Below are 56,395 nucleotides of genomic sequence, written 5' to 3'. Positions count from 1 at the left end.
AAGCCACGTGTGAATGCTTTGGGAAAATGAATCTCGAACTGCCCCTTGCCCCATCCTGCCACTATTTCACGCGCTGCTTGCTCAGCAGTGATGAGGAAGGGCATGGGAAAGGTGTTTTTGCGGGTCAAGGGCGTGTCCACAAAACCGGGGTTGATGAGGCTGACGCCCACGCCCAAGGGCTTCAGTTCAAGGTATAGCGCCTCAGCCAGGTTGATCAGCGCTGCTTTGGTGGGGCCATAGGCCAAAGAATTGGGCAGCCCTCGGTAACCCGCCACGCTGGAGACAATCGACAAGTGTCCCTTGTGTTGCTGCATCAACGGCTTAAGCACTTGGGCCAACACCGACAGGGTGCCGCCCAGGTTCACGTCAACCTGTTGTTGCACTTGGCCGAGGTTGAAAGCCTGTACGGACATTTCCGAGTAGGTGCCCGCCATCAGCACCACCAAGTCCAGGCCACCCAAAATACGAATGGCCTCGGTGGCGGCTTGTTCAACCGCGTTGCGGTCCGTGATGTCCAGGGGCAGGGCGGTGGCCTGTTGCAGGCTTTGGCTCAGTTGCGTCAGTTTGTCGGCACTTCGGGCCGACAGCACCTGCCGGGCCCCCAGGCTGTCCAACTGGCGGGCCAAGGCTTCACCGATGCCGCTGGACGCACCCACCAGCCAAACACGCTGGCCTTGCCATTGTCGAATTGGTGTGTTCAAGGGCATGGTGGTTCAGTCCCGCTTTCTGAAGCTCAGGGTAACAGCACCCAAGGTGAAGCCGAATTTGCTCATCACCGCGCGGTTCAGTACAGTGCGCTCGTCCATGCGGTACAGCCAGTCATCAAACTGCACCTCGTAAACAGTGCCATCCACAGGCAACAGCAAGGTGTATTTGAAGTTGAAGGCGTTGCCTGCGCCTTCGCCCAAGGCCTGGCCCTTCACGTCAGCCGCGGTGCCCACATAACGGTTGCCTTCCTTGCGAATGGTCCAGACGCGTTTTTCACGCGTGCCGTCTGAATAGCTGAAGTCTTCATCCAGCGTGCCCACATCGCCATCCCAGTGGCACTTCATCAGCACAGTGAACCGTTTGACCACTTTGCCGGAACGGTCCTGAAACATGCCCCAGGCGTCCACGGTGCCGTTGAAGTACTCCTTCATGTCCATCACTGGGGTTTCGCGGGCGTAGTCGGCCACAGTGGGGGCACTGGCGCACCCGGTGAGTGCACCCAGGCTGGCCAGCAACAGGCTTGCGGTGGCCAGTGTTTTTCGAACGCTCAGGATCATGCTGCCTTTCCTTGTTCAGCGGAGTTGCTTGAGGGGTAATCGGAGCCTGGCTTGGTGAGTTGCCTGTCCAGCCCACTGGCCAGCAACAGCGCCACGGCCAACAGTTTCAGGGCGCAGGGCGCAATCGCATACACCCACACCAGCGGGTCATTGGCCAGTTGGTCCAACAAACCCATGGTTTTGAACACCTCGGTTTTGGACAGCGTTGGGTCGTAGTTGAACCACTGCAGGGTGCCCAGGGCCAATGTGGGCGCCAAGGCCAGGTTCATCTTGCTCATCCAGTTCCACAGGCCAAAATAGGTGCCTTCGTTTTTGCCACGTTCCTGATTGTCGTTGATCAGGCGTGCCACCAGTGCGGCTGGAATGGCCAGGTCAGCCCCCAAGGCCAGTCCGCTGACCACGCAAATCATCAGGTAGCCAGTCAGGTCGCCTTCTTGCAGGGCCACCACGGTCAAGAACGTGGGCACGGTGATGACCATGCTCAGCATCCAACTGCGGATCAGCCCAATACGCCCAGCCAGCCAAACCCAGAACACCGTTGAGGCGGCACCCACCACAAAGTACACCGCCAGCACCCACTGGTCGGTTTCGCCCAGGCCCAAGCGGTCGCGCATGAAAAACGGCACCAGCGTGGCGGGTAGGGCACCGGCCAGCCCATTGCACAAAAACACCGTCAGTAGCCAGCGGAAATTGCTGTGTTTCAGCGGGTGCAGCAACTCGGCCACCAGCTTTTTCAAGCCTGCGGCATTCAATGCAGCAGTGGCCGGTGGCGCTACAGCGTTGTTTGAACCGGGGCGTGGCGCCAGTTTGAACAGGGTGTAAGCCCCTGCCAGCAAAATGAATGCAAAGGCGCTGTAAATGCCCACTGCATGGCTTTCCAGTGAAAACGACACGGCAAAAATCACGCCCACAATGCCGATGCCTTCGCGGGCGGCCACGAAGGTGGACCGTTCCTTGTCGGTGCTGCCCAATTCCGAGCCCCAGGCCTGGTAGGCAATCATCGACAGGCTGAACCCCAGGTGCACTACCAATAGGCTGACCAGCAGGCTGAGGGCGTAATGGGCGGGCTCATTGCCTTGTGGAAAGAAGACCCCTGCCATGCCCAGCAATAACAGCGGGATGGCCAGCAGAATGGGCAGGGCATAACGGTTGCTGTTGCCCGGGCCTTGGCGCTTGTCCACCCAAAGGCCGATGGCCGGGTCCAACACCGCATCCACCAGCCGCGAAAGCAACAAGATGGCCCCCACCGTGGCGGAGGGCACCTCGTACACCCGCGAGTACAGGTAGGGTACCTGAATGTAAATGGGCACCACCACCGCACCCATGGCGCAACCCATGAGCCCGTAGGTGAGAAGGTCGCGTGCGCGAACGGTCTGGCTCATGGTGTGCGGGGCCTGTGCTTATCGGTTTTTTTCCAGATAGAACTGGAACACGTCGGTGCTTTCGTATTCGAAGCCTGCTTCGCAATAGGCGAGGTAGAACTCCCAAGTGTTGATGAAAGGCTGGTCAAAGCCTTGTTTGCGCACGGTGTCGAGCTGCGACATGAAGGTTTTGCGCCAGCGGCGCAAGGTCTCGGCGTAATCTTTGCCGAAGCGCTTCTCGGACACCACCCGAAGGCCATGCTTTTCAGCCAGTGCCCGGAACTTGGATGGGCAAGGCAGCATGCCACCCGGGAAAATGTACTGTTGAATGAAGTCGGTGCCTTTGCGATAACGCTCAAACAGCGAGTCGTCAATGGTGATGGTTTGAATGGCAGCGCGGCCGCCGGGTTTGAGCAGTCGGTTCACGGCCTGGAAGTAGGTGGACCAGTATTCTTCCCCCACCGCCTCGAACATTTCGATGGACGCGATGTGGTCGAACTGGCCATCGCAATCCCGGTAGTCCTGCAGACGGAAGTCGGCTTGTTGGCCCAAGCCCTTGTTCTCCAACCGGGCCTTGGCCCAGGCCAGTTGTTCGGTGGACAGGGTCAAACCGACCAAAGAGGCGCCCGCAGAGCAGGCTTTTTCAGCAAATCCGCCCCAGCCACAACCAATCTCAAGCACACGCTGGCCGGCCTGTGGTTGCAGGTAATCCAGCATGGCCTGGTATTTGGCGTCTTGGGCTTGTTCCAGCGACAGGCTGGTGTTGCCGTCAAACAGGGCGCTGGAATAGGTCATGGAGGGGTCAAGCCACAACTGGTAGAACGGGTTGCCCAAGTCGTAATGGGCATGAATGTTCTTGCGGGCTTGGGTTTTGGTGTTGCGGTTCAGCAGGTGCTTGATTTTGTAAGCAATGCCGCCCAGAAAGCTGCCGTAGATCACTTCTTCAACGGCTTTGCGGTTCTCCAGGAAAACACCCAGCAGGTTGGCCAGGTTATCGGTTTCCCACTCACCCGCAATGTAGCTTTCGGCAAAGCCAATGTCGCCGCTCTTCAAGGCGCGGGTGCACACCGACCAATTGCGCAAGGTGATGCGGGCGCTGGGTTTGTCGCTTTCACCGCCGAACAGCAGGTGCACGCCTTCCGGCGTGATCATCTCCAGCCGGCCTTTCTTCAGTTTGTTCAACAGTTTCAAAGTCCAGCGGGCCGCAGAGGGGGCATGGCTGGGCAACTGGAATTGGGACAGGGTCACTGTGGCTTGGGTCATGCTCTGAACTCGATCAGGAAACAAGATTGGTCGGAGGTTCGGGTTTGCGGTGGAACTTGGCCCCTTTGGCCAGAAGTTTCACGGCTTGCCAATGTATTTTTACGATCACGGCCAGCGTAAACCAGCCGTATTTCAATAATGATCTACACCACAGCCCCGCACTTGGATGCAGCAGCTGTCCACTCACGCTGGTGCTTAACTGCAGGGTGTCGTGTTCGAAATAGTTGATGCGGGCCATGGTGCTGCTTTCCGTGTTGAAAAACCGGAATTCGTAGCGGCCAGACACCGGGAAAAACGGCGACACATGAAACACCTTGCGAGCGTGCAGCAGTGCGCCCCGGTCCAACGTGCCGTGGGGTTGGTCTTCGGGTGGTGTGAGCAGGTAAAAATGGCGCTCGCCAAAGGTGTTGTTCACCTCGCACAGCACCACGCTGCAGCGGCGCTTCGGGCTGGTTTCACTGTCGCTGTAGAAGTACCAAAAACTCACGGGGTTGAACACATAACCCAACACTTTGGGGAAAGTGTGCAGCTCAATGTCGCCGGTCAGTTCAAGTCCGCTGAGTTGGGCCACTCGCTTCTGTAGTTGGTCCAGAAATTCCGGAAACCCCAGCGCGTGTGGCTCGAACCCATAGTGCTTGGCTTGCACCGAAAACAGGCCTCTTTTGTCAAGCACGGGGAAGCGGGGCAGGGTTTCAGCCACCGCTGTGGTTCTGGAAAACCGCAGGCGTACAAAGCAGGCGCCCGTTGAAAAGGCGTTGACCTTGGGCAGTTCACGGCGATGGCGCACCAAACCCCAGGCCAGTTTGGCCTGTACGCAGCGAAATGGTGCAGCCCCGTTCATCATGCGGCCTGAAGGGTGCCTTGTCCCAAATGGCTCAGCAAGGCCCGTGCAGCATTCAAACCCGACGTGTGGCCATCTTCATGGAAGCCATATTTCATCCACGCACCGGCCAGGTAAATGTTGTTCAGGCCTTGAAGGGCCTGAAGTGCGCTTTGTGCCTGCACGGCGGGCGCATCAAACACAGGGTGGGCGTAATGAATTTCACGGGCCACCAGCTCATCCCGAGGGGCAATGATGGGGTTCAGGGTAACGAACACATCGCGCTGCGTGGCCAGGGGCTGAAGGTTATTGCTCCAGTAGGTGACCGATACGCTGGGTTGAGGGTTCAGCACATCGCTGAGGTAGTTCCATGACGACCATGTGCTGCGCGTTTTGGGCATCAGCCGCTCGTCCATGTGCAGGTAGGCCACATTGTCCTGATAGGCAATGTGGGACAGCAACTCTTTCTGGGCCAGGTTGCCACGCAACATGTCGTTGCATTGGTCGCTGTGGGCCGCCATGATCACATGGTCAAAGACCTGTTCACCTTGCGCGGTGCGCACCCACGGCTTTTCACCGGGGTGAACTTCCAGCACGGGGGTGCTGGTGTGAACCACCGGAATGTGCGGCAGAATTTTCTGCACGTAATTGCGCGCCCCGTTTTTGACGGTGAACCAACTGGGCCTGTTTTCAACCTGCAACAAGCCGTGGTTGTGGCAGAACTGCACAAAGGTGGCCAGCGGGAAGGCCAGCATTTGCTCGCTGGGGCAAGACCAAATGGCGGCGGCCATGGGCACCAGGTACCAGTCCCGAAACTCGGCGCTGTAGCGCTCAGTGACCAGATAGTCGCCCAAACTCATTTGGCCCTTGCCGTTGAACAGCGTACTGCGGTCACCATTGACCACCAGTGCGGTGGCTTCTTTGTTGAATCGCAAAATGTCCAGCAGCATTCGAATGAAGCGGGGGCGGAACAGGTTGCGGCGCTGGGCAAACACGGTGTTCAGGTTGGTGCCCGCCCATTCCAGGTTGATTTCGGGCAAGCACACCGAAAACGACATGTCGGATTTCACCGTTTCCACTTGAAGCTCTTCGAACAGGCGGATCAGGTTGGGGTAAGTGCGTTCGTTGTACACCAGAAACCCGGTGTCCACGGGCACTTGAACGCCATCAATGTCCATGTCGACTGTGTTGGTGTGCCCACCCACATAATCACCTGCTTCAAAGAGGGTGACATGGGCATGGTCACGCAGGGTGTAGGCTGCGGTCAGTCCGGAAATGCCGCCGCCGATGACGGCGACTGAAGGTTTGTGCTGTGGGCTTGCTGGGTTCATCGCGACTTTGTTCAACGGTTGAGGCCACCATGGCCGGTGGCGGGTTGATGAGCAGGCAAGCAACACCGGCACAATTCGCCATCTTAGCCCAGCGCAGTGGGGGTGGTGGGTGTGCCGGTTTGCAAGCTCTGCAGGTACAACCGGTCAGGCGGCTTTCTGGATGCGCTTGTCTTCTTCAATCCACGCTACAGCTGAGTGATTGTGGATGGACTCAAAGTTCTCGCTTTCCACCCGGTAGGCCACCACATTGCGGCTTTGACGCAGACGCAGGGCGATGTCGCGCACCAAATCTTCCACAAACTTGGGATTGTCGTAGGCGCGTTCGGTCACGTACTTCTCGTCGGGGCGCTTGAGCAGGCCCCACAGTTCGCAGGACGCAGACTCTTCGGCCATACGGATCAGCTCTTCCACAGTCAGGTCGCGGTCTGCAAGGGCGCGAATCGAGATGTGTGAGCGCTGGTTGTGTGCGCCGTAGTCCGAAATTTTCTTGGAGCAGGGGCACAAGCTGGTGACCGGCACCACCACACTCAGGCTCACGTCAACTGGCCGGCCCACGTCCTGATTGGCTTCCAGGGTCACCGTGTAGTCCATCAGACTGGCCACGCCGGACACGGGCGCCACTTTGCGCACAAAGTAGGGGAAGGTCATGGTGATGGTTCCCGCCACTGCCTCAAGCCGACTCAGCATGTGCTGCATCATCGTTTTCATTTCGGCAATGTTTTGTGCGCCGTCCTGGGCCTGCAACACCTCCAGAAAACGGGACATGTGCGTGCCTTTCACATGGGCGGGCAGGTGAACCGTCATCTCAATGTTGGCCACAGTGGGTTGGGGCCCCTCGGGGGTCTCGATGATCGTTGGGTGGCGAACCCCACGGATGCCAACCCGGTTGATCACGAGGTTGCGTTCATCCAAGCGGGATTGCTCGTCCGGCAAAAAAAGGCTGTCAGGTGCGTTCATGGTGTGCTCTCCAGAAAGAAAGTTGGCTTTTTAGGGCCGGGGTGCTGCCAGAGCACGGGTAATTGCCTGGGTTAATTCGGGGCTTTCGGGGGTGACGCCGCTGCGGTAGGTGCCGATCACCTTGCCGTTGCGGTCAATCAGGTATTTGTGAAAATTCCAGCCGGGTTCCTGGCCAGTGGCTTGAATCAGTTCGCGGTAAAACGGGTTGGCATTGCTGCCTTTGACCACGCTTTTGGCCACCATCGGGAATTTCACGCCGAAGGTGTTGCTGCAAAAGTCAGCAATTTCACTGTTGGACTTGGGTTCCTGTTTGCCAAAATCGTTGGACGGAAAGCCCAACACCGTAAAACCTTGAGCCTTGAAGCGCTGGTTCAGCTTTTCCAGCCCATCGTACTGGCTGGTGTATCCGCAGTAACTGGCGGTGTTGACCACCAGAATGACTTGGCCGCTGAATTGGCACAGGGGCATGGGCTTTTCATCCTGCAGTCGGGCAAAGGTGTGGTTCAGCAGACTTGGGCAGGCCGGGGTATTGCCTTGTGCCGCTGCTTGGGTTGTTATGGGGCTGACCGCCAACAAAGCCATTGCGATTAACATAAATACACAATTAAGCCAGTTTGGCGTAGACAGAGTCAGCGAACCCTTCAATGTTTTTTGCACGTGAATGTCTCTATATGTGTGGTTAAGGTCAAGGACTTGTGTTAATTTGACGGTCATCGAACCTTGTGGTTCCATTATCAACAACAGTCCAGTCCAAGTCAATTTTGTCTAGGACAAAAAATCGAGTTGACCAAGCGATGTACCAGGAATTGACATGAACGAGAGAGCCGACCTCAGCCAGCCCTCTTTTTCGATCGCCGCCGTTGAGCGGGACACTGGCTTGCCCAAGGATACCTTGCGGGTGTGGGAAAAGCGCTATGACTTTCCCCGCCCGGGGCGTGACGCCTTCGGCGAGCGCATTTACCCGGTGGATCAGGTTGAAAAGCTGAGGGTCATCAAGCGGCTGCTGGACGCAGGCCACCGCCCGGGCAAGGTGATTGGTTTGTCCATCGACGAATTGGTGCGGCTGTCCGAAGCGGGCAGCTCAGGCACCCGTTTGAATGTCAGCGCCGACAGCCTGGACCAATTGGCTGCGTATCTGGAGCTGATCAAGCGCCACAATGCCGAGGAGTTTCGGCAGGCCATGTCCCGACTGGTGTTGACCATGGGCCTCAAGCGCTTTGTGGTCGAAGTGGTGGCCCCCTTGAACACCATGGTGGGCGATGCTTGGGCTCGCGGCTACTTCGAGATTTTCGAAGAACACATTTACACCGAAACCATTCAAGTGGTGTTGCGCAATGCGCTGAACACGATTCCATCCAGCGGGCAATCCCCCCGGGTACTGCTGACCACCTTGCCCAACGAGTTGCATGGCTTGGGCCTGCTGATGGCGGAATGTATCTTCGCCATGCAGGGTGCACAATGCGTGTCCTTGGGTACACAAACACCGATTTATGACATTGTGCTGGCCTGTCGCGCCCAGGACATCGACATCGTGGCCCTGTCCTTCTCCATCACCCAAAGCACCGGCTCCGTGCTGGACGCAATTTCGGAACTGAGGGCCAAACTGCCACCCAAGGTTGAGGTGTGGTGCGGTGGCGCGTCTACAGTGCTGCGCAAAAAATCCACGGATGATTTTCGTGTGCTGGGCACCCTGGACACCATCGAAGAAGCCTTGCAGGATTGGCGTCAGCGCCACTCGGCCTGAGGTTCTCGATGCCCCGTCAAAGCGGTTTCAAGGGCAACAAATCGGACCTGCCTCACAAAGCCTGCGCCGTGTGCGGGCGGCCCATGACTTGGCGCAAATCGTGGGCCAAAAACTGGGACGACGTGAAGTACTGCTCTGATGCCTGTCGTAAAGGTACCCCCCGAGGTCAACATGGCCCCAAGTAACCCACGCAACGTCTTGGTGTTGGGTGACCAACTCAGCCTCGACAACCCCCTGCTGCACACCGGTCAGCCGGAATCAGTGCGGGTGTTCATGGTGGAGTCGCTTTCTGAAAGCAAGGTGGTGTGGGTGCACAAAGCCCGGGCCGCCGTGTTTTTGTCGGCCATGCGGCATTTTGCCCAAGCGCTGCGCGACCAAGGCTACACCGTGGTGTACAGCGATTTGGCGCAGACTGGCGAACATTCCCTGACCGAACGTTTCATGCAGTTGCTTCAGGCTCACAACGTGAGCCTGGCTGACATGCTGGAACCCGGTGAATGGCGCCTTGAACAGGACTTTCTGGCGACTTTCCGCACGCACGGTTTGCGATTGCGCCTGCATGCCGACCCGCATTTCATCTGCTCCAAGGCGGAATTTGCCCAATGGGCAGCCGGTTACAAGCAGTTGCGGATGGAGTTTTTTTACCGTGAATGGCGCAAACGCACCGGCGTGTTGATGGACCAGGGCCAGCCTGCAGGCGGCCAGTGGAATTACGACAGTGACAACCGAAGCGCCTTTCCCAAAGCGGGGCCAGGTTTGATTCCTGAGCCCGCGTGGTTCGAACCGGATGCCATCACGCGTCAGGTATTCCAGGAAGTGGAGCAGCGTTTGCCTGATCACCCAGGGCAATTGGCGTCCTTTCAATGGCCGGTGACCCGAGATCAAGCGCTGCAGGCCTTGGACGTGTTCATCCGCCACAGGCTTGTGCATTTCGGGGACTATCAGGATGCGATGTGGACCGACACGCCCTTCGGCTGGCATGCCTTGCTGGCTTGTGCCATCAACCTGCACCTGCTGGACCCGCGCGAGGTGATTGCCCGGGCCGAGCTGGCCTATCGCGAAGGGCAGGCCGAGCTGGCCAGTGTGGAAGGTTTTGTACGGCAGATTCTGGGATGGCGTGAGTTCATTCGCGGGGTGTATTGGCTGGACATGCCAACCATGCGCACGGACAACGCCTTGAACGCACACACCCCCTTGCCGGCCTGGTTCTGGACTGGGCAAACCCGCATGAACTGCATGCGGCACAGCATCGGGCAGACGCTGGAACATGGGTACGCGCATCACATTCAGCGCTTGATGGTCATCGGCAACTTTGCCCTGCTGGCGGGCCTTGTGCCGCAATCCGTGGAAGATTGGTTTTTGGCGGTTTACGTGGATGCGGTGGAATGGGTGGAATTGCCCAATGTGGCCGGCATGGCTTTGTATGCCAACGGCGGGCGTTTCACCAGCAAGCCCTACATTGCATCGGGCGCTTACATCAAGCGCATGAGCAATTACTGCCAAGGTTGCCAGTACGACCCAGCGCAGCGTGCAGGCGACAAAGCCTGCCCCTTCACCACCCTGTACTGGGGGTTCATCGATCAACACCACGACAGTTTGGCGGCCAACCCGAGAACCAGCCTCATGGCCAAGAACCTGGGCAAATTGGACCCGGCCGAACTTCAGCGGGTGCGCGACCGCAAGGTCATTCTGCTTGAGCAAATCGACAGCCTCTGAAAACCCGCAAACGCCGAACAATGCTAGGCTGGTGGCCTTCACTTGCAGCCCTGTTTCAGCATGAGCCCACTTCCCACCCTTGGCGGTTTCGACCCGGCTGACCCCATCGTTCAGCGTCTGCCCGACTCAGTGCAGGTGTATGTGGTGGGTGGTGCCGTTCGCGATGCCTTGTTGGGCCTGTCCAGCAGCGACAGGGATTGGGTGGTGGTGGGGGCCACCGCACAGGTCATGGAGGACGCCGGTTTCAGGCCGGTGGGGGCTGATTTTCCGGTGTTTCTCCACCCGCAGACCCAAGAAGAATACGCGCTGGCCAGAACCGAGCGAAAAAGCGGTGTGGGGTACAAAGGCTTCACTTTGTTTGCAGACCCTTCCGTCAGCCTTGAAGACGACCTGCGCCGCCGTGACTTCACCATCAACGCCATGGCGATGCGTGCTGACGGCACCGTGATCGACCCTTACGGCGGTTGGGCTGACCTTCAGGCCAAGGTGTTCCGCCATGTCAGCCCGGCTTTTGCTGAGGACCCGCTCCGGGTGCTGCGTTTGGCCCGCTTTCTGGCCCGTTTTCACGCATTTGAGGTGGCCCCCCCAACACAGGCGCTCTGCCGCAGTTTGGTCGCGTCTGGGGAGTTGGCCCACCTCACCGCCGAGCGGGTGTTTCAGGAATTGAACCGAGGCATGGCGCAGGCCCATCCCTCACGCATGTGCGAGTTCCTCAGCAGCGTGGGTGCTTGGGCCAGCTTGGCGCCTGTGCCCCCCGGTGCCCTGGCGGCCACTGAGGCGGCTGTGCTAAACCGCCTGGACCACTGGCCTGCACCCGACCTGCGCTGGGCTTGGGCCGTGGGTGCGTCGTTGGGCCAGGAGGCCGAGCTTGCAGCGTTGGCCAAGGCATGGGTATTCCCCGCAGACTTGACGGATTTGTGCCGTGTTGCACTGCAAGTCCAGCAAGTGAGCGAATCCGCTGCCAGTCAAACGGCCGCCGATTGGGGGGCTGTGTTGGCTCGCCTGGATGTGCTTCGCAAACCCCAGCGCCTGCTCAGGGCGCTTGAGCTGTGGCCTTCCCCTGTCGCAGGGTCCGCCATCCACTTTGTGCATGAAGCCGCCATTCGCCATGAACGGGGCGAGTACCGCGATGCCTTGCGGCAGCACCTGGCCACTTGCGGTGCGGCAGGGGCCATGGTGGCCTCTGCGGTGGAGGCATTTCGCCTCAACTGGGTACAGTCGTTGTTGGTTGAGTTACACACCGCATCTGCTCCAGACAGGTGAGCCACCCGCGCCAGTGATCCACGGTAGAACCGCCGGGCGCAATACTGCCTGCGCGTTTTACTATGAATGGATCATTCTATGCAGCACCTCAACGCCGATACTTTTGAAACCATGGGGCATCGAATCAACAGCGGCATGTTGGCGCTGGGGGTGATGATCGCGCTGGGTTTGGGCTGGTCATACCAGAACTTCCCGGAAATTCTGGTCTGGACACTGGTGGCCTTGATGCCCGCCTTGGCCGCTTGGCTGGTCAGGGGAAGTGAGTGGGTGCGTTACCTGATTGCATCGTCCGCCGTGGCGCTGATTGCAACCCACATTCACGCCGCGCGGGGGCAACTGGAGTTTCATTTTGGCTTCTTCGCTTTGCTCGGCATTTTGGCCTATTACCGTGACGCCCGCCTCATTCTGTACACCGCTGGCTTGATTGCAGTTCACCACGTGCTGTTTGCCGTGCTACAGGACCAAGGTTTTGATTGCTACGTGTTCCGGGGGCCATTCACTTTGGTGGGCACGGTTGGCCTGCACGCCAGTTATGTGGTGGTTGAAAGTGCCATCTTGGTGTTGCTGTGCCAGCAGGCCCATCGGGAGGCTCAGGAGGCTGGGCACTCGCGTCGTATCCTTCAGCGTTTTGAGGGGGAGGGGGGTGTAGTCGACCTTCGCGAGCCCGAGCCCGAGGCCCTCAATGGCCGGGTGTTTCGCCTGGCCCAAGTGTTCAACACCTACCGGCAGAAAATGCAGGCAGTGCTGTCCGCGTTTGAGGACCTGCAACGCCGCGTTCGTGTGCTGGACGGGCATGCTTCTGTGCTTGATTCGACCACCCACCAGTCGCAGGACGCGCTTCTGGCCCAGCAACAATCGGTCATGGCTGTTCATGAAGCGATGGCGGTGTTGTCTAGCCGTGTCCGTGCCCTCGCCGATGAGGTGTCTCGTCAGGCTGAGCAGGCCAGCACCGCCCATCTTGATGCCAACCGCAGTTTTGAGGCCCTTCGGCATGAAATGAGCCAGTCCAGCCAGGATGTGCGGAAAATGGCTGAAACCACACAGTGGATACAGCGCATGGCCGAGTCCATGCGGGCTGTTGCTGAACAAACCCGCCTGCTGTCCCTGAATGCTGCCATTGAGGCTGCGCGCAGCGGCGAACAAGGACGTGGCTTTGCCGTGGTCGCCGATGAGGTGAGAAAGTTGTCCGAGCGCTCTGCATCCGATGTGGAGCAGGTGGAGCAGGCCACCCGGGACATTCAGGCGGTGGTGGCCTCAGTATTGGCCCGGGTCGAGTCTTTGGATTCAATCGCCGAGGCGGCCGAGCATGCCAACCGGGCCCTGTCGGACCATGTCGGCCAAATGACGCAGGCGGCCCATTCCCAAGCCAAGGTGGCTCAGCATGTCTCTGGCGAATTGGACCGCGTCAACGACTTGTGTGGGCAAATGACTGCACAGGTTGGGCAGGCTGAGCAGGCTTTGCAGCAGTCATCACAGCGAACCCGGGAAACCTTGAGCGAGCTGGCGGGCACGGTGGATACGCTGGATCGCCTGCATGCCAGCCTGGGGGAATTCAAAGTGGGCTGAAGCTGACCGGACCCCTTTGTCCACTGCTGTCGCACCCATGCGTTGAACAGGGGGTGTGCGAATTAGCATATCGAGCGCAAGGGGGGGCAGCATGAAGCGGTTGTTGAGTAATCTGGGTTTGTTGGTGGTGGCCGTACTGGTCGGGTTTTCTTGGCTGATGGTGATGCCCCTGGCCCGCATCGGCACCACGGGCGATGTGCTCTGGATGTGTGTCACCTTGGCGCTTTTTGCCTGCCTGCGTTGGTCGTCCGGGGTTTTCAGGCGGGTGTTGCTCTGGATGAGCACCTTGTCCATTCTCGCCGCCATCATCACCTTGCTGGGCCCGGCCAGTCAGTGGCCTTTGGCCCAATGGCTCACCGTGTTGCCCGATTTCCTTCAATTCAGCCTGCCGCAGACCGATCCCCCCCTGTTCTTCATGGCTTTGCTGGGTCTGGCCGTGATCACGATTGCGCTGCCCGTGGTGCGAAGGGCCTTGGTACCCAGCCGCGGGCGCAGCAACCCCTTTGACGCCTATTGATGCAATCTGCGCTTCTCATGCACAATCCCAGCGTTGTGATTCGTGCCCGAGGTTGGGGTGGCGTCGTCGAGAGTCAAACAGGGAATGTGTGCATGCTGTGGGCGCTCGACCACGCTGACTTTTCATCATCTGATTCCTAAAAAACTGCACCGCCGGGCCTATTTTCAGCGTCATTTCAACAAGATGCAGTTAAATGCCGGCATCAACATCTGCCGCGCCTGCCACGACGGCATCCACAACGCCTACGATGAAATGCAACTGGCCAAGGGCTTTTCCACCCTGGACAGCCTTTTGGCCGACGAGGGGTTGAAACGGCATTTCGCTTGGGTGGCCAAGCAGAAGTAAAGCGGTGCAAAGCCTGATAAAATAACGGGTTCCCCTGTTTAACCCGGCTTGCACACCTTGATGCGGGCCAATCCCCTTCGTGCCCTGAACGCCATGCTGCCCATTCAACGCCAAACCCTCATTGCCGCCTTTGAAACCGCAGCCCAAGCTGTGCTGGGGCACCCCGTGCAAGGCGTCACGCTGGAAAAGCCCAAAGACGCCAGCCATGGCGACGTGGCCTGTAACCTGGCCATGCAAGTGGCCAAAGCCGCCAAAAAGAACCCCCGAGAACTGGCTCAGGCTTTGGTGGCAGAGGTGCAGTCCAACCCCACCTGCGCGGGCTTGGTGGCCAGCATTGACATTGCAGGCCCCGGTTTCATCAACATTCGCCTGTCCGAACAAGCCCGTGCCCAGGTGGTGCAGGCGGTGTTGGCCCAGGGCGCTCAATTTGGCGAATCGGCGGCCCATGCCGGCCAAACCGTGTTGATCGAGTTTGTGTCTGCCAACCCCACTGGCCCGTTGCATGTGGGCCACGGCCGTCAGGCCGCGCTTGGCGACGCCATGTCCGCCGTGATGGCCACCCAAGGCTGGAATGTCTACAAAGAGTTTTACTACAACGACGCGGGTGTGCAAATCCAGACCTTGGCCACCTCGGTGCAGTGCCGGGCCAAGGGTTTAAAGCCAGGTGACGCCGCCTGGCCCGAAAGCGCCTACAACGGCGATTACATCGCCGACATCGCCAACGATTTTCTGGCGGGCAAGGAAGTGAAAGCTGCCGATGGTGATGCCGTGAAAGGCACCGGTGATGCCGACGATTTTGAGGCCATTCGCGCATTCGCAGTGGCTTACCTGCGGGCCGAGCAAGACCTGGACCTGAAAGCCTTCGGCGTGCAATTCGACAATTTCTATCTGGAAAGCTCGCTGTACACCGACGGCAAGGTTGAAGAGGCTGTTCAGAAAATGGTTGCCTCGGGCAAGACCTACGAAGAAGGCGGTGCGCTGTGGCTCAAGTCCACTGATTTCGGGGACGACAAAGACCGCGTCATGCGCAAATCCGAAGGGGGTTACACCTACTTCGTGCCCGATGTGGCTTATCACATCGCCAAGTTTCGTCGCGGTTTCGGCAAAGTCATCAACATTCAGGGCACGGACCACCACGGCACCATCGCCCGTGTGCGCGCTGGCCTGCAGGCTGCCGATGTGGGCATTCCCCAAGGCTACCCCGACTACGTGCTGCACAAAATGGTCACCGTCATGAAAGGCGGTCAGGAAGTCAAAATTTCCAAGCGTGCCGGCAGTTACGTCACTGTGCGCGACCTCATCTGTTGGTCCGGCGGAGTGGACGAATCCCGCCCCATGCTGGAACAGCCCGAGGCCTTGACCAAAGGCCGCGATGCGGTGCGTTTTTTCCTGGTGTCGCGCAAGGCCGACACTGAGTTCGTGTTTGATGTGGACCTGGCCCTGTCCCAGTCCGATGAAAACCCCGTGTACTACGTGCAGTACGCCCACGCCCGCATTCATTCGATTCTGGACCAATGGGGCGGCGATCAGGCGGCGTTGTCCAAGGCTGCACTGGGCTTGCTGACAGCACCTTCCGAGCTGGCGCTGATTCGCACCTTGGCGGCCTATGGCGATGTGCTTCAGAAGTCGGCGGATGAACTGGCCCCCCACCATGTGGCGTTTTACCTGCGCGAACTGGCTGGCGCATTCCACACCTTCTACAACGCCGAACGCGTGCTGGTCGATGACGTGGCTGTGAAAGAGGCCCGCCTGGCCCTGCTGGTGGCGGTGGCCACGGTGCTGGCCAATGGCTTGCGGGTGTTGGGCGTGTCCGCGCCCAAACGGATGTGAAATCCCAAGGGTTTCCAACGCTGACCATGTTGCTAAAACCCTGATGCAACAAGGGTTTTGGCCCATATTTAGGTGCTGTTGCTCTAGGCGCAACAGCCATGCCTTTGCTACCATAGCAGGCTAGGAAGTAAAAAGGTTTTGCATGAACGCACCTGTCGAATTGAATACGCTCAAACCCGCCGCCAGCGATGCAACCCGCCTGCGCGAGATTCCGTACAACTACACCTCGTTTTCCGATCGGGAAATCGTCATCCGCCTGCTGGGTCAGGGGGCTTGGGACATCCTGCAAATGCTTCGTCAGGAGCGGAAAACAGGACGTTCTGCCCGCATGCTGTTCGAAGTGCTGGGCGACATTTGGGTGGTGCGCCGCAACCCCTATTTGCAAGACGACCTCCTGGACAACCCCAACCGCCTTCAGGCCCTCATTTCAGCGCTGTTTCATCGCTTGAATGAAATCAACATTCGCCGCGTGGAGTCGAACGAGAACCACGAGGCTGACGAACGCAGCGAAAAGGTGCGTGAGCTGTTGAACCGGGCTGAGCGCGCCGTTCAGGACTTCCAGAAAGAATTTGAAGTGCTGGCCGATTTCCGCCAGAAAGCCCGCTCCGCCCTGGGTGCGCACACCGCCAAAGACAACATCAAGTTCGATGGTTTGTCGCGTGTCTCCCACGTCACCGACGCCACCGACTGGCGCGTGGAGTACCCGATGGTGGTGCTCACCCCTGACCGCGAATCTGAGATTCCCGGCTTGGTGAAAGCCTGTATCAGCCTTGGGCTGACCATCATTCCCCGTGGAGGCGGTACGGGTTACACCGGTGGCGCAGTGCCACTGACGGCCTTGTCTGCCGTCATCAACACCGAAAAGCTGGAAGACTTGGGCCACGTGGTGATGGAAAAGTTGCCCGGTCTTGATGTGGAGTACGCCACAGTGATGTCGGGCGCAGGTGTGGTCACCAAGCGTGTGTCTGAGGCTGCCGAAAAAGCAGGCCGTGTGTTTGCTGTGGACCCCACTTCAGCTGAGGCCAGCTGTATCGGCGGCAACGTGGCCATGAACGCAGGCGGCAAGAAAGCCGTGTTGTGGGGCACCGCGCTGGACAACCTGGCCTGGTGGAGGATGGTGGACCCGGAAGGCAACTGGCTGGAAATCACCCGCATCAACCACAACCTGGGCAAAATTCACGATGCGCCCCAGGCCGAGTTTGAGTTGGTCTGGAGCGATGGCAACCGCAAGCCGGGCGAGAAGGTGCTGAAAACCGAACGCTTGGTGGTGGAAGGCAAAGTGTTCCGCAAAGTGGGCTTGGGCAAGGATGTGACTGACAAGTTCCTGGCGGGCCTGCCCGGCATTCAGAAAGAGGGCTGTGATGGCCTGATCACCTCGGCCAAGTGGGTGCTGCACCGCATGCCGACCCACACGCGCACCGTGTGTCTGGAGTTTTACGGCCAGGCCCGCGACGCGGTGCCTTCCATCGTGGAAATCAAGGACTACCTTGACGGTGAAGGCAAAGCCATGGGCGCCATTCTGGCGGGCCTTGAGCACTTGGATGAGCGCTATCTGCGTGCGGTGCGTTACAGCCCGAAATCCAAGCGTGGCAGTTTCCCGAAAATGGTGTTGTTCGGCGACATCGTGGGCGATGACGAAGACGCGGTGGCCCGTGCCACTTCGGAGGTTATTCGTTTGTCCAACGGCCGTTCTGGCGAAGGCTTTGTGGCTGTCAGCCCCGAAGCCCGAAAAAAGTTCTGGCTGGACCGGTCACGCACTGCGGCCATTGCGCGACACACCAACGCCTTCAAAATCAATGAAGACGTGGTGATTCCGCTGCATCGCATGGGCGAATACACCGACGCCATTGAGCGCATCAACATCGAGCTGTCCATTCGCAACAAGCTGCGATTGGTGGCTGCCTTGCGCACCTACTTTGCACAACCACTGACGCTGGGCAAGAGTGACGACGCCGACACCAGCAAAATGACGGCAGACGAAATCATTGGCGACCGCGTGCTGCGTGCCAATGAGTTGCTGGACGCCGTGCATGACCGCTGGAGCTGGTTGCTGTCGAACATGGACATGCCCTTGGCGCAAGCCCAGCCCGTGCTGGCCTCGCTGGGTTTGAGCCAACTGGATGCCGAGCTGGGCCGCCGATTGGGTGTTCAGCCCGACGCCCGTGTGTTCGACGTGCTGCAGGACCGCACCATTCGTGTGTCCTGGAAAACCGAGATTCGCGCCCACCTCGACCGTATTTTCTTCGGCGGCGTGTTTGCGCCTGTGGTGGCCGAGGCCCGCGCCATTCACAAGAAAGTGCTGCGTGGCCGCGTGTTTGTGGCTTTGCACATGCACGCCGGTGACGGCAACGTGCACACCAACATCCCGGTCAATTCCGACGATTACGACATGCTGCGTGAAGCCGAGCACACGGTGGACCGCATCATGCAAATTGCGCGGGACTTGGACGGCGTGATTTCCGGTGAACATGGCATCGGCATCACCAAATACCAATACCTCACCGAGGCTGAACTTAAGCCCTTCCAGGACTACAAGCAGAAGGTGGATCCGGAGGGCCGATTCAACAAGGGCAAGCTGTTGCCCGGTGGTGATTTGTCCAACGCCTACACACCCAGCTTCAACCTGATGGGCCATGAAAGCCTCATCATGAGCCAGAGCGACATCGGTTCCATTGCGAATTCGATGAAGGACTGTCTGCGCTGCGGCAAGTGCAAGCCCGTGTGCTCCACGCACGTGCCTCGCGCCAATTTGCTGTACAGCCCACGCAACAAAATTCTGGCCACCTCCTTGTTGGTCGAAGCCTTCCTGTACGAAGAGCAGACCCGCCGTGGTGTATCCATCAAGCACTGGGCTGAGTTTGAAGATGTGGCGGACCACTGTACCGTCTGCCACAAGTGCGTGACCCCATGCCCGGTGGACATCGACTTCGGTGATGTTTCCATGAACATGCGCGCCCTGTTGCGCAAAATGGGCAAGAAGAGCTTCAACCCGGGCACGGCTGCGGCCATGGCCTTCCTGAATGCGAAAGACCCAGCCACCATCAAGGCCATGCGCGTTGGCATGACCGACATTGGCTTTAAGGCCCAGCGCCTGGCTCACAAGGTGGGCAAGGCCATTGGCCTGGTGGACGGGCAGACCAGCAAGCCCCCCGCCACGGTGGGCAAAGCGCCCATCCGCGAGCAGATCATTCACTTCATCAACAAGCCCATGCCCGGCGGCTTGCCCAAGAAAACTGCGCGTGCCTTGCTGGACATTGAAAACAGCGATTACGTGCCAGTGATCCGCAACCCGCAAACCACCGGGGCCGATTCGGAAGCAGTGTTCTACTTCCCCGGCTGTGGGTCAGAGCGCTTGTACAGCCAGGTGGGTTTGGCCACCCAAGCCATGCTGTGGCATGTGGGCGTGCAAACCGTGCTGCCACCGGGCTACCTGTGCTGTGGCTACCCACAACGTGGGGCAGGGCAGTATGACAAGGCGGAGAAAATCATCACCGACAACCGGGTGCTGTTCCACCGTGTGGCCAACACGCTGAACTACCTCGACATCAAAACAGTGGTGGTCAGTTGCGGCACGTGTTACGACCAGTTGCAGGGCTATGAATTCGAGAAGATTTTCCCGGGATGCCGCATCATCGACATCCATGAATACTTGCTCGAAAAAGGCGTGAAGCTGGAGTCGGTCACGGGCACCCGTTACATGTACCACGACCCCTGTCACAGCCCGATGAAGGCGCACGACCCGCTGAAAGTGGTCAACACCTTGATCAACAGCGAAGTGCAGGGCCAGACCATTGTCAAGAACGACCGATGCTGTGGTGAATCAGGCACCTTCGGTGTGTCCCGCCCCGACGTGGCAACCCAAGTGCGTTTCCGCAAGGAAGAGGAAATGCGCAAAGGCGCCAACGCCCTGCGCAAGGATGCGCCTGAAGCCGACGTGAAGATTCTGACCAGCTGCCCGTCCTGTCTGCAGGGGTTGAACCGTTACAGCACCGATGCGAATGTCGATGCCGACTACATCGTGGTCGAAATCGCCAAACACATTCTCGGTCAGGACTGGTTGCCCGACTACGTGCGCCAAGCCAACGCCGGCGGTATTGAACGGATTCTGGTGTGAGCGCCAAACCCTGCACCCTGTGTGAGACCGATGGCGGAGAAGTGATTTTCCGCCATCCCTTGTTCCGTGTGATTGATGCGCTGGACACCAACTACCCCGGTTTTTTGCGGGTTGTGTGGAATGCCCATGTGCGCGAATTCTCGGAGTTGACCGCCGAGCAGCGTGCCTTGTGCATGGATGTGGTGGTGTGTCTCGAGCAGTTTGTGCTCGCTGAATTCAAAGCCGACAAAGCCAACTTGGCGACCTTGGGCAATGTGGTGCCTCATGTGCATTGGCACGTCATTCCGCGGTTTACCGACGACCCTCACTTCCCGGCCCCGGTGTGGGCTGCTTTGCCGGAGGGTGCAATGCTCTCGCCCCGGCAGGCGGTGATACTTGAGTCCCAATCGCAGTGGAAGCCGCGTTTGGCTGCGATGTTGGGCCAGCGTTTTCCTTTCTAGTTGAAGCAATGTGCGATGGTGGGCAAATCACCAGAGTGTGTTCAACGCCCCCGCCACCGGATGGGATGGGGCCCGCCCCTTCAAGGGCGTCGCCTCGGGGGCAACTCGCCCCGCTTCGCCGGGCTCAAACAGCCCTAGGCTCGGGCCTTCGCGTACTGGTGCTTCGCCCGTAAGCCCCCCACCGAGCAAGAATGTACAGCGCAAGCCCATCGCGGATTCGCGCCCCGCACGCCAACAGCCGCGTTAAGGGGCGACCCTGCCGAGCCCGGGGCTGTTTGAGCCTGCAACGCGGGCGAGTTGCCCCCGAGGCGGTCGAACCGAGCGGCTGTGCGTGCAACAGGGGCGTGTAGCGATGCGGCTTGCGCTGAGCGTTCATGCGACGGTAAGGCTGTGCGTTCTTGCGGCAGTACCGACTGCGCGTGCTAATCAAGCGCTCTTCAGCGGAATCTGAATCGTGAACGTGCTGCCCTGATTGGGCTTGCTTTGAATATCCAACTGACCATCGTGGCGTTGCACCACGTGTTTCACAATCGCCAAACCCAAACCAGTGCCACCGCTTTCCCGCGAACGGCTGCGGTCCACCCGGTAAAAACGCTCGGTCAGGCGCGGTATGTGTTCCGGGGAAATCCCGATGCCAGTGTCTTTCACCACAAACGAGGCACAGGCACGCCCCATGTCGTTCTCAGACCGGAAAAGACGGATATCAATCTGGCCGTTCTCTGGGGTGTAGCGCACCGCGTTGGTGACCACATTGGAAAAAGCGCTGAGCACTTCATTGAAATTACCCATGGCCACCAAGCCGGGCTCAACCTCGGCTGTGATTTGGTGCTTGCCGCCCGACACCTGACGCCCATCCTCGGCGGTACGAACAGCGATGGCTGACAAGTCCACGCGTTCGCCGTTTTCTGTCGCCAATGGGGCCGATTCCAGTGCCGACAAGGCCAGCAGGTCTTCCACCAGGTTTTGCATGCGGTTGGCCTGCGTGTACATCAGGCCCAGGTATTCAGTCTGCTGCTCCGGGCTGAGGGGCAGGTCGCGAATGGTTTCCAGAAAGCCGCTCAAGACCGTCAGCGGGGTTTTCAGCTCATGCGACACATTGGCAATGAAGTCACGTCGCATGCGTTCCAGCTTCTCAACTTTGGTGACGTCGCGGCTCAGCACCAGCATCTGGTTGTCGCCGTAGCTGACCAATTGGATCGACAGAATTTTGCTGCGGCTTCTGGGGGAACTCATGACCAGGGGTTGTTCCCAGTTCTGGTCATTCAGGTATTTGGAGAAGCTGGGGTTACGCACCAGGTTGATGAGGGGTTGACCAATGTCGGTGCTCAGTTTCAAGCCGAGGTGGTCTTGTGCGTTCGCGTTGCACCAGGCAATGTGGCCCTTGGAATCAAGCGTTACTACGCCGTCGGGCAGGGCTTGGGCCGCCGTGCGGAAAGACACCAGGGCGCTGGTCAGCGCATGTTGCTGGCGTTGATGCAGGCGCAGGTAGCGAAACAGCCGGGCGGTGAGGTCATCCCAGTAGCCAGACACGCGGGGAATGTTGTCTGCGGTGAACTCGTCCAGCCAGTCGTAGACCTTACGGGCCGAGCGGGCCTGCCAGGCGTAGTTGATCAGAGCCATGCCTATGGCGAACGCCACGGCGCCTTGGTCGCCGTACAGCATTTGCCCGGCGATGGCGGCCAGCGCAAAGACAATCCCGATCCAGATCAGCCTGAAAATAATGGAGGTCATAGCCTTCTATTCTAGGGCAACTTGGCCCTGCTGGCGGCCCACCCCGGTGGTTCCGGGGGGTTGTCGGGGCGCTGGTAAACCCTCGGTTCAGGCCTGCTGGGCGGCGTTTGCGTTGGTGGTGAAGCGGTAGCCTGCGCCGCGCACGGTTTCGATCAGGCGGTCGTGGCCAGACACGGTCAGGGCTTGGCGAAGGCGGCGGATGTGCACATCCACCGTGCGCTCTTCGACAAACACATGGTCGCCCCACACCTGGTCCAGCAGTTGGGTGCGGCTGTGGACACGCTCGGGGTGGGTCATGAAAAAATGAAGCAGACGGAATTCGGTGGGGCCCATGTCCAGAATTTTGTCGTTACCGCTGATCCGGTGGGTCACCGGGTCCAGTTTCAGGCCTTGCACTTCAACGGTGTCATCGGTCAACTGAGGGGCACGGCGGCGCAGCACGGCTTTGATCCGTGCCAGCAATTCTTTTGGGGAGAAAGGCTTGGTGATGTAGTCGTCCGCACCGGCTTCCAGGCCGTCGACCTTGTCCTGCTCGTCTGTGCGTGCGGTCAGCATAATGACCGGCACTTGACGCGTGCGTTCCTGGCTGCGCAATTCCTGAGCAAACTGAACCCCTGATTTGCCGGGCAGCATCCAGTCCAGCAGCACCAAATCGGGCAACTCCGCCGTAATCAGTGTGCGGGCCTGGTCAGCGTCCCCAGCGCGCAGCACCTTGTGGCCTGCAAAGCTCAGGTTCACAGCTACCAGTTCGGCGATCGCCGGTTCGTCTTCCACCACCAAAATCGTGCTCGTCATTCTGTCCTCAGTCTTGTCTGCTTTGTCATAGTCGCCAAAGTAGTGCATCTGCGTGACAGTAATATGACATTTGAGTGATGCGTCATCAAATAATTCCGGACAGCGGGTGCGCGCCGCAGGGCTTGCCCGTGCGTTACACTGTCGGTTTCCAGCATTTCGGACCGCCAGGGCAGTATGCAAAGCGATCAGAATCCAGTGCCCACCAAGCTGGTGGTGCATCAGCAATCCAAGGTGCTTGAGGTGGAATTTGACACGGGTGCCGTGTTCAAACTGCCCTTTGAGCTGCTGCGGGTGTATTCCCCGTCGGCGGAAGTCAAGGGGCATGGCCCTGGGCAAGAGGTGCTGCAGGTGGGTAAGCGCGATGTGGGCATGACGAGCCTTGAGCCCGTGGGCCTGTACGCCGTCAAGCCCGTGTTCAGCGATGGGCATGAGTCGGGGTTGTACACCTGGTCGTACCTGCATTGGCTGGGAGAAAACCAGACCGGCCTTTGGAACGATTACCTGGCCCGTTTGAAGGCCGCAGGCGGCAGCCGAGACCCGAATGCCCCCGAAAACATTCCACTGCAACAAAAACAAGGCGGTGGCTGCTCCAGCCACTGATCAACATGAACGACAAAACCACCCACTTCGGGTTTGAACAGGTGCCCGAAGGCCAGAAGGCCAGCAAAGTTGCCGAGGTGTTCGATTCCGTGGCCGCCAAATACGATGTCATGAACGACTTGATGTCTGGCGGTATGCACCGGCTGTGGAAAGCCAGCACCGTGCGCGAGGCAGGTGTCCGCCCCGGCATGAAAGTGTTGGACATTGCAGGCGGCACCGGCGACCTCAGCAAGGCCTTCCTGGACAAGGTGGGGCCGCGCGGTGAGGTTTGGCTCACTGACATCAACGAAAGCATGTTGCGCGTGGGGCGCAATCGCATGATTGACCATGGCTATCTGCCCAAGATGGCCCTGTGCGATGCCGAAAAATTGCCATTCCCTGACAATTATTTCGATGTGGTCACCGTGGCCTTCGGCCTGCGCAACATGACCCACAAAGACAAGGCTTTGTCTGAAATGCGGCGGGTCATCAAACCCGGCGGCAAAGTGATGGTGCTGGAGTTTTCCAAGGTGAACCCCGCCCTGGCCCCCGCCTACGACTTGTATTCCTTTCAGGTATTGCCGCGCATGGGGCAATTGATTGCCCAGGACGCGAAAAGTTACCAATACCTGGCCGAAAGCATCCGCATGCACCCTGACCAGGAAACCCTCAAACAAATCATGCTGGACAGCGGGTTTGACCACGTGAAATACACCAACTTCACCTTTGGTGTGGTGGCTTTGCATCAGGGAACCAAATTCGAGTAAGGCAGTCTTACCGCCGGACATGTTGTCCTTCTGAATTTTGATGAGAGCAAAACACATGAGCTTGTTCAATGCCCTGTCTGTGAAGTCCCGCGTACTGGTGGGGGCGCTGTCCCTGGCTGTATTGTCCGCCGGTTTTGCGCCCGGCATGGCTGAAGCCAAACGCTTGGGTGGTGGTGGCAGTATCGGAAAAACTGCGCCATCCTACAGCCGTCAGGCCACGCCTCAAACACCCCCATCCAGCCCCGCTGCCGCACCCACTGCACCTGCGAAGGCTACACCGGGCCAAACAGCGCCGAACCCGGCTGCTGCGCAACCCGCCCGCAACCGATTCTTGGGCCCCATCATGGGCTTGGCCGCAGGCTTGGGTTTGGCAGCACTGTTCAGCCACCTGGGCTTGGGCGATGAGCTGGCCAGCTTCATGGGCACTGTGTTGATGGTGATTCTGGCTGTTGTGGCCATTCGGTTCCTGTTGAGCAAGATGCGCGGCCAGCAGCCGGTGCGTCGTCCCCAGCCTGCGTACAGCGCTGCAGGTTCCAGCACCTATGACGGTTTTCAGGGGGATTCCACCCGGATCGATGAGTCGCGCCCCATGGCCCGTGAGGCCCTGCGTGACAACGATTTCGGCAAGCGCGACGTGCGCTCGGCGTTTGACGACGTTCAGCCCGTGGCCACGCAACAAGGCATGGTCAAGGAATTGCCCGTTGGCTTCGATGAAGCGGGTTTCGTGAACCGTGCCAAGCAGTTTTTTGTCACCATGCAAGGCCTGTTCGACAAAGGTGATGTGCAGGCCCTTCGTGAGTACTGCACGGACCACGTGGTGGACCACCTGGCCATGGACATTCAAAGCCGCAATGGTGCGGCCAACGTGACTGAAGTCGTCATGGTTAACGCCGAGTTGCTGGGCTTTGAGACCGACGTGGACGAACAATTGGCCACGGTAGCCATCACGGCCATGGTTCGTGAAACCGTGGGTGGCCCGGCTGAAGAAATCCGCGAAATGTGGGTCTTGAGTCGCCCAGTGTCCGGCCAAGGCGGCTGGCTGTTGGCCGGCATCCACAGTCTGTAAGCAAAACTGAACCGCCGCTCAGGCGAGGCCACGTGGCTGGGGTACACTCAAGCGGTTTTTGAGTGAAAGTGGACCCCACCGTGGCCTTCAACCCTCCTCCTTTGTTCGGCTTGGCCTCCAGGCTTCTGGCCAACTCCCCACTGCGCCATGCCCCCGGCTTAAGCTCCCTGGCTGCATTGCCGGCACAGGCTTTGTCCATGGCGTTGGGCACCAGTGTGTCGCTGGTCCTGAACCACCTGATTGACCAACAACGCACCAGCAAAACCAAACTGCAGCGTGAAGCAGGCAAGGTGCTGGCCATCAAGGTGTCGCCGGTCCAATTGCAGTGGCGCATCAATGACCAAGGCTATTTTCAGGTGACTTCAGCCACTCAGGGCGTGTTGCCCCCTTCGGACACCGAGATTGCTTTGCAATGGGCCGACCTGATGGGGTCTGTGGCCAACCCGGGGTCCATGGTTCGCAAGGCCAGTGTCACGGGCGACATGGAATTTGCGCAGGTGGTGTCCCAAGTGGTCAATGATTTGTCTTGGGACCCAGAGCGTGACTTGGCCCGTGTTGTGGGCGATGCCCAGGCGGTGTGGATCATGAACAGCCTGTCGGCCATGGGCACCAATGTGCAGGATGTGGTCGCCCGCTTCAAAAGCAGCCTGCGTGAGTATGTGGTGCATGAAAAGTCCATGGCCCCGACCGCTTCGGAGTTTGATGCCTTCCGCGCCGATGTAGGCCAGTTGCGCGATGAAATCGCCCGGCTCGAGAAACGCCTGGCCCGCCTAAGCCCCCAAACTCCAGAAAGCTCGAGAGGGCAGGGCTGATGAAAATCCGCCGTTTGGCACGCATTCTGTTGGTCGCCCGTCGGTATGGTTTGTTCCTGCTGGCGGCCGACTCCATTCGGTACCCCTGGGCCAAGTGGCTGCTGCGCTTGGTGTCATCCAGCAAGTCGGTCGATGCGCCGCGAGGCGAGCGCATGCGCCGCGCCCTGGAAGATTTGGGCCCTTTGTTTGTGAAGTTTGGGCAGTTGCTGTCCACACGCCGCGACTTGTTGCCCGAGGATGTGGCCGATGAACTGGCCAAGTTGCAGGACCAAGTCCCCCCCTTCAGTTCCAGTGAGTCGCGCCGACTGATTGAACTCAGTCTGGGCCGCCGCATTGAAGACATGTTCACCGAGTTTCAGGATGAGCCGGTGGCCAGTGCTTCGATTGCACAGGTGCATTTTGCGGTGATCAAGCACGGCCCCAAAGCCGGGCAGCCCGTGGCCATCAAGGTGTTAAGGCCGGGGATGAGCACGGTCATCGACAAAGACCTGGCTTTGATGCGCACCGGGGCCAACCTGCTTGAAAAAGTGTCTGCCGATGGCAAGCGCCTTCGCCCGCGTGAAGTGGTGCAGGAGTTCGACAAGTACCTGCACGATGAATTGGACTTGATGTTCGAGGCCGCCAACGCATCGCAGTTGCGCCGCAACTTCTCGGCGGCGTCGGGCAGTGGCCATTTGTTGCGTGTGCCGGAGATGTATTGGGACTATTGCTGCAGCAGTGTCATCACCATGGAACGGATGCACGGCATTCCGATTTCCCAGATTGACCGTTTGCGCGAACGTGGTGTTGACCTGAAAAAATTGTCCCGCGACGGCGTGGAAATTTTTTTCACCCAAGTGTTTCGGGATGGATTTTTTCACGCCGACATGCACCCGGGCAATATCTATGTGGGTGAGTCGGGGCCTGACTTTGGCCGCTACATTGCGCTGGACTTCGGGATTGTCGGCACCCTCACCGATGTGGACAAACAGTACCTTGCCCAAAACTTTCTGGCCTTCTTCCGTCAGGACTACAAACGCGTGGCCGAGTTGCATGTGCAGTCTGGTTGGGTGCCCAAGTCCACCCGCATTGACGAGCTGGAATCGGCCATTCGCGCCTGTATCGAGCCTTATTTCGACAAACCGCTGAAAGACATTTCACTGGGCAATGTGTTGATGCGTTTGTTCCAGGCCTCGCGCCGTTTCAACGTGGAAATTCAGCCGCAGTTGGTGTTGCTGCAAAAAACCCTGTTGAATGTGGAAGGCTTGGGCCGCCAGTTGGACCCCGAGCTGGACCTCTGGAAAACCGCCAAACCGTTCCTTGAAAACTGGATGAACCAGCAGATTGGCCTGAAGGGTTTTCAGACCAGCTTGCAGTGGGAAGCGGCTCAATGGTCGCAAATTCTGCCTGCTTTGCCTCGGCTTTTGCACCAATCCCTGACCCAGAACAATGGCCGCGTTGACATGCAGATTGAGCAATTGGCCAAGCAGCAAAGGCGGCTGAACCGGGCGCTGTTCTGGATGGTACTGATGCTGGCTTTGCTGTTCGGGATTGTGTCGCTGGACCTGCTTTGGCCGGTATTGGCTGGAGCGCCGGGGCCATTCAAGGTGTTTTGAATTCACCACGGCGGTGGGCATTTAGAGAACCACGTCGATTGTTTCGGCCTGAATTTTATGCGGGGTTTGCATGATTCTTGCCTATAATCCGCCATCAAGTCTTGTTTCGGGTGGGCCTGTGCCATGTTGCTAGCGTCGGTGATTGGGTATCTTCTGCTGTCCGTGGCAGTGGGTTTGTATGTTGCACGCAATGTCAAAACCTCGGCGGATTACGCTGTGGCAGGTCGCCATTTGGCTTTGCCCGTGGTTACTGCCACCGTGTTTGCCACCTGGTTTGGCTCGGAAACCGTGCTGGGTATTTCTTCCACCTTTGTTGAAAAAGGTTTGCATGGCATTGTGGCTGACCCTTTTGGTGCCTCGCTCTGCCTGATTCTGGCCGGTTTGTTTTTCGCGCCCAAGCTGTACCGTTTGAACCTGCTGACCATCGGCGACTATTACCGTGTGCGCTACAACCATGTGGTCGAAGTGTTTTGTAGCCTGTGCATCATCATTTCCTACCTGGGCTGGGTGGCTGCGCAAATCAGTGCACTGGGTTTGATTTTCAAGGTCTTGTCCGACGGGGCCATCACCCAGCAATGGGGCATGTTGATTGGCACCGCGGTGGTGCTGACGTACACCCTGTTTGGGGGCATGCTGTCGGTGGCCGTCATGGACTTCATTCAAATGTCGGTGATTGGTGGCGGTTTGCTGTACATCGGCTGGTTGGTGTCCACCATGACCGGCGGTGTCATGCCGGTGATTGAGCATGCGGAAGCCGCGGGCAAACTGCGCTTTTTCCCGGAAGAGTTCAGCTATGTGCTCTGGGTGCCGTTCATCGGGGCATTTCTGACCATGATGCTGGGCTCCATTCCCCAGCAGGACGTGTTTCAGCGCATTACCTCCGCCAAAGACGAAAAAACCGCAGTGCGGGGCGCCGTGCTGGGGGGCAGCCTCTACTTCTGCTTTGCCTTCATTCCGGTGTTTCTGGCCTATGGCGCGGTGATGATCGAGCCCAATGTATTCGGGGCCTTGATCACCGAGGATTCCCAGATGGTGTTGCCCACCTTTGTGTTGAACTACACCCCCGTGTTTGCTCAGGTGGTGTTTTTTGGGGCACTCATCTCCGCCATCATGAGTACGGCCAGTGCCACGTTGCTGGCCCCGGCTGTGTCGTTCTCTGAAAATATTTTCAAGGTGATTTTCCCCAATTTGGACGACAAACATTTCCTGCTGGTCATGCGTATTTCCGTATTTGTGTTCACAGGCCTTGTGCTGGCTTTTGCGTTCAACACGGAGTCGTCGATTTTCGAGATGGTGGAAAGCGCTTACCAAGTGACTTTGGCTGCAGCCTTTGTGCCGCTGGTGTTTGGGCTGTACTGGAAACGGGCGACAACGCAGGGGGCGATTGCGTCCATCGTGGTGGGGGTCAGCACCTGGTTGCTGTCCAGCCATGTGTGGGTCAGCGAGATTTGGCCTCCCCAGTTGCTGGGCCTGGTGCTGGGCGCTTCCACCATGATTGTGGCTTCTTTACTGCCCCAATGGATTCCTCATCGACCCTTGTTGCGCGATGGTGTGGTCCATCCGGAATAAAATAGGGCAAACCAACACCTACAGGACCCTGTCTTGAACTACCTCACCATTGAAGACACCATTGGCAACACGCCCCTGGTGCGTCTGCAACGCATACCGGGCCAGGCCAACCTGGACCGGGGCAACATCATTCTGGGCAAGCTGGAAGGCAACAACCCGGCTGGGTCCGTGAAAGACCGGCCGGCCATTTCCATGATTCGCCGCGCCGAGGCCCGTGGTGACATCAAACCCGGCGACACCCTGATTGAAGCAACTTCGGGCAACACCGGAATTGCTTTGGCGATGGCCGCTGCTTTGCGGGGTTACCGCATGGTGCTCATCATGCCCGAGCATTTGAGCATTGAGCGACGCCAGACCATGCGTGCGTTCGGGGCCGAGATTATCCTCACACCGCAAGCCGGTGGCATGGAATACGCCCGCGACCTGGCCGAGCAAATGCGCGACCAAGGCAAAGGCGTGATCCTTGACCAGTTTGCCAACGAGGACAACCCGCAGGCCCACTTTGAAACCACCGGGCCAGAGATTTGGCGCGACACTGGCGGGCAAGTGACTCACTTCGTGAGTGCCATGGGCACCACCGGGTCCATCATGGGGGTAAGCCGTTATTTGAAGTCGGTGAATCCGCAGGTGCAGATCATCGGCGCCCAGCCCAGTGAGGGTTCACAGATTCCGGGTATCCGCAAATGGCCCGAGGAATACCTGCCACGCATTTACAAACCCGAGGGCGTGGACCGTCTGGAATATGTCACCCAAGCCGATGCCGAAGACATGGCCCGCCGACTGGCCGCCGAAGAAGGCATTTTCTGTGGCATTTCAGCCGCTGGGGCCGCGTGCATCGCACTGCGCATCGCCGAGGAAGTGAGCAATGCCACCATTGTGTTCATTGTGTGCGACCGTGGTGACCGTTACCTGTCCACGGGCGTATTTCCTGCCTGAGTTATTTCCAGCGTGAGCAGGGCAGGGTGCTTACGGCCTTGCCCTGCGCAGGGCAGCAGCCAATTCCAGCACGGCCGTGGCGTAGAAGGCGCTGCGGTTGTAGCGGGTGACGGCGTAGAAGTTTTGCCCGCCCAGCACGTAAACAGGTGAGTCTTCACCGCGCACCAGTTCGACCAAGGCCAACAGCTCGTCAGTCAGCACAGGCCCTTGGGCGACAATGCCGCGCTCAGTCAACGCCTGGTTTGTGAACTTGGGCAAAATGTCCGAGGCCAGTACTTCGGGCAGTGCGTCGGTGCGTGTGAAGTCCACCGCCACAATGCCGGTTTTGCCGGCCTGCCAGCCATGCACTTTCAGAAAATTGCCCACACTGAGGATGGCATCGGCACGGCTGTGAAACAGGTCGATGTGCTGGTCTTGGTCGCCATCGACGGCGAAATTCAACCATGAGCTGGGCATGAATTGGCCCAGCCCCACGGCCCCTGCGTAGGACCCTTTCACTTCCAGTGGGTCCAGCCCCGCTTTGCGACACAGCACAAAAAAGGCTTCCAGTTCGCGCTGGAAAAAATCAGAACGGTCCTTTTGGCCTTGAGGGTAGGCAAAGCCCAGTGTGCTCAAGCTGTCGATGACCCTGAAATTGCCGGTGTGTTCGCCATAAATGGTTTCTACGCCGATGATGGCCACGATGACCTCGGCGGGAACGCCATAGGCCTGCGTGGCTTGATTCAGCAGGGCTTCATTCTCGCCCCAAAACTTCAGCCCTTTGCGAATGCGAATCGGCTCGACAAAGCGGTCGCGGTAAACCGTCCAGTTCTTGACTGTGGGGCTTTTCGGGGGCCGCACCGCGTCAACGACTTTGGGTTGGTACTTGGCCGACTGCAGGGCTTTCAGGGTTTCCTGGGCGGGGATGCCTTCCCGTTCTTCCAGCCGTTTGGCCAAGGCCACTGATTTCTCATAGGCCACACTCATCATGTCGGGCAAATCCGAAGACCGGGTTTTCGCAAAGCTGCCTTGAGTGGCCAGCAGCGTGGTGAGTACAATGAGACAACGGGCCGAAATGGTGCGCATGAAACAGGTGAAATAAGGACGGTGAATCAGGTGGAGAACAAGGTGCAACACGTGGTCCCAACTATACCCCAAGTGCCAGCAGGCCCCAAGGCGGCGGCATGACCACGGCTTACATTTCCCACACCGACTGCACCCTGCACAACCCCGGCGTGGGCCACCCGGAAAGCGCGGCCCGTTTGAAGGCCATACAGGCGCGGCTTGAAGCCTCAGACCTGTGGCCCAAGCTGGTTCATTGCACGGCGCCTGAAGTGGCTTGGCCCCTGGTGACCGCTGTGCACTCTGCAGCGTACGTGGAAAGCATACGCAGCCTGTTTCCCTTGCGTTATCCGGTGGAGGTTGACGGTGACACCACCTTGTCCGAGATGTCGCTGGATGCGGCTCGCCGCGCCGCCGGGGCTTGCGTGCATGCGGTGGACTTGGTGATGTCCCATGCGGTGAACAATGCGTTTTGCGCGGTGCGCCCACCCGGCCACCATGCCTGCCGCGACCACGCCATGGGTTTTTGTGTGTTCAACAACATTGCCATTGCAGCCCGTCATGCGCTGGATGCTTACCGGCTTGAGCGTGTGTTGATCGTTGATTTTGACGTGCACCACGGCAACGGCACTGAAGACATTTTTGCAGATGACCCGCGCGTGTTGATGTGCGGCACGTTTCAGTCGCCCTTGTACCCCTACAGCGGCGGTTTGCAGGGCCCGGCGAACATGGTCAACTGCCCGGTCCCGGCCGGGGCGGGGCGGGAAGAAGTCAAGGCCGCCATTCAGGCCCACTGGCTGGCGGCCATCGATGCCTTCAAACCCCAATTGGTGCTGGTGTCAGCCGGGTTCGACGCCCATGAGGCAGACCCGCTGGCCAATATGCGCCTGACCACCGAGGACTACGGCTGGTTGACGCATTTCCTGCGCCGCGTGGCCGATGAATACTGCGAAGGCCGCTTGGTGAGCAGCCTGGAAGGCGGCTATGAGTTGGGTGCATTGGCCGAATCGGTTTACGCCCATGTGGCATCCTTGGCTGACTGAACGTTTGTTTGAATTGATCAAAGCGGTCTTCCGAGTCTTTTCCCTAATTTCCTGCCGTGCACGGCTCGACAGATCAATTTCTTGCGTGTACACTTCCCGAAAATCGAACGACCGTGCGTTTTTTGATTCTCAGCGCCCCGGTTGCTTCACCGAATTCACTTATTGTCCAATTCAAACAGGGATGGCCTTTCGCATGAAGATCCTAGTACCAGTCAAACGCGTGGTGGATTACAACGTCAAGGTGCGCTGCAAGAGCGACGGTTCCGGTGTAGACATTGCCAACGTAAAAATGTCCATGAACCCCTTCGACGAAATCGCCGTGGAAGAAGCCACACGCCTGAAAGAAGCTGGCGTGGCGACGGAAATCGTGGCGGTGTCTTGTGGCGTGGCTCAGTGCCAGGAAACCCTGCGCACCGCGCTGGCCATTGGTGCCGACCGCGGCATTCTGGTGGAAACCGATGCTGAGCTTCAGCCCCTGGCCGTGGCCAAAATTCTGAAAGCCTTGGTTGAAAAAGAAGGCGCCAATCTGGTGATTCTGGGCAAGCAGGCGATTGACGACGATTGCAACCAGACTGGCCAGATGCTGGCCGCGCTGGCTGACCTGCCCCAGGGCACCTTCGCCTCCAAAGTGGTTATCGAGAACGGCAAAGCTGTGGTCACCCGTGAAGTGGATGGTGGCTTGGAAACGGTGAGCCTTTCCCTGCCCGCCGTGGTCACCACAGACTTGCGCTTGAACGAGCCCCGTTACGTGACCCTGCCCAACATCATGAAGGCCAAGAAAAAGCCCATCGACACCATCAAGCCTGAAGACTTGGGCGTTGATGTGTCACCCCGCATCAAACTCCTGAAGGTGAGCGATCCTCCCACACGTTCTGCTGGCATCACCGTGCCTGATGTCGACACCCTGATCGACAAACTCAAGAACGAAGCCAAAGTGATCTGAACCGCCAGGTAAACAGGAGACCAACATGTCCGTACTCGTAATTGCTGAACACGACAACCAAACCATCAAGCCTGCGACACTGAACACCATCGCGGCTGCGCAGAAAATTGGTGGAGACATTCACGTGCTGGTGGCTGGCAAAGGTGTGGCTGGTGCCGCAGCTCAAGCCGCCGCTGCTGCAGGTGTGGCCAAAGTGCTGGTGGCTGACGCCGACGCACTGGCTGACCAACTGGCCGAGAACCTGTCCGCACAGATCCTCGCCATCGCATCGTCTTACAGCCATATTCTTGCCCCCGCCACCAGCGTGGGTAAAAACGTGCTGCCCCGCGTGGCCGCGAAGCTGGATGTTGCGCAGATTTCCGACATCATCGGTGTGGACAGCGCTGACACTTTCAAACGCCCCATCTACGCGGGCAACGTGATTGCCACCGTGCAGTCTGCTGACGCAGTGAAAGTGATCACCGTGCGGACCACCGCTTTCGACCCTGTGGCTGCCACAGGTGGTTCAGCTGCCACAGAAAACGTGGCCGCAGCAGCCGATTCCGGCAAGGCCGCATTCGTGAACCGTGAACTGGCCAAGAGCGACCGCCCCGAGCTGACTGCAGCCGGCACCATCGTGTCCGGTGGCCGTGGCATCGGTTCCGCAGAAAACTTCGCCATCCTGAACCCGCTGGCTGACAAGCTGGGTGCCGCCATCGGCGCCTCCCGCGCAGCCGTGGACGCAGGCTACGCCCCCAACGACTGGCAGGTTGGCCAGACCGGCAAGATCGTGGCCCCTCAGCTGTACGTGGCCGTGGGCATTTCCGGTGCCATCCAGCACTTGGCCGGCATGAAGGACAGCAAGGTGATTGTGGCTGTGAACAAAGACCCCGAAGCACCCATCTTTGGTGTGGCTGATTACGGCCTCGTGGGCGACCTGTTCGAAGTGGTGCCGCAATTGGCCGCCAAGCTGTAAGCGAACCCCGCACCCCAAGCAGAAAGACGTCAGGCTCACAGGTTGAGCCTGATTTCACATGAAGAGACAGACAAGTTTTTGGAGAATACGTGATGAGCTACAACGCCCCAGTCAAGGACATGATGTTTGTGTTGAAGGAACTGGCCGGCCTGGACCAGGTTGCCCAACTGCCCGGTTGCGAAGACGCCACCGAGGAAACCGTTGAGGCGGTGCTGACTGAAAACGCCAAATTCACTGGCGAAGTGGTTGCCCCCCTGAACTGGACTGGCGACGTTGAAGCCGCCACATGGAACAACGGCGTGGTCACTACCGCCAAGGGCTTCAAAGATGCATTCAAGCAGTTCACGGAAGCCGGTTGGCAAGGCCTGCAACACCCCACCGAATTCGGCGGTCAAGGCCTGCCCAAGGCAGTGGCTACGCCCTGCATGGAAATGGTCAACGGCGCGAACCTGAGTTTCGCACTGTGCCCCCTGCTGACCGACGGCGCGATTGAAGCCCTGCTGGTGGCCGGTAGCCAAGAACAAAAAGAAACCTACATTCCCAAAATGATTTCCGGCGAATGGACTGGCACCATGAACCTGACCGAGCCACAGGCCGGTTCAGACTTGGCACTGGTGCGCACCAAAGCCGTTCCCCAGGACGACGGCAGTTTCCGCATTTTCGGCCAGAAGATTTACATCACCTACGGTGAGCACGACATGGCGGACAACATCGTTCACCTCGTGTTGGCCCGCACGCCCAACGCCCCTGAAGGCGTGAAGGGCATCAGCCTGTTCATCGTGCCCAAGTTCCTGGTCAACGCCGATGGTTCGCTGGGCAAGCGCAACGATGTGTTCTGTGCCTCCATCGAACACAAGCTGGGCATCAAGGCTTCTCCAACCGCAGTGTTGCTGTATGGCGACAACAAAGGCGACGTGGGTGAGGGCGCGATTGGTTACCTGATCGGCGAAGAAAACAAAGGCCTGCAGTACATGTTCGTGATGATGAATGCAGCCCGCTTCCAGGTGGGTGTGCAGGGCATCGGCGTGGCTGAGCGCGCTTACCAAAAGGCCGTGCAGTACGCCAAAGACCGTGTGCAGTCCCGCCCTGTGGATGGCTCTGCCAACGAAGCCGTGGCGATTATTCATCACCCCGACGTGAAGCGCATGTTGCTGAGCATGCGTTCCCAAGTGGAAGCGGCGCGCGCAATGGCGTGTGTGGCTGGTGCTGCTTATGACGCAGCCCACTTCCACCCTGACGAGGCTGCCCGCAAGCAAAACCAGGCTGTGTACGAATTCCTGGTGCCGCTGGTCAAAGGCTGGTCCACTGAAATGAGCATCGACGTGGCCTCCACCGGCGTGCAGGTGCACGGCGGTATGGGTTTCATTGAAGAAACCGGTGCGGCCCAGTACTACCGCGACGCAAAAATTCTGACCATCTATGAAGGCACCACGGCCATTCAGGCCAACGACTTGGTCGGCCGCAAAACCTCACGCGATGGTGGTGCCGTGGCCAAGGCCCTGGCTGCCGAAATGGCCCGCACTGTGGCTCAACTGAATGAGTCTGGTTCAGCCCATGCCAAGGCTGTTGCTGCCCGTTTGGATGCCGCACGCGCCGCACTGCTGGACACCGTGGACTATGTGGTCAACAACCTCAAGTCCAACCCCAACGCCGTGTTTGCCGGCTCCGTGCCTTACCTGAAATTGGCAGGTGCCACAGTGGCCGGTTGGCAAATGGCCCGTGCGCTGCTGGTTGCCGAAGGCAAGATCAAGGCTGGTGAAACCGACAGCTTCTACAGCGACAAAATCCTGACTGCCCGCTTCTTCGCAGACCACGTGCTGTCTACAGTGCCTGGCCTGCGCGACAGCGTGGTGGGGGGTGCTGACGCTGTCACAGAAATGGCTGTGGCCAATTTCTGAGCTTGAGTTCTGAGAATGAGCCCACCCGCTAACCGCGGGGTGGTTCAAAAACCCGACTGGGGCAACCTGGTCGGGTTTTTTTATGCCCCGGGGGATCCAGTGTGTTCAAAGAAACCGCATTGTTGTCACCCGGACTAGACCGCGCTTAGCATTGCAGTTTGCACTCGGAGAAAACACCGATGAACAGGCAATGGCCAGTGCCAGAGTGGCTGTCTCAGTACAGCTATCACGAACGGCCTAGACAATTTGGTAATCAGAGAGATGGCGGGCGTCGGCTTCATGCCGGTTGCGATCTATACGCACCCCTGTCCTCGCCGGTCGTCGCCATTACGAATGGCCGAGTCATATCCTCGGGGTTATTCTATTTGGGCTCGTATGAAGTCACCGTGGATCACGGTGCTTTAGGGCTTGTTCGATACGGAGAGTTATCCGCCGAGGAGCTCACCCACGTCGGTCAGTTAGTGCAACCCGGTGAATTGATCGGTCGTATCGGGAGCTTGAGCGGTATAAAGGTGCATCCGATGTTGCACATTGAATGGTACGACCCTAGGGCCTTGGCAGACTTGCCCTTGACCAAGCGACAGGCTGGCCCATATGAACGCAGTCAGTGGCTAAGGGATTGTTCGCAGTTACTTGATTCACTGCTTTGTTTACGAAAGGGGGCCCAATGCGCTGGTTAAGTTTGGTGGCTTTTTTAGTCAGTGTGGCAGGGTTTACGGGTTTTGCTTGGGCCAAGCCTGAATGTATGGTGAAGCCGCGTTCATTGTCAAACCCGATCAAGCAACCGATAGCGATGACAGGATTGCAGCCTTTTGAGGGCGTGAATAAACGGAGTCTTCTCCTCGGTCGAAAAGTCGGTGCATTGGCCGAAAAATGCGCTCACCTTGTTGTGGTCACTGATCTTCAAAAAGCCTGTGGCAGCAACCGATGTTCCAACACGGTGTTCAACAATCCAAAGAGGGCAATTTCCCAACAAGGTTACGGACAGCGAGGCATTTTGGTTTATGACTGCTCGGTCATCGATCCCTACACTGTTCAAGGTGACCTACTGTTGGACGATGGTGTGGTCAACAATCGGACCAATATTCTTGCCTTTGAGGTCTATCGAGTTGGGGATAGCCTCTGGAAGCAAGTGGTTTCCGGCGGGGAGTACATCATTGAACTCCCTACCGAAGCGGCGTCCAGCCATCTGACGTACAAAAATGGTGAGTTCCAATGGAAGGAGTTTGGTGGAGATTAAATCCATCAAGCTCCTGATGGCATAGCCAACCCTCAGAAACTCAGGCCCGGGCTGTTCATCGAGCTGCCCCAGCCCTCAGTCAGCCAGTGGGTCACCGGTTGATCGCCCAAGTGGCGAACTGTATTCAGGCCGCCTGCGACACCGGGTGCTGCCACCACCAGTGTGCCTGCCAGAATTCCAAACACAATCGCTGATTTACGCAACCACCGCACCGCGGCCTTGTGGGCCAAGTGGGCGTTGTCCATGCCGTCAAGGTTGTCGGGCCATTCATTCATGATGCACCTCCTGTTCAAAAGCTGTGATGCAAGGACAGGTTATTCGTGTTTGTAAATTGGATAAATCACCTCGAATTCATTAAGCTGTTGCAGTAAACGCATTAATCCGAGGGCGCCATGAGTGGGCATTTCAACGAATTGTTGGCCGCAGAAGCCTTTGTGCAGGTGGTCAACACCGGCAGCTTTGCGGCGGCGGCCAAGCTGCGCAACGAAAACCCGTCCAGCGTGAGCCGCGCCATTTCGCAACTGGAGCATCACCTTGGGGTGCGTTTGTTGATCAGAACCACCCGGACTGTACGCATCAGCGAAGCAGGGGAAACCTACCTGCGCTATGCCCGCCACATGCTGGACCATCAACAGCAGGCCCGCGATGCACTGGCCCAGTTGAACACAGGTCGACCTCGAGGTTTGGTGCGCGTCAGCATGCCGGTGGTGGTGGGGGAATACCTGCTGGCAGATCGCCTGAAGGAGTTTCACGCCGAGTTTCCAGAGGTGGAGTTGCAGGTGGACCTGTCGAACAAAACCGTACAGTTGGTGGAAGAGGGCATCGACCTGGCGTTTCGCTTTGGCCCTTTGGCTGACTCATCGCTACGTGCCAAGCGCATCAGCACCATTTGGCGCCATGTGTACGCCTCCCCTGCGTATTTGGAGCAGCACGGCGAGCCCAAGCACCCCTCTGAGCTGGCGAACCACCAGTGCATTGCCTTCTCCCAGCGGGGGGAGGTCAAAGAATGGGAAATCTGGCCCCCAGAGGGCGGTGAAAGCCAAAAGTACAGGGTCAACAACTGGCTGACTTGTTCAAGCCCGATGATGGTGGTTAAAGCCATCATCGCGGGGGTTGGGTTGGGGCGCAGTGCGTATTGGATGACCTCGGCAGCGCTGGCGCGTGGCGATTTGGTGCAGGTACTAAAAGACTGGCGTTGCGACGACCCGGTGAGGGGTGGCGTGCCTATTCACTTGGTGTATCCGCCCGGGCCGAGCGGGCAGGTGTCGCTGAAAGTCAGGGTGGTGGCGCAATTCATGGAGCGTGTGCTGAAAGAGGCCTTTGACGCGCCGGGGCCGGAGTTTTGAATCACGGTTGATCATTTGCTGGCGGGGCGAAGCACTTCGGTGGGTTCAAAGCCCCCGCCACCGGATGGGATAGAGCCCGCCCCTTCAAGGGCGTCTCCTCGGGGGCAACTCGCCCTTCGCAGACTCACGGCTCAGACAGCCCCAAGCTCGGGCCTTCGCGCATGGGTGCGCTCAGACAGACGCCTTGTGCGGGTTGGTATCATCCCGGTGGCGTGACTGGGGTCTTGAACACACCGCTGGTGCGTCGCCTAGCACCGATCAAGAACGCACAGGTGTAAGCCCATCGCGGATTCGCGCCCCGCACGCCAACAGGCGCGTCGGGGGTGCCCTTGCCGAGCATGGGGCTGTCTGAGCCAGCGAAGCAGGCGAGTTGCCCCCGAGGCGGGAGGCCCCAGCGGCTGTGCGTGCAACAGGGGTGCGTAGCGATGCGGCTTATGCCGTGTGTTCTTGCAACGAAACGGGCTGCACGTAGCGATGGGCTGATGCTGTGTGTTCTTGCGACAGCCGAGGCTGGAATCAGGGGCCTCATTCGGGTATAATGCTCGGTTAGCTGAACAGTTCTCAGGCAAAAGCCTGCGCGGGTGGCCCCAAGCCCCCCGGGTTTTGTCACATCTATTGGAGTTTCCCTTGTCGAAATTAGTCGCCAGCGCAAGATCGGATCAAGCGCGCGCATTGCTTGCGCTCGCCGACGGCACCGTGTTCGAAGGGATTTCTTTTGGCGCCGCCACCGTCAAGGTGGGCGAAGTGGTGTTCAATACATCACTGACGGGCTACCAGGAAATCGCCACGGATCCCTCCTACTGCCGCCAGATCGTCACCCTGACCTACCCCCACATCGGCAACGTCGGCACCAACCCGCAGGATGAAGAGTCCACCGGGTTGTTCCTGTCTGGCTTGGTCATCAAAGACCTGCCCATGCAGGTGTCCAACTTCCGGTCCACACTGCCCTTGAGCGATTACCTCAAGAAGCATGGCGTGCCCGGCATTGCTGGCATTGACACCCGCAAGCTGACCCGAATTCTGCGCGAGAAAGGGGCACAGAATGGCTGTCTGCTGACCGAAGGCAGCGGCGAGCCATTCACCGCCGAACGTGCACTGGAATTGGCCCGCAGCTTCCCCGGCCTGGCTGGGATGGACTTGGCCAAGGTCGTGTCCTGCACGGCCACGCACGAATGGACTGAAGGCGAATGGACGCTGGGCGAGGCCGCCGAGCAGCCCCATTTCCAACAGGGTGAGCGCCCTTACCATGTGGTGGCCTACGACTTCGGCGCCAAGCGCAACATTCTGCGCATGTTGGCCCAGCGCGGCTGCCGCGTCACGGTGGTGCCCGCACAAACGCCTGTAGAGCAGGTGTTGGCCCTGAACCCTGATGGCGTGTTCCTGTCCAACGGCCCTGGCGACCCCGAGCCTTGCGACTATGCCATTTCCGCCATCAAACACGTGCTGGACCACACCAAGTTGCCCGTGTTCGGTATTTGCCTGGGGCACCAGTTGATGGCTCTGGCCAGTGGCGCCAAAACCATGAAAATGAAGTTTGGCCACCACGGTGCCAATCACCCTGTGCAGGAACTGGACAGCAAGCGTGTGTTCATCACCAGCCAGAACCACGGTTTTGCGGTGAACCCGGACACGCTGCCGGCCAACTTGCGCGTCACGCATGTGTCGCTGTTCGACGGGTCCATTCAGGGCCTGGAGCGCACCGACCGTGCCGCGTTCTGCTTCCAGGGGCACCCGGAAGCCAGCCCCGGTCCGCACGACCTGGCTGAACTGTTTGACCGCTTCATTGCCGACATTCAGGCAAGCAAGCGTTGAGGGGTGGTGCTGGAGGCCTTAGCGCCTCGCACCGGCCCGCGAAGTGAATTTTGAATCAATACTGACCCCAACTTGACCCAAAAGGCGAGTTATGCCCAAGCGCGACGATCTAAAAACAATCCTCATCATCGGCGCTGGCCCCATTGTGATTGGCCAGGCCTGTGAATTCGACTACTCCGGCGCTCAGGCCTGCAAGGCCCTGCGTGAAGAGGGTTACAAAGTGGTGCTGGTCAACAGCAACCCCGCCACCATCATGACCGACCCGGAAATGGCCGATGTCACTTACATCGAACCCATCACTTGGCAGGTGGTTGAGCGCATCATTGAAAAAGAACGCCCTGACGCGGTGCTGCCCACCATGGGTGGCCAAACTGCGCTGAACTGCGCGCTGGACCTGGCCAAACACGGCGTGCTGGCCAAGTACAACGTGGAGTTGATCGGTGCCAAGGAAGAGGCCATTGAGAAGGCCGAAGACCGCCAGAAATTCAAGAACGCCATGACCAAAATCGGTCTGGATTCTGCCAAGTCCGGCGTGGCCCATTCCATGGAAGAAGCCCTGGACGTTCAGCGCAAAATTGCCGCTGAAGTGGGCAGCAATGGTTTCCCGGTCATTATTCGCCCCAGTTTCACCTTGGGTGGCACCGGTGGCGGTATTGCGTACAACGCCGAAGAGTTCGAGACCATCTGCAAACGTGGTCTGGAAGCCTCCCCCACCAAAGAATTGCTGATTGAAGAAAGCCTGATTGGCTGGAAAGAGTATGAGATGGAAGTGGTGCGTGACCGCGCCGACAACTGCATCATCATCTGCTCGATCGAAAACCTGGACCCCATGGGCATTCACACCGGTGACTCCATCACCGTGGCCCCTGCCCAAACCCTGACCGACCGTGAATACCAGATCATGCGCAATGCATCGATCGCGATTCTGCGTGAAATCGGCGTGGACACCGGTGGCTCCAACGTGCAGTTCTCCATCAACCCTGCCAATGGCCGGATGATTGTGATCGAGATGAACCCACGCGTCTCACGTTCGTCAGCGCTGGCTTCCAAGGCCACCGGTTTCCCGATTGCCAAAGTCGCTGCCAAACTGTCGGTGGGCTACACGCTGGATGAATTGAAGAACGACATCACTGGCGGTTTGACCCCGGCCTCCTTCGAGCCGTCCATCGACTACGTGGTCACCAAGATTCCACGTTTCGCGTTTGAAAAGTTCCCCACAGCCGACAACCGCCTGACCACCCAGATGAAGTCAGTGGGCGAAGTGATGGCCATGGGCCGCACTTTCCAGGAAAGTTTCCAGAAAGCCCTGCGTGGTTTGGAAACTGGCGTGGATGGCCTGAACCAGAAAACAACCGACCGCGAAGTGATTGAGCGCGAGCTGGGTGAGCCCGGCCCCGAGCGTATTTTCTACGTGGGTGACGCCTTCGCCCAGGGCTACAGCGTAGACCAGGTGCATGCGCTGACGCACATCGACCCTTGGTTCCTGGTCCAGATTAAAGACATCGTTGACATCGAACTGGAACTGGAAACCAAGACACTGGCCGATTTGTCCGAGCCCGTGCTGCGCTTGCTCAAACGCAAGGGTTTCTCCGACCGCCGCCTGGCTTACCTGCTGGACACCTCGGAAGCCGAGATTCGCAAACTGCGCCACCAGCATGGCGTGCGCCCCGTCTACAAGCGCGTGGACACCTGCGCGGCTGAATTCAAAACCGGCACGGCCTACATGTACTCCACCTATGAAGAGGAGTGCGAAGCCGAGCCGACCGACAAGAAAAAAATCATGGTGCTGGGCGGCGGCCCGAACCGGATTGGTCAGGGTATTGAGTTTGACTACTGCTGCGTACACGCCGCGATGGCCCTGCGCGAAGACGGTTACGAAACCATCATGGTCAACTGCAACCCGGAAACCGTGTCCACCGACTACGACACGTCCGACCGCCTGTACTTCGAGCCGTTGACGCTGGAAGACGTGTTGGAAATTGTGCAACTGGAAAAACCGGTCGGCGTGATTGTGCAGTACGGTGGCCAAACGCCCCTGAAACTGGCCAAGGCGCTGGAAGCCAACGGCGTGCCCATCATTGGTACAAGCCCGGAAAGCATTGACATCGCTGAAGACCGTGAGCGTTTCCAGAAACTGTTGTCCAAGCTGAACCTGCTTCAGCCGCCCAACCGCACAGCCCGCACCGAAGCCGAAGCCATTGCCCATGCGCAAGACATCGGCTATCCGCTGGTGGTGCGCCCCAGTTACGTGCTGGGTGGCCGTGCCATGGAAATTGTGCATGAGCAGAAAGACCTCGAGCGCTACATGCGCGAGGCTGTGAAGGTGAGCAACGACAGCCCCGTGCTGTTGGACCGCTTCCTGAACGACGCCATTGAAGTGGATGTGGATGCCTTGTGCGATGGCGAAAGTGTCCTGATCGGTGGCGTGATGGAACACATCGAGCAGGCGGGTGTTCACTCCGGTGACTCGGCCTGTTGTTTGCCCCCGTACAGCCTGTCGCCCGCCATGGTGGACGAACTGAAACGCCAGTCCGTGTTGATGGCCAAGGCCCTGAATGTGGTTGGTTTGATGAACGTGCAGTTTGCCATCCAGAACGACAAGGTGTTTGTGCTGGAAGTGAACCCCCGCGCATCGCGCACAGTGCCCTACGTGTCCAAGGCCACAGGCAAGCAATTGGCCAAGATTGCCGCCCGCTGCATGTCGGGCCGCACCTTTGCGGACCAGGGCGTGAGCGACATTCCTGTGCCCGAATATTACTCGGTCAAGGAAGCGGTGTTCCCCTTCGTGAAATTCCCGGGCGTGGACACCATCCTTGGGCCAGAAATGAAGTCCACCGGTGAAGTGATGGGTGTGGGCCGCAGTTTCGGTGAGGCTTTCGTGAAGTCGCAGTTGGCGGCTTCCGTCAAACTGCCTTCCAGCGGCACCGCCTTCATCAGCGTGAAGCACGAAGACAAAAAACGCGCTGTGGTGCTGGCCAAAGGCCTGGCCGAGCTGGGCTTCAAGATCATCGCCACCCGTGGAACGGCTGCGGCCATTTCCGAAGGCGGTGTGGAATGCACCGTGGTGAACAAGGTGCTGGAAGGCCGCCCCAACATTGTGGACATGCTGAAAAACGGCGAAGTCCAATTGGTGGTCAACACCGTGGAAGAGCGCCGCAGTGCCATCAATGACAGCCGGTACATCCGCACCACGTCCCTGACGTCGCGGGTCACGGTGTTCACCACCATGGCAGGTGCCTTGGCTGCTGTTGAAGGCATGAAACATTTGAACAAGATGGATGTGTACAGCGTGCAGCAATTGCACGCGGAACTGTCCGCCTGATCGTCTGGTCTAAACCGAAAGCCGTCTCTGGCGAAACCGCCGGTGGCGGCTTTCCATTTGCAGGAAAAGAGTTGTTATGACCACAGTACCCATTACTGTCAAAGGTGCCGAGAAGCTCAAGCTTGAGCTGCACCGCTTGAAAACCGTGGAACGCCCGTCAGTGATCAATGCGATCGCTGAAGCGCGCGCGCAGGGTGATTTGTCCGAAAACGCCGAGTACGATGCGGCCAAGGAAAAGCAGGGCTTCATTGAAGGCCGAATCAAGGAAATTGAAGGCAAGCTGAGCAACGCCCAGATCATCGACCCGTCCACGCTGGATGCGGAAGGCCGTGTGGTGTTTGGTGCCACGGTGAAACTGGAAGACCTGGACAGTGGTGCCAAGGTGGAGTACCAGATCGTCGGCGACGATGAGGCCGACATCAAGGCCAACCTGATTTCCATTTCAAGCCCCATTGCCCGTGCCCTGATCGGCAAGTTCGAAGGCGATGTGGCGGCAGTGCAGGCCCCCGGTGGCGTGCGCGAGTATGAAGTGTTGGAAGTTCGTTACCTCTGAGTCGGGGTAAAGTCGCAGTGGGGGCGGTCCTCGACTGCCCCGCTCAACAGCAGGAGCAGTCGAGATGATGGAACGAAGTGTGCGCGGGTTTGAGTTGGCCATGTGGGCCATCTGGCTGGGTGCGCTGTGGTTCATGGCCATTCTGGTGGCCCCCGGTTTGTTCAAGTGGTTGGCGCGGGCCGATGCAGGCCTTGTGGCAGGGCGGCTGTTCGTGATGTTGAGCTGGTACAGCGTGGGGGCCACGGTGTTGCTGGCTTTGCTGTCCAACGCGGGCTCGGCCCTGAGGGCAGACTTCAAGCTGAACCTGGCTTTGGTGTTGGTGCTGGCGGTGGCTGTCGTTGAGTTGGCCTGGATGCACCCTCACATGAACGCGTTGCGCGCCAGCATGGGCCAGTTGACGGGTGAGGCGCTGCTGGAGGCGCAAGCCCGTTTCAAGCAAATGCACATGACGTCCAGCGTGCTGTATTCCGTCAAAATGATTGGTGCGCTGGTGTGGGGGTTGCGCCGGTATGGCGTAAAAGCCCAGCACTAAGCCCCTTGGCGCTTTGGCCCCTTTGCGGGGCCGTATTTCGGGGGCTTAATCCCGTGCGTTATGCTGGCGCTTGGTCATGCGGGGCGCCTTGGGTTTGCGCGGTGCGGGCTTGGCTTTGGCAGCCAACACTTCAGCAGGTTGGGGCCGGTACAATACCAGCAGTTTGCCGATGTGCTGAACCAGCGCGGCGCCGGTGTCGTCACAGATGGCTTGGGCGTATTCCAGCCGCGCTTCACGGTCATCGCCTGCCACCCGAACCTTGATCAGGCCGTGGGCGTTCAGGTTCATGTCGATTTCCTTGATTACATTGGCGGTCAGGCCTTTGTCTCCAATCAGGACCACAGGGTCAAGGCCGTGGGCTTGTGCCTTCAGGGCTTTTTTCTCTGCGGCGGTCAGGTTGGGTGCGGCTTGCGTCATGGTGTGTTCTCAAGGTTGTTCGTTGTTTCGCTTAGAAAAACTCGGGGTTTTCCGTGGCAAAGAAGAAAGTCAATAAAAACTGGTTACACGACCACATCAATGACCCCTACGTGAAAATGGCCACGGCGGCGGGTTACCGCGCCAGGGCTGCGTTCAAGCTCAAGGAAATTGCCGAGCCTGAGGGCTTGATCAAACCGGGCATCAATGTGGTGGACTTGGGCAGCGCCCCGGGAAGCTGGTCCCAGGTTCTGCGTGAAGGCATGGTTGGGGCAGGTGGCGTTGTCCAAGGCCGTATTATCGCACTGGACATGCTGCCGATGGAACCCATTGCGGGTGTGGAGTTCATTCAGGGCGACTTTCGGGACGATGAGGTGTTGCAGGAATTGAACACGCGGCTCAACGGCGAGAAGCTGGACTTGGTGGTGTCCGACATGGCCCCTAACCTGTCCGGGGTAGCTGTGGCCGATGCAGCCCGGGTAGAGCATGTGTGCGAACTGGCCATCGACTTTGCCCTGAACCACCTCAAGCCGAACGGGGTGCTGATCATGAAGATTTTCCATGGGTCGTCCTACAGCAATGTGGTGCACCAGATGAAGCAGGTCTTCAAGGTGGTGGCCCCGCGCAAGCCGAAGGCCTCCCGCGATCGCTCCCGCGAAACCTTTTTGCTGGCCCGTGGTCTGAAATAGGTGTTATTTTGGGTGGGTGTTCAGCCCATTGGAAAAGTTAATTGAGTGGGTCAATGGACCCCATGAAATAGTGTGATGGCGAATTTGCCGGGCTTGGGTTTAAAATGGACATTCCGCCCCCATGTCAGTAAGCAGGGTGGAACATTCAGGAGATGTCGCGTTGAATAATTCGTTTTCCAAAGCAGCGGTCTGGTTGGTGGTGGCGTTGGTGCTGTTCTCGGTGTTCAAGAACTTCGAAGGCACACAGGCCCGTTCCAATGAGATGACGTATTCGGACTTCATGCAGGAAGCCAAAAACGGCCGAATCAAAAGTGTGGTGGTGGATGGCCGCACTGTGCGCGCCCAAACGTCTGAGGACCGTGAGCGTGTGGTGTATTCACCCGGCGACATCTGGATGGTTGGTGATTTGCTGAAATACGGCGTTCAGGTTCGGGCCAAGGCCGAAGAAGAGCCTTCCCTGCTGATGAACCTGTTCGTGAGCTGGTTCCCCATGCTGCTGTTGATTGGCGTGTGGGTGTTTTTCATGCGCCAGATGCAGGGCGGTGGCAAGGGCGGGGCTTTCAGCTTCGGCAAAAGCCGCGCCAAACTGTTGGATGAAAGCACCAACCCAGTCACTTTCGCCGATGTGGCGGGTTGCGACGAGGCCAAAGAAGACGTGCAGGAATTGGTGGAATTCCTGAAAGACCCCAGCAAGTTCCAAAAGCTAGGCGGCCGCATTCCCCGGGGTGTGTTGATGGTGGGTTCGCCCGGTACCGGTAAAACCTTGCTGGCCAAGGCCATTGCAGGTGAGGCCAAGGTGCCTTTCTTCGCGATTTCCGGTTCGGACTTCGTGGAAATGTTCGTGGGTGTGGGCGCGGCCCGTGTGCGCGACATGTTTGAGCAAGCCAAAAAGCAGGCCCCTTGCATTATTTTCATCGATGAAATTGATGCGGTAGGGCGCCAGCGTGGTGCTGGTTTGGGTGGTGGCAACGATGAGCGCGAGCAGACCCTGAACCAGATGCTGGTGGAAATGGACGGTTTTGAGACCAACCAGGCCATCATCGTGATTGCTGCAACCAACCGCCCAGACGTGCTGGACCCAGCGTTGCTGCGCCCTGGCCGTTTTGACCGCCAGGTGGTGGTGGGCTTGCCCGACATTCGCGGCCGCGAGCAGATTCTGAAAGTGCACATGCGCAAAATCCCGATGAGTGCGGATGTGGATGCGTCTGTGCTGGCCCGTGGTACCCCCGGTTTCTCCGGTGCTGATTTGGCGAACCTGGTGAACGAAGCAGCCCTGTTTGCTGCACGCCGAAATGGCCGTGTGGTGGAAATGCAGGACTTCGAGAAAGCCAAAGACAAGATCATCATGGGCGCTGAGCGCAAGAGCATGGTGATGCCTGAGGAAGAGCGCCGCAATACGGCGTATCACGAGTCTGGCCATGCGATTGTGGCCCGCCTGATGCCGAAAACCGACCCAGTGCACAAAGTGACCATCATTCCCCGTGGCCGTGCCTTGGGGGTGACCATGCAGTTGCCTGAAGGTGACCGTTACAGCATGGACAAAGAGCGCATGCTGTCCACGATTGCGGTGCTGTTTGGTGGCCGGATTGCGGAAGAGATCTTCATGGACCAGATGACCACTGGTGCATCGAACGACTTTGAGCGCGCCACGGCCATTGCCCGTGACATGGTGACGCGTTATGGCATGACCGAGGCGCTGGGCCCCATGGTGTACGCTGAAAACGAAGGCGAGGTGTTCTTGGGTCGCAGTGTGACCAAGACAACCCACATGTCTGAGGCCACCATGCAGAAGGTGGATGACGAAATTCGCAAGATCATCGATGCCCAGTACAAAGTGGCTTGGGACATTCTTGACCAGAACCGTGACAAGGCCCATGCCATGGCCAAAGCGCTGCTGGAATGGGAAACCATTGATGCGGACCAGATCAAGGACATCATGGAAGGCCGCGACCCTCGTCCACCTGTGGGCGGCAACACGCCCCCGACCGGTGGCAGCCCCAGCAGTGGCGGTGGTGAGAAGGTCAACCCGAGCAGCCAGCCAGCCCCTGTGGCTTGACCCTGGTTTTCGGACTGATGTAAAAAACGCCAGCCTTCGGGTTGGCGTTTTTTTTGGCGATCCACCATGGTGTGTTCAACGCCCCCACACACACCGGGCGAGAATGCACAGCGTGAGCCCATCGCGAATTCGCGCCCCGCACGCCAACAGCCGCGTTAAGGGGCGACCCTGCCGAGCCCGGGGCTGTTTGAGCCTGCAAAAACAGGCGAGTTGCCCCCGAGGCGGTCGAACCGAGCGGTTGTGCGTGCAAAGAGGGGCGCGTAGCGATGCGGCTTGCGCAGTGCGTTCTTGCGGCGGTAGAGGCTGTGCATCCATGCGACGGCTCACGCGGTGCCTTCTTGCGACTAAAATGCTTTTTTGTCCCGGTGCAATATCCATGTCCGTAATTTGGTCCGCAGGCCGCTTTTCTCTCACCTGGCAAACCGGCCGCCCTTTGGTGATGGGCATCGTCAACACCACACCCGACTCTTTTTCCGACGGTGGGCAACACAACTCAGCAACCTCGGCCATTGCCCATGCAGAAATCTTGTTGAAAGAAGGCGCAGCCATTTTGGACATTGGTGGCGAGTCAACCCGACCCGGTGCACAGGCGGTGTCTGCCGATGAGGAATGGGCGCGGGTTGGCGCGGTGTTGGCTGAGGTGGTTCGCTGGAATGTGCCGGTGTCGGTTGACACGATGAAGCCTGAGGTGATGCAGCGCGCGCTGGATTTGGGGGTGGACATTCTCAATGATGTGAATGGTTTTCGGGCACTTGGGGCGTTGGAGGCGTTGGTGCACAGCAATGCCGGTGCTGTGGTGATGCACATGCAAGGTGAGCCACGAACCATGCAGGAGGCGCCCCAATACACCGATGTGGTTGGCGAGGTTTTTGGCTTTTTGGATGCGCGTTTGAATGAACTGAGCACCAGCGGTGTGGCTACTCAGCGCGTGTTGGTTGACCCTGGTTTTGGGTTTGGAAAAACCCAGGCTCATAACGTGAGCTTGATGCAGGCTACGCAACGTTTTTCTGCCCTTGGGGCTGGGGTGTTGGTGGGGGTGTCGCGCAAGCGGATGATCGGTGAAATGACCGGCCAAGCCACGCCACAGGACCGTGTGTATGGTTCAGTGGCAGCCGCCTTGTACGCTGCAAGCCAGGGTGCTGCAGTGTTGCGTGTGCATGATGTGCGCGCGACCTGTGATGCGCTGGCCGTGATGGCGGCCCTGAACGCGCAAGTACCGTTTAAGCCAGTCTGAGGAAGATGGACCGAAGTGCCTGCGGCATGACGGAGTGTTCCGCATCAAACTGTTTGTGGGCTTTGGCCAGCAGTTCTGATTTGAACTTGGAATTCGCTGGAATTTTGCGCACCTTGCGCATGTGCTCTGCGGCTTGGTTGATGTCTGGGTCGAACCACACGGCTTTGTCGTCCGAGGCCACGAAGGGGTATTCGCGGGCTTTGACGGGGACTGTTTCGCCACCCACCGGGAATGAGTGCTCTTCGAACATGAAGTCTGCATTGCCGGAGTAGTTGGTGGCGATCACCGGTTTGCCAAAGAGCATGGCTTCGGCAACGGTGCGTCCGAACCCTTCTGAGCGGTGCAGGGACAAATACGCATCACAGTTTTTGACCAGGGCCAGCACTTCCCCGCGGTCCATGGTTTTGTCGATCAGCACAATGCGCGGGTCGGCATCGACCCTGGCTTTGAACTCTTTCCAAAGGTTGTCTTTGTCGCGCGCGTGCATGGTTTTAAGCACCAGCCGCACGGAATCGTCGTGGGGGTTGAATGCTTTCTGGAATGCGTCGACGGCGGCAAACGGGTTTTTGCGGGCCAGGTAGGAGTTGAAGTCAAACACGTACAGGAATAGGTAGCCGACTTCTGGCAGGCCAAGGTCTTTGCGTGACTTCAAGGCGACCCGGTCCACCTGCACGGTCAGCGGCACCCTGCGCACGGGTTTGAGCGTGGCCTTGCGGTACATGTCGACGTTGAACTGGGTGGCGCCCCACACTTCGTCCACCAGTTCGAAGGCGGGTGACCAGCGTTTGGGCCAGGTGGGCAGTTCCCACGGCCACCAGCCCACGTTGTAGCGGTGGCTGAACAAGGTGGGGCCCAGTTGCAGGTAAATGCGTGCAGTTTCAAAGCCGGTCAGGCAGAACACGTTGACCGGGTACGGCGCAGCATTGGCCGGGTCGGTGTTGGCTTTGACCTTCTCTTCAAGCACCAGGTCGCCTTGCCGAACCACCGAGCCCGGGTTGATGTTGACCACGCTGTAGGGAATGCCGTGCTTCTCGCAGGTGGCCGCTGCCATACGGATGTCTTCGCCGATGCCCAGTTCCCCGAATGCAAAACCGATCAGGTTCACGCCGAATTTTTCAGTCGGTGGGTGGTATTGCACCTGGGTGGAGTACAGGGCATGCAGTTTCTTTTCTCGGGTGGGGACTTTAAGCCACTTCCACTCGTCGTCGGTTTTGAACTTGTCGTCCAGCCAGCCCAGAAAACTTTGATGGGACTCTTCGCTGTCCAGCGGATAGTCGTTTTGCAGTTGGGTGCTGATGACCCAGCTCATGAACGCGATGCGGGGGCATTCGAAGCCCCACGGGCCAGTCATGATGGGGGTGAAGCACCACAGCCGCCATTGGTCGCTGATCAGCGGGTGCAAACCCAAGCGCCTTGCCCCCATGGTGAAGAACCAGGACAGCAGGGCCAGCCGGCCCAGCGGGGCGTTCAGGTCGAAAGTGTCTTTCAGTTCCGGGCGTGTACGCAGCACCAGCACCAACAGCAGGGGTGGTCGCTCTTCATCGCCTTCGGCGTATTCCCACAAGCTGTCGTCGGCGCGTTTGTTCAGCGCGAAGCGGATTTTCGCGGGCACATGGTCAGCCAGCAGGTGCTGGCGCATGCCGTCGCTGTAAAACCAGGCAAGGAAGTCCCAGAAGCCGGTGGGGTCTTCGAGATTGAATTTTTCCTGCAATTCCGGGCGGGCATGCCACAGGAAGTACATGGCTCGGTTCATCGTAAGGCCCTCGAACACGGGCCACCCAGGCATGTCTTCGAAAGCCTGCCGCAACTCGTCCACCGTGGGCGCTACCCCACGGGCCAATTCAACCCGCCCGATGAGGAACCACCACAACAGATTGCGGGTTTCTTCGGAGAATTCGGGAATGCGGACACTGGCCAGCCGATCGCTGCGCAGCAGGTTGGCCAGCGTCTCTTCAAAGCTGGCTGACCGCGGGCTTGCGGCGATGGATGTGTTAGATTCCATGCGGGGAATTGGGATAAATACAAAAGTTGTTGCGCGGCTACCCCCGGATTGTCGCACAATGCGGTTTTGACTTGTCGGGTTTTGGGGCCCGAGGCTTCATTCGCGGTGATATGGACGGTAACAGTCAATCCAATTCTCAGGCCCGCTGGGCCTTGACCAACAAGGCGCTTGTCGAACCTGAGCAACTGGCTTCGACCATGGTGCGCTTGGGCTGCCGTGTGCATCGGTCTTTGGTTGAGAAGTTGTACGGCATGGTGACCGTGAGCCGCCCCGTGGAGTTGGCAGCCAACCTGGAGCTGAACCATGTGAGCCTGGGCGCGTATTCCTACATCTCAGAAAGCTCGGTGGTGTGGCATGCGCAGATTGGCAATTATGTGTCTGTTGCCCGGGAAGCACTGCTGGGTATGGCTGGCCACCCCATTGATTGGTTGAGCCCGAGCCCGGTGGGTTACATGAATTTTTTTCGTGAGCATGCTTCGGACTTTGTGCCGCAGAGCCGGTTTGGTTTTTTTCCGCAACTGACTCGCATTGAGGATTCCGCATGGATTGGTGCACGGGTGACTGTGCCGGGCAACAAGGCCTTGACGATTGGCCGTGGGGCCGTGGTGGCCGCCGGTAGCATTGTGACCAAGGATGTGCCTGCTTACGCGATTGTTGCGGGCAACCCGGCGCGTGTGATTCGCATGCGCTTTGATGACGCGACGATTGAAGCGTTGGAGCGCAGCCGCTGGTGGCAGTACGATGTGGTGAAGTTGCAGCGGGCTGGCGTGCTGCTGGATTTTTCCAAGCCCTTGGCGTGTGTGGCGCAGCTTGAGGCCTTGGATGAGGGCAGGCTTGATTCTTGCCTGATCAGTACTCAGCGGATTCAGTTGGCCCGACAGGGGCCACAGGTGCTGGTGCAGGTGGTGGACCGTGTGGCCGATGAGACAGCGGCTGGTCCAAAAAACTAGATAAATTTTGATTTCACAGGGACGAATGTTGTGGGTACGTTGAATCGATTGAATTGGGCGGTGTTGCAGCAGTCTGCAGGCGCAGACCAGTTCGTGGCTGCGGGTGGCCCTTTGGCCGCGCAGTTGGGCAATCAGCAGTTTCCGGGGTTCAAGTCGACCGTGGTGATTGGGGCTGACCAGGGCTATGCCTTGCCCAAGACCCGTGGGGTCAAGAAGCGGGTGGTGTATGTGGATGGCCACACTGCAGCCGAGTTGTTGGCCGCCATGAATGCCTTGGTGCCCCAGCTTGGTGCCGACGATGTACTTGTATTGACACGTGCCTGGTGCTTTTTGAAAGAGAAGTTTCTGGCGGGCGCTTGCCCGGCCAAAGCAGCGGCGTATGACCAGTTTCCCCAGTTGCAGGCGTTGACCCAGTCGCGTTCCGAAACGCACGCGGTGGTTCGTTCACTGGCGGATGATGGCTATGTGTTGATGGTGCCCAAAGGGCTGTATGGGCAGGTCAAGGATTGGTTCTATCTGTTGCCCACCGACCCCAACCCCAAAAAGTTGCAGTTGCGGGCCAATGTGCCGGGTGTGACGTCCATTTCGGTGCTGAGGCGTGTGCATGATGCCCGGTTTGCAACCCGGTACTTCAAGGGCGCAGGTATTGATGTGGGCGGCGGCAATGATTCCCTGGCCTTGTACCTGGAGTTTTTCCCGCTGATCAAGAATCTGATTGTGTATGAGCAGGAGCAGGGCGATGGCCAGTATTTGGCCAATGTACCCACAGCATCGTTCGATTTCCTCTATTCCTCGCACTGCCTTGAGCATTTGCGTGACCCTGCGGTGGCCTTGGACAATTGGCTGCGTGTGGTCAAGCCCGGTGGGCATCTGGTGTTCCAGATTCCCGATGAGGACATGTATGAGCAGGGTGTGTGGCCTTCGCGTTTCAACACGGACCACAAACACACGTTCACCATGGCCAAAGACAAGAGTTGGTCGCCCGTTTCGATCAATGTGCTGGACCTGGTGTCGGCTGTCCGTGGCAAAGCCAAGGCGCTGAGTGTTGCCCAGATTGACCACGGTGTGCGTGGCCGTTTGCTGGGCAAGGGTGTGGACCAGACGCGTTTCCCAATGGCTGAATGCGGCATTGAAGTGGTGCTGCAAAAGCTGCCGGTGTGAGTGTGATGATGCAGGTGGTGCCCCAATGAGAACTTGGCTGGGACAGTGGTTCGCGGGCCGGGCGATGGCCGGTGGGTTGATGAGGGCGGCGCTGGCGGCGTCTGTGTTGGCTTTACCGGTTCAGGCGCAGGTGCCCCCCGATGATTTGACCACGATGACTGCCGAGCAGCGACGGGCTTATCTGGAGGAGTATCTGAAGCGCTTGTCGGGGCAGGAACAGGTTGAGACCGGGCAAGACGCCCCGGCTGCAAGCCCTGCGCCTTCACCGGTTACTGCACCTGCCCAGCCGGTTGTAACGCCACCCCCAGCGCCTGTCAAAACGGCACCTGCGCCCAAACCGGTGGTGGTGCGCGAACCCTTGGCCGAACAACCCTTGACATGCACCTCGGCGTTGGCGCCCGCAGCGGTGTCGCCTTATCAGCGCTTGGTTGATGACGGTGGTTTGCCGCAGGGCAGTCAGTGGGTGTTGCGCAGCCAGCCCGCGGCCGATGGCCGATTTGGGGCGTTGATGAAGGACGGTGATTCCTTGGTGTTGGAGCAGCGTTGTGTTCAGCAGCCAGCGATGTCGGTCCGGTATGCGAGGGTGTCGTATTCATCAGGCCAGTGGGCTTTGGAGTTTGACAATGGTTTGATCGCCGAAGGTGGCGTGTTGGTGCCGACCAGTCAGGGTTATTTGCTGGACCAGAAAGGGGTGTTGATGGATTTTCGGCTTGGGCAGCCTGTGCGTATGGTGCGTTTGCCCGAGCGGTTCCGATTGGCTGAGATGCAACACACCGATGTGGCGCAGAGCAGGGTGGTGCTGTTGCTGTCCACGCAATTGCTCAAACCCCGCTTGAGTTTGAAAGCCTTGGGACAGATGTTGGGCCTGCGCGGCAAAACTGAAGAAGTGAACCCCGCCGATTCAGACTTGCCTGCGGTGTTGTTCAACCTGGACACGGGCAAGGCATGGGCTGTGGAGTTGGATGCTGATGAGCTGGCGAAAGGATTGAAGGCCCGTTGCAAGCACAAGGAATGGTCTGAATCACGCGGATGTGGCGCCCTGTCGGACCGAGAATGGGCTTTGGATGGGGCCTTTGGGCGTTTGTCTGATTTCTATTTCTGGCGATTGGGCTGGGTGGGGTCGCCACGCGGGTTTGACCTGTGGGTGTTTAACCCCGAGCAGCGCGAGCTGCTGCTGAGCAGCCAGAATGGGTCCAATTTCCGGCGTCAGGTGGTGCCCGCAGGCATCAAGGGCGTTTGGTGGCGTAATGAGGGCGCAAAGCCCTCTCTGGTGCTGGACAGCAAGTAATACTTTGACGCTGGCCCGCGTTCAGAAGAACAGGGCCAGCAGTTTGCTGTTGTCAACCCGGTTGCCAAAGCCGTTTGTTTTTCGCTGGTTGAACAGTTCTTTGTCCTGCGGATGCACGGGCGCGCTGTCTTTTTTCCAATCCACTTCGATGAGTACGCTGTTGGCGTTGTAGGTGTACTGCTTGTCTTGCATGGCGAGCAGGGTGAGCTCGGCATCGGCGTAGTGGCGCAGGTAGCCCGGGTGAAAGAACAGGCCCGCGTAGTTGCGCACAGCCCAGCTTCGGCGTGCCAGTCCGAAGGAGGCCAACAGTCCAGCCCATTTGCCGTCGTTGAAGGCGATCAGGCTGGCGTTGGAGGTTTCCAGGGTTTGTGTGGCGATGGACAGCCAAGAGCGGCCTGCGTAGGCGTCTTGCGCGAAGTAGCCAAACCAGGGGCTTTCTGTGCGCTGAAAAGCGGTGTTGGCGACTTGTATGAAGCCTTTGCGGGCCTGATCGTCCACGGCGAGGATAAGCCCTTCCTTCAGCCCAGAGCGCCGGGCTGCATTTTCACAGGCCCTTTCGGCCTCTGCGCGTTGTGTGTAGGGCATGACCATGATGGGGCCACTGCTGCTGAAGCGGGTGACCGACAGTTCTTTTTCGGTGATGTACTCAATGTTCATGGTTTAAGCCTGATTATCGATCGTGAAGTGGCGAGTTAATGTTATTTATTTAACATTATTTAATATTATTTCGCTGGTTTAAACCAGAAAATTCATTAGTTTTTTATAAGCAATATACCTACATTTTTTTGGAGCGTGAAAGCGGTGTGGGCATTTGGATGGGAATCGAATAAAATCAATCGTGCAGTTAAGAAAATATAACCACTTTAATCCATCAGAGCCTTCTCGGGACTCTGTATTTTCGCCGTATTTTTTTGAATCCGTTTGAGCAATACCGGTAGTAGTAGTGACTACAAGCCCGCGTGTTGGCCATGCGGCTCGCTCAACCCAATTGGTGTATTTCATGAGTAATTTGACTCCTTTGATCGGTGATGTGCTTGACGTTGAAGCACTGCAAATCCAGCCCCCACCCAATTCAGTTGGTTTGGTTTCCGTCGGTGCCGATGGGCGCGCCGCAGCGCTTGAAATCGTTCGCGATGGTCAGACTGTTAACTTGGCCACTGGCTCCTGGCTGTTTGCCGGGGATGTGATCAAGGCATCCGAGCAGCCTTTGCCGCCGATTGCTGTGGCTGGCGCAAGCGCCAGTTCGATGAAAGTGCTGCAATTGGCCGGTACTTCGGATGTGGCTTTGCCTTTGCAGGACAACGACCCTGCAGTCGCATCCGTTATGGATACGCCAGCCGAGCCGCTGGTGGACCAGATTACTGTGGCTGCCGCTGAAAATGGTGATGAATCAGGCTTGGTAGGCTTGGTGCCCCCCGGCGCTGGCTTTTTGACCGCTTTGGGAATTCCGGGCCTGGGCGCTTTGGCTTTCGGTGGAGCCTTGGCTATTGGTGCGACGGGCGGCGGTGGCGGCGGTGCAGGCCCTGATGACTCT

51 protein-coding genes (1 of these 51 cut by a window edge) are annotated in these 56,395 nt (G+C 58.6%); 35 read left to right on the top strand and 16 right to left on the bottom strand.

Annotation, left to right across the window (positions count from 1 at the left end):
- From ACK4FF_RS07420 to ACK4FF_RS07385, 8 genes are all read right to left on the bottom strand, one after another.
- A protein-coding gene (locus tag ACK4FF_RS07420) for an SDR family NAD(P)-dependent oxidoreductase (RefSeq protein ID WP_409706772.1) crosses the window boundary here: on the bottom strand, positions 1–707 show its 5' portion. It extends 85 nt beyond the left edge of the window; only the first 707 of its 792 coding nucleotides appear in the window; it begins with the start codon at positions 705–707; the stop codon falls past the left edge of the window.
- 6 nt (positions 708–713) lie between these two features.
- Positions 714–1,265, bottom strand: coding sequence for a DUF3833 domain-containing protein (locus ACK4FF_RS07415; RefSeq protein WP_409706769.1), 552 nt, complete (start codon positions 1,263–1,265; stop codon positions 714–716).
- A complete protein-coding gene (locus tag ACK4FF_RS07410; protein WP_409706766.1) occupies positions 1,262–2,647 on the bottom strand; it encodes an MFS transporter in 1,386 nt (461 codons plus the stop codon). The genes ACK4FF_RS07415 and ACK4FF_RS07410 overlap by 4 nt, the downstream gene beginning before the upstream one ends.
- Before the next feature lie 18 nt (positions 2,648–2,665).
- A complete protein-coding gene (locus ACK4FF_RS07405; RefSeq protein ID WP_409706763.1) occupies positions 2,666–3,889 on the bottom strand; it encodes a class I SAM-dependent methyltransferase in 1,224 nt (407 codons plus the stop codon).
- A 13-nt stretch (positions 3,890–3,902) separates the two neighbouring features.
- A complete protein-coding gene (locus ACK4FF_RS07400) occupies positions 3,903–4,733 on the bottom strand; it encodes a DUF1365 domain-containing protein (protein ID WP_409706760.1) in 831 nt (276 codons plus the stop codon).
- The gene (locus ACK4FF_RS07395; protein WP_409706757.1) at positions 4,730–6,040 is read right to left on the bottom strand and encodes an NAD(P)/FAD-dependent oxidoreductase; all 1,311 of its coding nucleotides are present in this window, start codon (positions 6,038–6,040) and stop codon (positions 4,730–4,732) included. The genes ACK4FF_RS07400 and ACK4FF_RS07395 overlap by 4 nt, the downstream gene beginning before the upstream one ends.
- Before the next feature lie 144 nt (positions 6,041–6,184).
- Positions 6,185–6,997, bottom strand: coding sequence for a GTP cyclohydrolase FolE2 (gene folE2 / locus ACK4FF_RS07390; RefSeq protein ID WP_409706754.1), 813 nt, complete (start codon positions 6,995–6,997; stop codon positions 6,185–6,187).
- A gap of 30 nt (positions 6,998–7,027) precedes the next feature.
- Entirely contained in the window at positions 7,028–7,591 is a 564-nt protein-coding gene (locus ACK4FF_RS07385) for a glutathione peroxidase (RefSeq protein ID WP_409706752.1), read from the bottom strand.
- Positions 7,592–7,808: 217 nt separating this feature from the next.
- Between ACK4FF_RS07385 and ACK4FF_RS07380 the strand changes: the two genes are divergently transcribed.
- The 10 genes from ACK4FF_RS07380 to ACK4FF_RS07335 all read left to right on the top strand — a co-directional run bounded on the left by ACK4FF_RS07380 (position 7,809) and on the right by ACK4FF_RS07335 (position 20,532).
- On the top strand, positions 7,809–8,741 hold the full coding sequence (locus ACK4FF_RS07380) for a MerR family transcriptional regulator (protein WP_409706749.1): 933 nt from the start codon (positions 7,809–7,811) through the stop codon (positions 8,739–8,741).
- Between the two features lie 8 nt (positions 8,742–8,749).
- A complete protein-coding gene (locus tag ACK4FF_RS07375) occupies positions 8,750–8,926 on the top strand; it encodes a DUF2256 domain-containing protein (RefSeq protein ID WP_409706746.1) in 177 nt (58 codons plus the stop codon).
- A complete protein-coding gene (locus ACK4FF_RS07370) occupies positions 8,913–10,457 on the top strand; it encodes a cryptochrome/photolyase family protein (protein WP_409706743.1) in 1,545 nt (514 codons plus the stop codon). Before ACK4FF_RS07375 ends, ACK4FF_RS07370 begins: the two co-directional genes overlap by 14 nt.
- A gap of 129 nt (positions 10,458–10,586) precedes the next feature.
- Positions 10,587–11,720: a hypothetical protein gene (locus tag ACK4FF_RS07365; RefSeq protein WP_409707875.1), complete on the top strand. Its 1,134-nt coding sequence runs from the start codon at positions 10,587–10,589 to the stop codon at positions 11,718–11,720.
- Between the two features lie 78 nt (positions 11,721–11,798).
- Complete coding sequence (locus ACK4FF_RS07360) at positions 11,799–13,286, top strand: methyl-accepting chemotaxis protein (protein WP_409706740.1); 1,488 nt, start codon at positions 11,799–11,801, stop codon at positions 13,284–13,286.
- Between the two features lie 91 nt (positions 13,287–13,377).
- Positions 13,378–13,803: a hypothetical protein gene (locus ACK4FF_RS07355; RefSeq protein ID WP_409706737.1), complete on the top strand. Its 426-nt coding sequence runs from the start codon at positions 13,378–13,380 to the stop codon at positions 13,801–13,803.
- Positions 13,804–13,986: 183 nt separating this feature from the next.
- Positions 13,987–14,148, top strand: a complete 162-nt coding sequence (locus ACK4FF_RS07350; RefSeq protein WP_409706734.1) for a hypothetical protein — start codon at positions 13,987–13,989, stop codon at positions 14,146–14,148.
- Positions 14,149–14,241: 93 nt separating this feature from the next.
- Complete coding sequence (gene argS / locus ACK4FF_RS07345; protein WP_409707872.1) at positions 14,242–15,978, top strand: arginine--tRNA ligase; 1,737 nt, start codon at positions 14,242–14,244, stop codon at positions 15,976–15,978.
- Between the two features lie 142 nt (positions 15,979–16,120).
- Positions 16,121–20,092 (top strand): DUF3683 domain-containing protein, encoded by a 3,972-nt coding sequence (locus ACK4FF_RS07340; protein WP_409706731.1) that lies wholly within the window; start codon positions 16,121–16,123, stop codon positions 20,090–20,092.
- A complete protein-coding gene (locus ACK4FF_RS07335; RefSeq protein WP_409706728.1) occupies positions 20,089–20,532 on the top strand; it encodes an HIT family protein in 444 nt (147 codons plus the stop codon). The genes ACK4FF_RS07340 and ACK4FF_RS07335 overlap by 4 nt, the downstream gene beginning before the upstream one ends.
- A gap of 426 nt (positions 20,533–20,958) precedes the next feature.
- Here the strand turns inward: ACK4FF_RS07335 and phoR are convergent, their stop codons facing one another.
- Both phoR and phoB read right to left on the bottom strand, forming a co-directional pair.
- Positions 20,959–22,263 (bottom strand): phosphate regulon sensor histidine kinase PhoR, encoded by a 1,305-nt coding sequence (gene phoR / locus ACK4FF_RS07330; protein WP_409706725.1) that lies wholly within the window; start codon positions 22,261–22,263, stop codon positions 20,959–20,961.
- A gap of 87 nt (positions 22,264–22,350) precedes the next feature.
- On the bottom strand, positions 22,351–23,058 hold the full coding sequence (gene phoB / locus ACK4FF_RS07325; protein ID WP_409706723.1) for a phosphate regulon transcriptional regulator PhoB: 708 nt from the start codon (positions 23,056–23,058) through the stop codon (positions 22,351–22,353).
- A 174-nt stretch (positions 23,059–23,232) separates the two neighbouring features.
- Here phoB and ACK4FF_RS07320 point away from each other — a divergent pair, with 174 nt between their 5' ends.
- From ACK4FF_RS07320 to cysM, 7 genes are all read left to right on the top strand, one after another.
- Positions 23,233–23,658, top strand: a complete 426-nt coding sequence (locus ACK4FF_RS07320; RefSeq protein WP_409706720.1) for a gamma-butyrobetaine hydroxylase-like domain-containing protein — start codon at positions 23,233–23,235, stop codon at positions 23,656–23,658.
- A gap of 5 nt (positions 23,659–23,663) precedes the next feature.
- Positions 23,664–24,404, top strand: coding sequence for a bifunctional demethylmenaquinone methyltransferase/2-methoxy-6-polyprenyl-1,4-benzoquinol methylase UbiE (ubiE, locus tag ACK4FF_RS07315; RefSeq protein ID WP_409706717.1), 741 nt, complete (start codon positions 23,664–23,666; stop codon positions 24,402–24,404).
- A gap of 55 nt (positions 24,405–24,459) precedes the next feature.
- Positions 24,460–25,470 carry a Tim44 domain-containing protein gene (locus ACK4FF_RS07310; RefSeq protein ID WP_409706714.1) on the top strand — a complete coding sequence of 337 codons (1,011 nt, stop codon included), beginning with the start codon at positions 24,460–24,462 and terminating at the stop codon, positions 25,468–25,470.
- 62 nt (positions 25,471–25,532) lie between these two features.
- Complete coding sequence (locus tag ACK4FF_RS07305) at positions 25,533–26,282, top strand: SCP2 domain-containing protein (protein WP_409706711.1); 750 nt, start codon at positions 25,533–25,535, stop codon at positions 26,280–26,282.
- On the top strand, positions 26,282–27,877 hold the full coding sequence (ubiB, locus tag ACK4FF_RS07300) for a ubiquinone biosynthesis regulatory protein kinase UbiB (RefSeq protein ID WP_409706708.1): 1,596 nt from the start codon (positions 26,282–26,284) through the stop codon (positions 27,875–27,877). Before ACK4FF_RS07305 ends, ubiB begins: the two co-directional genes overlap by 1 nt.
- Positions 27,878–28,000: 123 nt before the next feature.
- Complete coding sequence (locus tag ACK4FF_RS07295; protein WP_409706705.1) at positions 28,001–29,446, top strand: sodium:solute symporter family protein; 1,446 nt, start codon at positions 28,001–28,003, stop codon at positions 29,444–29,446.
- 33 nt (positions 29,447–29,479) lie between these two features.
- Positions 29,480–30,382, top strand: coding sequence for a cysteine synthase CysM (cysM, locus tag ACK4FF_RS07290; RefSeq protein WP_409706702.1), 903 nt, complete (start codon positions 29,480–29,482; stop codon positions 30,380–30,382).
- Positions 30,383–30,412: 30 nt separating this feature from the next.
- Here the strand turns inward: cysM and mltB are convergent, their stop codons facing one another.
- The gene (gene mltB / locus ACK4FF_RS07285) at positions 30,413–31,447 is read right to left on the bottom strand and encodes a lytic murein transglycosylase B (RefSeq protein ID WP_409706699.1); all 1,035 of its coding nucleotides are present in this window, start codon (positions 31,445–31,447) and stop codon (positions 30,413–30,415) included.
- A 98-nt stretch (positions 31,448–31,545) separates the two neighbouring features.
- On the opposite strand from mltB, the gene ACK4FF_RS07280 reads away from it, so the two are divergent.
- The 6 genes from ACK4FF_RS07280 (at position 31,546) to ACK4FF_RS07255 (ending at position 37,502) form a co-directional block, all read left to right on the top strand.
- Complete coding sequence (locus ACK4FF_RS07280; protein WP_409706696.1) at positions 31,546–32,466, top strand: histone deacetylase family protein; 921 nt, start codon at positions 31,546–31,548, stop codon at positions 32,464–32,466.
- A gap of 193 nt (positions 32,467–32,659) precedes the next feature.
- A complete protein-coding gene (locus ACK4FF_RS07275; protein ID WP_409706693.1) occupies positions 32,660–33,409 on the top strand; it encodes an electron transfer flavoprotein subunit beta/FixA family protein in 750 nt (249 codons plus the stop codon).
- Between the two features lie 25 nt (positions 33,410–33,434).
- Positions 33,435–34,364, top strand: coding sequence for an electron transfer flavoprotein subunit alpha/FixB family protein (locus ACK4FF_RS07270; protein WP_409706690.1), 930 nt, complete (start codon positions 33,435–33,437; stop codon positions 34,362–34,364).
- 92 nt (positions 34,365–34,456) lie between these two features.
- Complete coding sequence (locus tag ACK4FF_RS07265) at positions 34,457–36,262, top strand: acyl-CoA dehydrogenase (protein WP_409706688.1); 1,806 nt, start codon at positions 34,457–34,459, stop codon at positions 36,260–36,262.
- Positions 36,263–36,441: 179 nt separating this feature from the next.
- Positions 36,442–36,942: a M23 family metallopeptidase gene (locus tag ACK4FF_RS07260; protein ID WP_409706684.1), complete on the top strand. Its 501-nt coding sequence runs from the start codon at positions 36,442–36,444 to the stop codon at positions 36,940–36,942.
- Complete coding sequence (locus ACK4FF_RS07255) at positions 36,930–37,502, top strand: hypothetical protein (RefSeq protein WP_409706681.1); 573 nt, start codon at positions 36,930–36,932, stop codon at positions 37,500–37,502. Before ACK4FF_RS07260 ends, ACK4FF_RS07255 begins: the two co-directional genes overlap by 13 nt.
- Positions 37,503–37,534: 32 nt before the next feature.
- Here the strand turns inward: ACK4FF_RS07255 and ACK4FF_RS07250 are convergent, their stop codons facing one another.
- Positions 37,535–37,777 carry a hypothetical protein gene (locus ACK4FF_RS07250; RefSeq protein WP_409706678.1) on the bottom strand — a complete coding sequence of 81 codons (243 nt, stop codon included), beginning with the start codon at positions 37,775–37,777 and terminating at the stop codon, positions 37,535–37,537.
- A 117-nt stretch (positions 37,778–37,894) separates the two neighbouring features.
- Between ACK4FF_RS07250 and ACK4FF_RS07245 the strand changes: the two genes are divergently transcribed.
- The 5 genes from ACK4FF_RS07245 (at position 37,895) to ACK4FF_RS07225 (ending at position 45,067) form a co-directional block, all read left to right on the top strand.
- Positions 37,895–38,848 carry a LysR substrate-binding domain-containing protein gene (locus ACK4FF_RS07245; protein WP_409706675.1) on the top strand — a complete coding sequence of 318 codons (954 nt, stop codon included), beginning with the start codon at positions 37,895–37,897 and terminating at the stop codon, positions 38,846–38,848.
- A gap of 627 nt (positions 38,849–39,475) precedes the next feature.
- Positions 39,476–40,660 (top strand): glutamine-hydrolyzing carbamoyl-phosphate synthase small subunit, encoded by a 1,185-nt coding sequence (gene carA, locus ACK4FF_RS07240; protein WP_409706672.1) that lies wholly within the window; start codon positions 39,476–39,478, stop codon positions 40,658–40,660.
- Positions 40,661–40,751: 91 nt separating this feature from the next.
- On the top strand, positions 40,752–43,982 hold the full coding sequence (carB, locus tag ACK4FF_RS07235) for a carbamoyl-phosphate synthase large subunit (protein ID WP_409706669.1): 3,231 nt from the start codon (positions 40,752–40,754) through the stop codon (positions 43,980–43,982).
- Positions 43,983–44,058: 76 nt separating this feature from the next.
- Positions 44,059–44,535 (top strand): transcription elongation factor GreA, encoded by a 477-nt coding sequence (gene greA, locus ACK4FF_RS07230; protein WP_409706666.1) that lies wholly within the window; start codon positions 44,059–44,061, stop codon positions 44,533–44,535.
- Between the two features lie 64 nt (positions 44,536–44,599).
- Positions 44,600–45,067 (top strand): DUF4149 domain-containing protein, encoded by a 468-nt coding sequence (locus ACK4FF_RS07225; RefSeq protein ID WP_409706663.1) that lies wholly within the window; start codon positions 44,600–44,602, stop codon positions 45,065–45,067.
- Positions 45,068–45,112: 45 nt separating this feature from the next.
- Here ACK4FF_RS07225 and yhbY read toward each other — a convergent pair whose 3' ends face one another.
- Positions 45,113–45,484 carry a ribosome assembly RNA-binding protein YhbY gene (yhbY, locus tag ACK4FF_RS07220; protein WP_409706660.1) on the bottom strand — a complete coding sequence of 124 codons (372 nt, stop codon included), beginning with the start codon at positions 45,482–45,484 and terminating at the stop codon, positions 45,113–45,115.
- A 53-nt stretch (positions 45,485–45,537) separates the two neighbouring features.
- On the opposite strand from yhbY, the gene ACK4FF_RS07215 reads away from it, so the two are divergent.
- The 3 genes from ACK4FF_RS07215 to folP all read left to right on the top strand — a co-directional run bounded on the left by ACK4FF_RS07215 (position 45,538) and on the right by folP (position 49,460).
- On the top strand, positions 45,538–46,170 hold the full coding sequence (locus ACK4FF_RS07215; RefSeq protein ID WP_409706657.1) for an RlmE family RNA methyltransferase: 633 nt from the start codon (positions 45,538–45,540) through the stop codon (positions 46,168–46,170).
- A 160-nt stretch (positions 46,171–46,330) separates the two neighbouring features.
- The gene (ftsH, locus tag ACK4FF_RS07210; RefSeq protein WP_409706654.1) at positions 46,331–48,226 is read left to right on the top strand and encodes an ATP-dependent zinc metalloprotease FtsH; all 1,896 of its coding nucleotides are present in this window, start codon (positions 46,331–46,333) and stop codon (positions 48,224–48,226) included.
- A 376-nt stretch (positions 48,227–48,602) separates the two neighbouring features.
- Positions 48,603–49,460: a dihydropteroate synthase gene (folP, locus tag ACK4FF_RS07205; RefSeq protein ID WP_409706651.1), complete on the top strand. Its 858-nt coding sequence runs from the start codon at positions 48,603–48,605 to the stop codon at positions 49,458–49,460.
- Here the strand turns inward: folP and ACK4FF_RS07200 are convergent.
- A complete protein-coding gene (locus tag ACK4FF_RS07200; protein WP_409706648.1) occupies positions 49,447–51,462 on the bottom strand; it encodes a glycosyltransferase in 2,016 nt (671 codons plus the stop codon). The two genes, folP and ACK4FF_RS07200, sit on opposite strands and share 14 nt — an antisense overlap.
- Positions 51,463–51,572: 110 nt before the next feature.
- Between ACK4FF_RS07200 and ACK4FF_RS07195 the strand changes: the two genes are divergently transcribed.
- The 3 genes from ACK4FF_RS07195 to ACK4FF_RS07185 are packed head-to-tail and all read left to right on the top strand — an operon-like array spanning position 51,573 to position 54,861.
- Positions 51,573–52,412 (top strand): CatB-related O-acetyltransferase, encoded by an 840-nt coding sequence (locus ACK4FF_RS07195; protein ID WP_409706645.1) that lies wholly within the window; start codon positions 51,573–51,575, stop codon positions 52,410–52,412.
- Positions 52,413–52,442: 30 nt separating this feature from the next.
- Positions 52,443–53,573 (top strand): class I SAM-dependent methyltransferase, encoded by a 1,131-nt coding sequence (locus tag ACK4FF_RS07190; protein ID WP_409706642.1) that lies wholly within the window; start codon positions 52,443–52,445, stop codon positions 53,571–53,573.
- A gap of 25 nt (positions 53,574–53,598) precedes the next feature.
- On the top strand, positions 53,599–54,861 hold the full coding sequence (locus tag ACK4FF_RS07185) for a hypothetical protein (RefSeq protein ID WP_409706638.1): 1,263 nt from the start codon (positions 53,599–53,601) through the stop codon (positions 54,859–54,861).
- Between the two features lie 21 nt (positions 54,862–54,882).
- On the opposite strand, the gene ACK4FF_RS07180 is transcribed toward ACK4FF_RS07185, so the two are convergent.
- Positions 54,883–55,518 carry a hypothetical protein gene (locus ACK4FF_RS07180; protein WP_409706635.1) on the bottom strand — a complete coding sequence of 212 codons (636 nt, stop codon included), beginning with the start codon at positions 55,516–55,518 and terminating at the stop codon, positions 54,883–54,885.
- A 78-nt stretch (positions 55,519–55,596) separates the two neighbouring features.
- A complete protein-coding gene (locus ACK4FF_RS07175; protein WP_409706632.1) occupies positions 55,597–55,863 on the bottom strand; it encodes a hypothetical protein in 267 nt (88 codons plus the stop codon).
- Between ACK4FF_RS07175 and ACK4FF_RS07170 the strand changes: the two genes are divergently transcribed.
- On the top strand, positions 55,862–56,395 hold a 534-nt coding region (locus ACK4FF_RS07170), incomplete at its 3' end, for a hypothetical protein (protein ID WP_409706629.1). The two genes, ACK4FF_RS07175 and ACK4FF_RS07170, sit on opposite strands and share 2 nt — an antisense overlap.

It is taken from the genome of Limnobacter sp., from assembly GCF_046297615.1.
Taxonomy (GTDB): Bacteria; Pseudomonadota; Gammaproteobacteria; order Burkholderiales; family Burkholderiaceae_B; genus Limnobacter.
Note: the sequence above shows the minus strand (reverse complement) of the source record. Positions and strands in the feature narration are given on the sequence as shown.

What these genes read in the sequence shown, in the direction of transcription:
- ACK4FF_RS07415 (WP_409706769.1), bottom strand. Translation starts at nt 1,265, where the DNA reads ATGATCCTGAGCGTTCGAAAAACACTGGCCACCGCAAGCCTGTTGCTG.
- ACK4FF_RS07410 (WP_409706766.1), bottom strand. Translation starts at nt 2,647, where the DNA reads ATGAGCCAGACCGTTCGCGCACGCGACCTTCTCACCTACGGGCTCATG.
- ACK4FF_RS07405 (WP_409706763.1), bottom strand. Translation starts at nt 3,889, where the DNA reads ATGACCCAAGCCACAGTGACCCTGTCCCAATTCCAGTTGCCCAGCCAT.
- ACK4FF_RS07400 (WP_409706760.1), bottom strand. Translation starts at nt 4,733, where the DNA reads ATGATGAACGGGGCTGCACCATTTCGCTGCGTACAGGCCAAACTGGCC.
- ACK4FF_RS07395 (WP_409706757.1), bottom strand. Translation starts at nt 6,040, where the DNA reads ATGAACCCAGCAAGCCCACAGCACAAACCTTCAGTCGCCGTCATCGGC.
- folE2 (WP_409706754.1), bottom strand. Translation starts at nt 6,997, where the DNA reads ATGAACGCACCTGACAGCCTTTTTTTGCCGGACGAGCAATCCCGCTTG.
- ACK4FF_RS07385 (WP_409706752.1), bottom strand. Translation starts at nt 7,591, where the DNA reads ATGTTAATCGCAATGGCTTTGTTGGCGGTCAGCCCCATAACAACCCAA.
- ACK4FF_RS07380 (WP_409706749.1), top strand. Translation starts at nt 7,809, where the DNA reads ATGAACGAGAGAGCCGACCTCAGCCAGCCCTCTTTTTCGATCGCCGCC.
- ACK4FF_RS07375 (WP_409706746.1), top strand. Translation starts at nt 8,750, where the DNA reads ATGCCCCGTCAAAGCGGTTTCAAGGGCAACAAATCGGACCTGCCTCAC.
- ACK4FF_RS07370 (WP_409706743.1), top strand. Translation starts at nt 8,913, where the DNA reads ATGGCCCCAAGTAACCCACGCAACGTCTTGGTGTTGGGTGACCAACTC.
- ACK4FF_RS07360 (WP_409706740.1), top strand. Translation starts at nt 11,799, where the DNA reads ATGCAGCACCTCAACGCCGATACTTTTGAAACCATGGGGCATCGAATC.
- ACK4FF_RS07355 (WP_409706737.1), top strand. Translation starts at nt 13,378, where the DNA reads ATGAAGCGGTTGTTGAGTAATCTGGGTTTGTTGGTGGTGGCCGTACTG.
- ACK4FF_RS07350 (WP_409706734.1), top strand. Translation starts at nt 13,987, where the DNA reads ATGCAGTTAAATGCCGGCATCAACATCTGCCGCGCCTGCCACGACGGC.
- argS (WP_409707872.1), top strand. Translation starts at nt 14,242, where the DNA reads ATGCTGCCCATTCAACGCCAAACCCTCATTGCCGCCTTTGAAACCGCA.
- ACK4FF_RS07340 (WP_409706731.1), top strand. Translation starts at nt 16,121, where the DNA reads ATGAACGCACCTGTCGAATTGAATACGCTCAAACCCGCCGCCAGCGAT.
- phoR (WP_409706725.1), bottom strand. Translation starts at nt 22,263, where the DNA reads ATGACCTCCATTATTTTCAGGCTGATCTGGATCGGGATTGTCTTTGCG.
- phoB (WP_409706723.1), bottom strand. Translation starts at nt 23,058, where the DNA reads ATGACGAGCACGATTTTGGTGGTGGAAGACGAACCGGCGATCGCCGAA.
- ACK4FF_RS07320 (WP_409706720.1), top strand. Translation starts at nt 23,233, where the DNA reads ATGCAAAGCGATCAGAATCCAGTGCCCACCAAGCTGGTGGTGCATCAG.
- ubiE (WP_409706717.1), top strand. Translation starts at nt 23,664, where the DNA reads ATGAACGACAAAACCACCCACTTCGGGTTTGAACAGGTGCCCGAAGGC.
- ACK4FF_RS07310 (WP_409706714.1), top strand. Translation starts at nt 24,460, where the DNA reads ATGAGCTTGTTCAATGCCCTGTCTGTGAAGTCCCGCGTACTGGTGGGG.
- ubiB (WP_409706708.1), top strand. Translation starts at nt 26,282, where the DNA reads ATGAAAATCCGCCGTTTGGCACGCATTCTGTTGGTCGCCCGTCGGTAT.
- ACK4FF_RS07295 (WP_409706705.1), top strand. Translation starts at nt 28,001, where the DNA reads ATGTTGCTAGCGTCGGTGATTGGGTATCTTCTGCTGTCCGTGGCAGTG.
- mltB (WP_409706699.1), bottom strand. Translation starts at nt 31,447, where the DNA reads ATGCGCACCATTTCGGCCCGTTGTCTCATTGTACTCACCACGCTGCTG.
- ACK4FF_RS07280 (WP_409706696.1), top strand. Translation starts at nt 31,546, where the DNA reads ATGACCACGGCTTACATTTCCCACACCGACTGCACCCTGCACAACCCC.
- ACK4FF_RS07275 (WP_409706693.1), top strand. Translation starts at nt 32,660, where the DNA reads ATGAAGATCCTAGTACCAGTCAAACGCGTGGTGGATTACAACGTCAAG.
- ACK4FF_RS07270 (WP_409706690.1), top strand. Translation starts at nt 33,435, where the DNA reads ATGTCCGTACTCGTAATTGCTGAACACGACAACCAAACCATCAAGCCT.
- ACK4FF_RS07265 (WP_409706688.1), top strand. Translation starts at nt 34,457, where the DNA reads ATGAGCTACAACGCCCCAGTCAAGGACATGATGTTTGTGTTGAAGGAA.
- ACK4FF_RS07260 (WP_409706684.1), top strand. Translation starts at nt 36,442, where the DNA reads ATGAACAGGCAATGGCCAGTGCCAGAGTGGCTGTCTCAGTACAGCTAT.
- ACK4FF_RS07255 (WP_409706681.1), top strand. Translation starts at nt 36,930, where the DNA reads ATGCGCTGGTTAAGTTTGGTGGCTTTTTTAGTCAGTGTGGCAGGGTTT.
- ACK4FF_RS07250 (WP_409706678.1), bottom strand. Translation starts at nt 37,777, where the DNA reads ATGAATGAATGGCCCGACAACCTTGACGGCATGGACAACGCCCACTTG.
- ACK4FF_RS07245 (WP_409706675.1), top strand. Translation starts at nt 37,895, where the DNA reads ATGAGTGGGCATTTCAACGAATTGTTGGCCGCAGAAGCCTTTGTGCAG.
- carB (WP_409706669.1), top strand. Translation starts at nt 40,752, where the DNA reads ATGCCCAAGCGCGACGATCTAAAAACAATCCTCATCATCGGCGCTGGC.
- greA (WP_409706666.1), top strand. Translation starts at nt 44,059, where the DNA reads ATGACCACAGTACCCATTACTGTCAAAGGTGCCGAGAAGCTCAAGCTT.
- ACK4FF_RS07225 (WP_409706663.1), top strand. Translation starts at nt 44,600, where the DNA reads ATGATGGAACGAAGTGTGCGCGGGTTTGAGTTGGCCATGTGGGCCATC.
- yhbY (WP_409706660.1), bottom strand. Translation starts at nt 45,484, where the DNA reads ATGACGCAAGCCGCACCCAACCTGACCGCCGCAGAGAAAAAAGCCCTG.
- folP (WP_409706651.1), top strand. Translation starts at nt 48,603, where the DNA reads ATGTCCGTAATTTGGTCCGCAGGCCGCTTTTCTCTCACCTGGCAAACC.
- ACK4FF_RS07200 (WP_409706648.1), bottom strand. Translation starts at nt 51,462, where the DNA reads ATGGAATCTAACACATCCATCGCCGCAAGCCCGCGGTCAGCCAGCTTT.
- ACK4FF_RS07195 (WP_409706645.1), top strand. Translation starts at nt 51,573, where the DNA reads ATGGACGGTAACAGTCAATCCAATTCTCAGGCCCGCTGGGCCTTGACC.
- ACK4FF_RS07185 (WP_409706638.1), top strand. Translation starts at nt 53,599, where the DNA reads ATGAGAACTTGGCTGGGACAGTGGTTCGCGGGCCGGGCGATGGCCGGT.
- ACK4FF_RS07180 (WP_409706635.1), bottom strand. Translation starts at nt 55,518, where the DNA reads ATGAACATTGAGTACATCACCGAAAAAGAACTGTCGGTCACCCGCTTC.
- ACK4FF_RS07175 (WP_409706632.1), bottom strand. Translation starts at nt 55,863, where the DNA reads ATGAAATACACCAATTGGGTTGAGCGAGCCGCATGGCCAACACGCGGG.